Here is a 53,092-nt window from a genome sequence, read left to right as displayed (position 1 = left end):
AGGCCGGCCAGGACGGCCGTCTCGCCGAACAGGACACCGAGGTACAGCGACTCCTCGAAGTTCCGTGCGACCTGTGCCGCTGCGGCCACGGGGACGACGAGTAGCGCCGCCACGAGGATGATACCGAGCACCTGCATCGCGCCAACGACGACGAACGAGGTCAACACGATGAGAAGCGTGTTGTGGAGGCTCACATTCAGTTGTGCGACGCGGGCAGCCTGTTCGTCGAAAGTGATGAAGAGCAACTGCTTGTGGCGGGCCGCGATGACGGCGATGACGACTGCCGAGAGCGCTCCCATGAGCCACGCACCGTCGACGGTGACGAAGCCCACGTTCCCGAAGAGGAAACTCTCGATGTTGAGTCCCGAGAAGCCGCCACCGATGCTGATGACGATAGTACCCACGGCGAACGAGCCGGTGAGCATGATAGCGATGGGAACGTCACCGTAGGTGTCGGTGTGCTCGGTGAGCCACTGGACGATGAACGCGCCAAGAACGCCGGCGATGAGCGCGGAGAGGAGAATCGGTGCCGACCATCCCGTCGCGGCGGCGAAGAACAGCCCGAACGCGACTCCAGCGAAGGCGGTGTGAGCGAGCGTTTCGCCGATGAGCGCCATCTCGCGGTGGACGAGATACGTGCCGACGAGCGGCGCGACGATGCCGATGAGCACGCCGGTCGCAAGCGAGTTCCAGACGAATCTGAACCCGAAGAGATCCGTGCCGACGAAGCGGCCTGCGCTCGCCCCGGTGTCGACGAGCGTTCCGGCCAACACGCTGCCGAAGCCGCCGAGCAGGCCGGGGCCGTGTGCCTCGAAGAACGTCCCGAGAAGGTACAGTCCCGAAATCACGGCGAGCAACGCCGTGAGAGCGAGCCCGCTGCGGACGAGTGCCCGCCGAGGCGAGCCATCTGCGCCCGCCATCAGTGGTGGTGGCCGACGACCTGTCCGGTCGAGCCGTACGCGCGTTCGAGCGCGTCGCTTTCGTGGAACGATTCGGGATCGCCGTGGTGGTAAAGTTCGGTGTTCAGACAGGCGATGCGGCTCGCACGGTCGGTGACGACGCCGATGTCGTGTTCGATGAGGACGATGGTGATGCCCTCGTCGTTGAGTTCATCGAGCAGCCCGTAGAAGCGGTCGCGGGAGTCGGCATCGACACCGACAGTGGGTTCGTCGAGTGCCAGCAGGTCGGCATCGCTGGCCAGCGCCCGCGCGATGAAGGCCCGCTGTTGTTGGCCGCCGGAGAGTGAACTTACTTGCCGGTCGGCGAGGTCGGTGATGTTGACTCGCTCCATCGCGGCCTGGACGGCGTCTCGGTCTTCCGCCCGGAGCCGTCCCGACCCGACGTGGGCATACCGGCCCATCTCGACGACCTCCTCGACGGTGACCGGCATCGCGGTGCCTTTCTCCGTCGATTTCTGTGAAACGTAGCCGATTCGATGGCCGTCGTCGAAGGAATCGATGGGGTCGCCGAACAGCTCGACGCTGCCCGAATCGGGCTCGATGAGCCCGAGCATGACGCTCAGAAGCGTCGTCTTCCCCGAACCGTTCGGGCCAATGAGACCAAGGAACTCCCCGGATTCGATGGTCAGGGAGACGTCCCGGAGCGCGGGTGTCTCCCCGTAGGCGAACGATACGTCCTCGAGGCGTACGGCGTCCGTCATTCGGCGTTCAGCGCCCTCTTGAAGGCCGGCAGGTTTAGCTCTTTCATCTGTTCGACGTATCCCCAGCCGTCGTCGACCCAGGCCTGCTTGGTGCCCTCTGCGGGTGAGATAGCCATCGTCTCGCTGGCCGTGGATTCCTCGACGATAGTCTCTGCGAGTTTGGGCGAGGCGAAGGCGTCGTAGAGCACCACGTCGATACCTCGGTTGTCGATGAGGTCGATGGTGTCTGCGATTTCCGCGGAACCGGGTTCGGCGTTCGGCGAGACGCCGACCGGCGAGTGAACCTCAAAATCGTAGCGTGTGGCGAGATACTGATAGGAGTCATGCCCCGCGACGACGATGGTGTCGAAGCTTCGGGACGACAGTTCCTCGCGGAACTGCTCGTCGAGTGCCTCGAGTCGCTCGACGTACGCTGTCGCGTTCGCGTCGTAGGTGTCGGCGTTGTCCGGGTCGGCCGCCGAAAGTCCCTCGGCAATCGTCCGGACGCTCTCGGCGGAGCGGAGCGGGTCGAGCCAGTAGTGAGGGTCGACAGACGCGTCACGGTTCGCTTCTTCGGTAGCGTCGCGTTCCCCGCCGAGTCCCCGGAGGTCGACGTTCTCTAGGGCGTCGATAACGGTAATATCGGGGTGATTTTCTCGGAGATTTGTCGCCGTATCCCGGGCCCAGCTCTGAAAGCCCGCGATATCGAGGAAGACGAAGGCACGGGAGCGTACGGCGTCGATCTGGGCCTGCGAGCCGACCTCGTAGCGGTGTCCCATCCGGCCGACCGGAACGGGGTTCTCGACGGCCATCGCATCGCCGACGACCTGCCGGGTGAAATCCTCAAGCGTGAAAAACGCCGTGAACGCACCGGCGTTCTCGCTGCCGTCACCGCCCCCGGTGCAGCCGGCGAGCCCACCCACCGTGGATAGGGCCACCCCACCGAGTACGTCACGCCGAGTGAGTCGCATACGACACCGTATCCGACACGCGGTCAAAAGAGTTGTTATCGAGGGTCGTCATTTTAATAACTGTGCTAGCTATGGGCGACGCTCTTGTTAAAATCTCATTCGGCCACGTCCGCGACCCGGGCGCCTGCGAGTTCTTGGAGGGCGTCCGGTGCGATAGGGAAGACCGCTTCGGGCGTCCCAGCAGCGGCCCACACCTCTTCGAACTCGGTCAGCGTCTCATCCAGAAACACCGGCACGTCCGTCTCGTGGCAGAACGGCGGGACGCCGCCGATTGACCAGCCGAGCGTCTCCTTGATATCGTCTGCATCAGCCATCGAAACGGACGATTCGGGAACGTCCAGCAGGGCTGCCAGTTTCCCGAAAGTGACGCGGTTCGCACCGCTCGTGACGACGACCACCAAGTCATCGTCCGCCGACAGCACGATACCGCTGGCGATCTGCGCGATGTCACAGCCGATGGCCTCGGCGGCGTCAGCCGCCGTCTTCGTCCCTTCGGGGAACTCGTGGACATCGACATCGATGCCGAACGCCTCGTGCGCTCGCTGCTCGAACTCGCGTGCCCGTGGATGCATGGCGAGTCGGTGCGGGCGACGGCAAAAGAACCTCTCGGTGAGAGTCAAACGGTGATTTGACCATCCGGCACACATATATCCATCACCCGTCAAGCGCGTGACGTGAAACGACGTGCCCTCCTCGTGGCCGCCGCGGCCGCGACGACAACGAGCGTTGCCGGTTGTCTCGCGGATGCGCCCGGCGCCGAGCCGGAACCGGATGCCGACGGAACGCCGACATCGACGCCGTATAGACGCCTCGTCGACCAGACGTTCGAGGTCGAACGGGTCGAATGCGGAAACGAGTACGGGAGCCACGATGTCACCTCGGGTGACGATGTCGTCACCATCGAGGGCGTCCTCGACGGGCGGAACACCTGCTATACGGCCGAACTCGTCACCGCAGAATACGACAGCGATGCCGACGAACTGTACGTCGACATCGCAAGCGTAGAAAAAGACGATTCCGAGGGTTGTGCGACCTGCATCGTCGAAATCGAGTACGTCGCGACGTTCACGTTCGAAAACGGGACGCCGTCATCGATTCGAGTCGAGCAGCGCGGCGCCACCAGTGGTTCCGCCAGCAGTAGCCAGTCCGTAAGCGGTAGTGGCTCTGGCGGCGAGCCGACCGCCACGCCGTCGCCGTCCGATAGCGCCTAATCAGACTGCGGAAGCGCCTTCAGCCCGTACCGTGGGACGCCTTCCTCGACGTAGACGCGTCGGGGAACTGCTTTCACCTCGTCGTCGACCGACGCCTCGCCGAGTACCTGCATCGGTAGCGAAACCTCGTCTTCACCGGCCGGGAAGCGGACGACGGCCACGCCGAACGCCCCCTGACGGGCCTGCTGTTCGGCGAACTCCGGCGGCGCGCCGCCCTGGCCGATGGTCGTCGCGGCGTCGACGGTGCCGAAAAGCGACGGTTCGACGGGGTCGAACTCGACCAGTCCACGACAGTCCGGACAGGCACCCTCCGGCGGGAACGCGACTGCGCCACAGTCGGGGCACCGACCGGCTTCGTGGCGGTGTCGCTGGGGAAGACTGCGGCGCCACGTCGGCACCGGGACGTGCGCTGCGCCGCCATCCGGTTTCTCGCCGACGATGTCACCGCGCCGTCGCAGATAGGCCGGATAATCGAGGTCGGTCGACCCCGAGAGCGCAGTCTCGACCGGCGCCGTACCCTCGATGTGGAACGCCGTCGCGCCGGCGCCGGAGCCCCACGCGACTGCGAGCGTCCGATCGTAGTCGTCCTCGAAGGCCACCGCAAGCGAGAGCGGGACGCTCGCGGCTGCGGTGTCACCCAGTTCGGAGACGGTTTCGACGGCTGCGATGGCCTCGTTGTCGAGGCTGCTCCGATACGGGAGTTTGCCGTTCGGTGCCTGCAACGCGATGGTATCGGCACCCGACGCATCGAGCCCGTCAACGGCCGTTTCGACGGGGTCGGTGAAGGCGGCACGGTCGTAGGTACCGATATCGAGCCCGTCAAGGGTCTCGCTGCCGTGTTCGCGGAAGCGCGTGCCCGGTCGGGTATCAGCGTGCGTCGCCCGCTCTGCGATTACTGCAGGGGCATCATCTCCGACGAGCAGGGCAACGGCTCCCGCGCCAGCCGCGTGTTCGCGGCTGTCGTCCGGCTCGCCTTCGGGGCAGTCTGCCACGACGACAAGTGCGGTTCCACCAGTCTCGATGGCGTCGAACAGCGCGTCGACGCCGGCGCGCGTGCTGCCGGTGTACGTGCGACGTGTCGCGTCCGCAGGCGCGCCGAGATACGACCCCAATCGCGGCGTCAGGTCTTCCTCCGCAAGCGGCGGGGTGGTCGTGGCGAACGCGAGACGGTCGAGCGTATCGCCGTCCACCTCGCCCGCTAACAGCGCCCGTCGGGCAGCTTCGACGCCCATCGTCAGTGCATCCTCGTCTGCATCCGGGACGGCCTTCGTCTCGACGCCGGGCGCGTCGAACCGGCCCCATGCCTCCTCGAAGGCCTCGGCCGGAGCGCGGTTCTCCGGGGCGTACGCGCCGACGGCGAGGATACCGCGGCTCATGCGTCCACCTCCTCGTCTCCGTCGGTCTCGGCCGGCGTCGAGGCCCCGCGGTCTTCGCGCTCGAAGATGTGGACGACTGCGGCGCCGCCGGAGCCCCCGACGTTGTGGGTCAGCCCGACATGTGGGTCGTCGAGCTGTCGGTCGCCGGCCTGTCCGGTGAGCTGGTCGAATGCCTCGACGACCTGGCCGGCGCCCGTCGCGCCGATAGGGTGGCCCTTCGATTTCAGGCCGCCGGAGGTGTTGACCGGGAGTTCGCCATCGATGCGAGTCGCGCCCGATTCGATGTAGGGCCCGGCCTCGCCGCGCTCACAGAAGCCGAGGTCTTCGTAGGCCATCAGCTCCGCGATGGCGAAACAGTCGTGCACCTCGGCGAAATCGAGGTCGTCAGCGTCCATGCCGGCTTCCTCGTAGGCCGAGTCGCCGGCCTTCTTCGAGGCCGGCACGGAGTTGTAGGTATCACGCTGGAAGAGGCCGACGCGGTCGGAGGCGGCGCCGACGCCGGCCACACGGACGGGTTCGTCGGTGAATTCCTCGACGACGTCCTCGCTGACGATGAGCGCCGCGGCCGCGCCGTCCGTGGTCGGACAGCAGTGATACAGCGTCAGTGGGTCGGCAACGGCGGGGGCGTTGACCGCGTCCTCGAGCGTACAGGTGAACCCGAGCTGGGCTTTCGGGTTCTTCGCGCCGTTGTCGTGGTTCTTGACGGCGACGTGGGAGAGCTGTTCGTTCGTCGTGCCGTGTTCGCGCATATGTGCGGAGGCCATCTGGGCGTAGACGCCGGCGAACGTGGTTCCGGATAGTCGCTCCCACTCGGTTTCGCCGGAGACGCCGAGCCAGTAGCGGACGGCGTCCCCGGAGAGGTCGGTCATCACCTCGACCCCGCCCGCGAGGACGATGTCGGCCATCCCGGAGCGGACGGCCATCACGGCCTGTCGAACCGCGTATCCGGAGGCCGCACAGGCGTTTTCGACCCGGGTGACCGGGACGCCGTGGAGGCCGACGTGTTCGGTGACAGCCGGGCCCGGAAGGCCGAGTTGGCGGCCGCCGACGCCGAGCGTGCCAACGTAGGCTTCGTCGATATCATCGATGTCGGCGCCGTCGTCGACGCTCTCGACCGTGTTCTCGACGGCCGTTCTGAACAGCGAACGGTAACTCTCGTCGGGGAAGGAGCCGTATTTCGATTGGCCTGCCCCAACGACGTAGGCATCGCGCATATCCGAGGGTTGCTTGGCCCGGGCATAAACCCGACGACAACGGTGAAGCGGTTTGGCGTAGCCGGACGTTCGACTCGCTCCGCGAATCCCACGGAGGCGAAGCTTGAGGGCCCTGCCGGTCGATCGCCGACGTATGCAGACATGCCTCGGCGTCGACGTCGGTGGCACGTTCACCGACCTCGTCGTAGTCTCGGAGACGGGCGTCCGCATCGAGAAGGTCGATTCGACGCCGGACGCTCCGGAGCGTGCCGTCGCCGCCGGTCTCGCCACGGTCGCCGACGAGAAGCGCCTCGATAGCGTCGACTTCTTCGCACACGGAACGACCGTCGCCACGAACGCGGTTCTCGAACGCGACTGGGCCGAGACGGCGCTCGTCACCACCGAGGGGTTCCGCGACGCGCTCGAAATCGGCCGGCAGGCCCGCCCCGATATCTACGACCTCCACGATTCGAAGCCCGAGCCAGTCGTCCCCCGCGACCGCCGGTACGAGGTGTCCGAGCGAGTGGGCGAACGCGGCGACGTGCTTGAACCGCTCGATGAGGCCGCTGTCCGTGACCTCGCCGAAGGAATCGACGCCGAAAGCGTTGCTGTCTCGCTTCTGTTCTCCTTTGAGAACGGGCACCACGAGGAGCGTGTCGGCGACCTGCTCACCGATGCAGGCATCGAAAGCGTCTCGCTATCCTCGGAGGTATTGCCCGAAATCCGCGAGTACGAGCGCACGCTCGCCACCGCGCTCAACGCCGCGCTCCGGCCGACGATGGAGGGGTACATCGGTCGCCTCGGGGGCGAACTCACCGATGCCGGCATCGATGCACCGCTGCGATTGATGGGGTCGAACGGCGGCATCATGGACGCCGAAACAGCCCGGAACCGTCCTATCGATACGCTCCTGTCGGGCCCCGCTGCGGGCGTTCGCGGGGCCACGCACGTCGCCAGCCGCCTCGGGTCGGAAACTCTCCTGACGATGGACATGGGCGGCACCTCCTGTGACGTCTCGCTCGTCGAAGACGGCGACCCCGTGGTCACGACCGATGTCGAAGTCGGCGATTATCCCATCGCAGTCCCGATGGTCGACATCCATACCGTCGGGGCCGGCGGCGGCTCCATCGCGTGGGTCGACGACGGCGGCGCACTCCGCGTCGGCCCGCGATCGGCAGGTGCAGCCCCCGGCCCGATATGCTACGGCCGTGGTGGCGCCGAACCAACGGTTACGGACGCCCACTGTGTCCTCGGGCGCATCGACCCTGAAGCGTTCCTCGGTGACGTCGGCGGAGCAATCGCCGAGACGGAGGCAGCGATCGAGACGCTGGGCGACCGCCTCGGCCTCGATAAACGCGACGCTGCCGCTGGCATCGTCGAAGTCGCAAACGCGAACATGGCGCGTGCGCTCCGGGTCGTCAGCGTCGAACGCGGCTACGACCCCCGTGAATTCGCGCTGGTGGCCTTCGGCGGCGCTGGCCCGCTGCACGCCGCGGACATCGCGGCCGATGTGGGCGTTCCAGAGGTACTCGTCCCACGCGCGGCCGGCGTTCTCTCGGCGCTCGGCCTGCTCGTCTCCGACGTGACCTACGACGCTTCGATGTCGAAAGTGCGGCCCTGGGATGCGGTCGACCCGGCCGACCTGGAGGAGACCTTCCGGGAGTTCGAGCGACAGGGCGAGCGTCGAGTTCCCGACGACCTGCTCGTCGACCACGAGCGGTACGTCGACCTCCGGTACGAAGGCCAATCGTTCGACCTCAGAGTGCCGATGCCGACGGAGGTGGACGAGGAAGCACTCGGGGCGGTCGCAGCCCGGTTCCACGAGCGCCACCAGACGCGGTACGGTCATGCCGCACCGGAGGAACCGCTGGAACTGGTGACCGTCCGCGTGCGGACACGGGGCGTCGTCGACCCACCGCAACTCGAGCCGACGACGGTGTCTGGCGACCCCGATGACGCGATTCGGGAGACTAGAACCGTCCGGTTCGAGGCCGACCGCGAGACGCCAGTCTACGCTCGCGACGACCTGCCGACGGGAGCGACGGTCGAGGGGCCAGCAATCGTCGAAGGCCCCGAAAGCACGGTCGTCGTTCGGCCAGTTGACGCGCTCGAGGTAGCTGATGACGGTACGCTCCGGCTGGAGGTGGGCGAATGACCGACGACGCCGAGCGGGGCGTCGACCCCGTCACGCTGGAGGTTGTCCGAAACGCCTGTGCGGCGGTGTGCGAGGAGATGAATGCCACGCTCGTCCGAACGAGTTACTCGCCGAACATCAAAGAGCGGAAGGACTGCTCGTGTGCGCTGTTCGACGCCTCGGGGAACCTCGTCGCCCAGGCCGAGAACATGCCCGTCCATCTCGGCGCGATGCCGTTCTCCGTGGCCGCTGCCCTCGAAGCGTTCCCGCCGGGCACGCTCGGCCCCGGCGACGCGATTCTCTTGAACGATCCCTACGAGGGCGGTGCGCACCTGCCGGATTTGACACTCGTGACGCCCGTCTACGACGACGGAAAGCTCGTGGCGTTCACCGCCAACCGCGCCCACCATGCCGATATCGGCGGGTCGACAGCCGGCAGCGTCAGCGCGGACTCGACTGAAATCTACCAGGAGGGACTTCGCATTCCGCCGGTCAAACTTCGGGTCGCCGGTGAGGCCAACGAGACGGCGTACGACCTCATCGAGCGGAACGTCCGGACGCCTGAGGAGCGCCGCGGCGACCTCCGGGCGCAGGTCGCGGCCAACGAGACCGGCGCGGAGCGCTTCGAGGAACTCGTCGACCGTTACGGCTCCGACGACATCACCGACGCGCTGGCCGAGATTGCCGACTACTCGGAACGGCGGATGCGCTCGGAGTTGGCCGAGATTCCGGACGGCGAGTACCGCTTCGAGGATGTCCTCGATGGCGACGGCCGCGGCAGCGAGGATTTGCCGGTCGCCGCGACCGTCACGGTCGAGGGCGAATCTGTCCACATCGACTTCGACGGGACGGCCGCCCAGACAGACGGCCCGATAAACGCGGTTTTCGCGGTCACCGCATCGGCGACCTACTACGCCGTTCGCGCGATAACGAACCCGGATATCCCGCCGAACGAGGGCTGCTACCGGCCAGTCGAGATCGACGCGCCCTCCGGAACCATCGTCAATCCGAACCCGCCGGCCGCCGTCGTCGGCGGCAACCTCGAAACCTCACAGCGGGTCACGGACGTTGTGCTCGGCGCCTTCGCCGACGCCGTCCCCGAACGCGCCGTCGCGGCCGGACAGGGGACGATGAACAACGTCACCTTCGGCGGCACCGACGAGGCCGGCGAGCCCTTCGCGTTCTACGAAACGCAGGGCGGCGGGTTCGGCGCCCACGCCGAAGGCGACGGAATGGACGCCGTCCACGTCCACATGAGTAACACGCTCAACACGCCCGCGGAGGTGCTCGAAACGGCGTACCCGCTCCGGGTTCGACGCTACGCGTTGCGTCCCGATACCGGCGGAGCTGGTGAGTATCGGGGCGGCCTCGGACTCCGGCGGGATATCGAGGTGCGAACCGATTCGGATTGCAGCCTCCTGGCCGACCGGCAGAAACATGCGCCGTATGGCCTGGCTGGCGGCGACGACGGCACCCCCGGAGCGACGTATCTCATCGGCGACGATGGGGAAGTACGGATTCCGGGTAAGTCGACCCACGATCTCTCGGCGGGCGATATCATCAGCCTCAGAACGCCCGGCGGTGGCGGCTACGGCGATCCATCGGAGCGCGCCCTGGAAGCTATCGAGCGTGAGTTACGACTCGGCAAACTCTCCGCTGAAGTGGCGCGGGAAGCGTACGAATACGAGGAGTAGTTAGTCGTAGATGACGCCGTCGGTGTCGCCGGTCAGGACGACGGCGTCATCTTCGTTCCGACAGACGAACTCAGTTTCCATCCGGATGCCGTCATCACGGTCTCGGATGTCCGTGATTGTCATCTCACACCGGATTTCCTCGCCGGTGTACACCGGCTGGTGGAACGTGTTGTTCAGTTCGCGGGCGATGTAACTCAGGTCGCCGCCGATTTTCGTCGGCAGCGTCGCCGTCAACAATCCGTGAACTATGAGACGCCCCTCCTCGTCCGCCTCTCTGTGGACGTCGTTTTCGTCCTGCGAGACCTCGGTGAAGGCGTCCACGTCAGATTTCGTGAACGTGCGCGAGTGGGTGATGGTCGTTCCTTCGGTGAGGTCATGCCCATCCGACATGGCTATATTTCGGGTAGGCGGTGGCTTGAAGCTTTGGCGGAACCCGCAGAGACGGTTTCAGGCAAATATTATCAACGATGGCTGTGAGTACCACGCCATGCCGTACAGTTACATCGGCGATACGGTCAGCGCGGAGTACGAATGCGCCGAAAAGCGCATCCTCGAAAGCCGCGATGACGCCGGCTACGTCGAAATCGGTTCGAAGATGACGAACCAGGACGGCGACTCCGTCTTCGAGGGCGATATGAAATTCCTCTTCAAGCGTCGAGGGTAATTCACGCGAGCACCTGATCGAACAGCGCGGCCTGGGCCCGTCGGAGCCGTTCGAGAAACGCGGATTTCGAGACACCGAGTTCGGCCGCGATCGCCGCCGCGTCGGCTCCCTTCGGCACCTCGAAATACCCCATCTCGTGGGCGGCTTCGAGCGCCTCGGCCTGCCCCGGCGTGAGGTTCCACCGTGTTTCGACCGTCGTTTCACCTTCCTCTCCGAGCGGAGAGATGCGCTCTAACCGAACGCCGACAGCCTCGCCTGCCGCTTCGAGCACGCCATGCAGCACGTCCTGCCCGACGACGGCACCGACATGTCGTTCGTCGCCGTCACGGTAGCGAACCGACTCGACCAGAAAGCCCTCGTCGATGAGTTGATGCACGATGCACCGCTCCTTCGACAGACACCGGAAGGTGTGGCACCCATCAGCCGTCGTTCGGTGGAGGTATCGAATCCGGTCGTCCGACCCCAGGACGTCGCCGACGGCTGCCTCGTGCGTCGAGAAGCGAAGTAGCGTGTAGCCGTCCTCACGGAGCAACGGCGGCGCGGCGTCTATCGGTGCGGACACCGCATCGGAGGCCTCTGCGAGCGGGCAGTCGTCACCCGTCACACGGAACTCGACGACCAGACACTCCGAAATCATGTGCCGTGTTGGCAGCCGTTCGTATTTAAAATGCGTGTATGTTGTGGTCAACGGGTATGTGAAACCATGACATTAATTGTACGTAGCAATGGATCTCGACACCGTCACAGAGCGCGCAGGGGCGCGGGAGTTCGGCCCCAGCGACGACATGCCCCGGGAGTATCGGGAGGCGGCGACCCGGATGATTCAGTTCCACGCGAACTCCGAAATCATGGGCGCGTACATCGAGCGGCCCTTCATCCGGCAGGCCCCGTCGCTGGATAGGAAGCTGGCAGTCAGCGCACAGGTGCAAGACGAGATCGGCCACGGGCAACTGTTGTACCGGGCCGCCGAGGAACTGGGCGTCAAGACCCGCGAGGAGATGCTTGACGAACTCGCGAACGGCCAGGGGAAGTTCCTCAACTGCTTCCATTACCCTCTCAACGACTGGTACGAGCTGCCGATGATCATGTTCTTCGTCGACGGCGCGGCGATGCGCCGGCAGGCGACGCTCAAGCGCACCTCCTGGGAGCCGTATGCCCACGCTATCGACAAGATCTGTTTCGAGGAGGGGTTCCACATCAAACACGGCGAGGACATCCTCCGCACCATCGCGACGGGGAGTCGCCGCGACCGAGAGCGGTTGCAGGCGGCCTTCGAGAAGTGGTGGCCACGCATCCTCCAGTTCTTCGGGCCGACGGACGACCAATCGACCCACGGCGACTTCTCGATGGAGGTCGGCCTGAAGACGATGAGCAACGACGACCTCCGGAACGCGTTCCTCAACGCCTACGTCCCGAAGGCGAAGAAGTACGGCCTCGAACTGCCGGAGTACCCCCGCGTCGAATACCACGAGACGGACGACTACTACGAGGTGTACGAGGAAAACCTTGACTGGGACGAGTTCTTCACCGTCGCGAAAAACGAGTATCCGACCGGCGCCGGCCAGATCGACAAACGCAGGCGGAGCCAAGAGGCCGTCGAGTGGGTTCGTGACGCCATCGAATCACCCCAGCAGGGCGGGGTCAACCCTGCGATGGCGGACGATTAATCATGATTTGGGAAGTGTTCAGACAGGAGAAGGCGAAGGAGTACCACACTCACGTCGGCAACGTTCACGCGCCGAACGCAGAGCTGGCGAAACAGTACGCCCAGATCATGCACGCCCGCCGGAAGCCGGCCAAGAGCCTCTGGGTCGTCCCGAAAGACGAGATTCGGACGGTCGACGCCGACGAGCCGGGCATCGAGATGGGCGGCACGACACAGAAGCAGTACCGCTGGGCGACGAACTACAACACCGACGAGACGTTCGCCGAGGAGATCGAGGCCAGCCAGCGCGAACAGGAGGAAGCCGAACGCGACCTCGCGGAGGCCGACAAATGACGCTCGGTGGCCCAGAGGAACTCGACGAGCGGGAGCGGGCGGCCGTCGAGGCCGAACTCCGCTGTCTCGCGGACGATGAGTTCGTCGTCGCGGAACGCTACACCGAATGGCAAGTGCGTGGGCCGACGCTCGAGGCCGACATCGCCGTCGCCAACATCGCCCAGGACGAACTCGGCCACGCCCGATTGTGGTACGACCTGCTCGAGGATTTCGGCTACGACCAGACCGACCTCATCTGGGAGCGCGACCCTGCCGACTTCCGACAGTCGACGCTCGTCGAGCAGCCGTTCGAGACCGGCGACTGGGCGGATTGTGTGGTTCGGGGCTATCTCTACGACACGTACGAGCACCTCCGCTTGCAGTCGCTTCAGGAGACGACGTATCCACGAATCGCCGACCGCGTCGGGAAGGTGCTCGGTGAAGAAGAGTACCACCGCGAACACGCCCAGAACTGGCTCGAACGGCTCTGTGAAGATGCCGGGACGACGAAGGAGTCCCGAGGAGGCGGCGAAGCCGCCGAGGCGCGCGCCCGCGTCCAGGCGGCTGTCGACCGCCTGTTCCCGCCCGCCATGACGCTCTTTGCCCGTACGGAACACGAGGAGGTCATCGTCGACCTCGGCGTTCGGCCCGACCCGCTTGGTGACCTGCGCGAGGACTGGCGCGCCATCGTCACGCCGTTCCTGGGCGGTCTCGGTATCGACGTGCCAGTCGAGGCACACACCGAACTTCTGCCCGACGCACGCGGCCGGGATGGGAGCCACACCGACGCCTGGCAGTCGCTGTACAACGAGTTCACGTTCACCTACGAGATGCTCGACCGGGACGAAGCACCGGCGCTGATGCCCGACCCGGATGAGGCCGATGTCTAAGGACACCCCCCAGGAGGAGGTCGAGGTCGATGGAGCGCCGAGTTACTGCGTCTATACGGACTACGAACACGGCGTCGACGTGGATGACCTTCCGGCGACTGGCGCGGAGTCCGAGGGCGTCGAGGCGGACGTCTTCGAGGAACTCCGGGCGGTCGAAGACCCCGAGATGCCCATCTCCGTGGTCGATTTAGGCCTCATCTACGGCGTCGACGTCGCGGACGGCCACGCGACGGTCACAATGACGCTGACGTACACCGGCTGTCCGGCGCGCGATTACCTTCAGGAAGACGTTCGGCAGGCCGCCGAACGTGCCGAGGGTGTCGACACCGCCGAGGTCGAACTCGTCTGGAGCCCCGAATGGAACCTCGAGATGGTCACCGACGCCGGGAAAGACGACCTCCGTGAGTTCGGGGTGAGCGTATGAGACGGCGCCCAGACCCGTCCACGGAATCGAGCGAGGAGGACGGCCCCGCAGAGTGTCCGTACTGCGGGTCGACGAACACCGAACAGGAGCATCCGAAGGGGCCGTCGCTGTGTCGGTCGATGCATTTCTGCAACGACTGCGGTGAGCCGTTCGAAGCGTTCGGTTAGTCCTGTTCGGCGTGCAGGAACCCCTCGTGAGGCCCAGTCGGAAGTGTCGGAACGGAAATCGCATCGCAGTTATCCTGCTGGAACCGGATACTTCCGTCTGCTATCATCGCGCTGGTGTTTCTGGAACCGGATCTCGGACAGGGCTCGATATTCTGGATAGTCGTCTCGCGCGGGCCGCCGTCGACGTCGAGCGCGATTTCGTAGGTACGCCCCTCGACAAGGAGGTCGGGAATCTCGAGCCCGCGTTCGTCGGGGATTTCGTACGTTCCGCGCCACACCAGCGCGTCGTCGCTCGTTCGGGTAACCGTAAGCGTCCCAACGTGAGACTCCGCGTCAGCGTTCTCCACGAACAGGTGATGGGTCGTCGCTCTGGCGGGGATGGTTCGTCGATCCGGATACAGCGGCTGTTGTTCGCCGTCGGTCGGTGCCCCCAGCGCGGCAGAACAGCCGGCAAGCCCGGCTGTAAGGGCCGCCGCACCGGCCGAAAGCATGGTTCGTCGCTTCATAGAGGTAGGGTGGATGGGATACTCCATAACCCCGCTGAAAGGTCAAACGAGCCTTTGAGCCTCCTGAAAGCAGTTATTCGTGGCCGATGACCGGCTGCTCCGCGCCGCCGCGGAACAGACCGACGCCGCCCCCGACCTCTCGGATGCCGATACCATGGAGTGTTGGTGAGACTTAGAGACCGGTTTCCAGTTCGCCGCCCTCTCGTTCCCACTCGGTGAGGCTGCCCTCGTAGAACGCCAGCTCCGGGTAGCCGAGGTGTCGGAGAACGGTGTAGGTGTGGCTGATGCGACGGGCGGTGTTGCAGTACAGCAGGATGCGGTTTTCGGGGGCGATGCCGCGTGTTTCGAGTGTCGAGCCCATCTCCGAGTCGGGTCTGAGCCCACGCGTCTCGTCGTCGACCAGTTCCCGCCAGTCGATGCGGACGGCGCCGGGGATGTGGCCTTCCTCGTACTCCCAGTCCTCGCGCGTGTCGACGATGACGGTGTCCGGGTCGTCGATGGCGCTTTTGACGACATCAAGTTCGACGAGCGGCCCCTCGGCTTGGAACGTCGCTTCGTACTCGGATGGAGAGGGGTTTGGCGTCTCCGTGTCGGTGGGGTGTTCGAGATTCCACGACGAGTAGTCGCCATCGAGGAGGTGGAGCTTCCCCGGGTCGTGGCCGTATAGCTCCGCCGTGACGAGAAAGCGGGCGGCGAAAACACCGTGTGTATCGTCGTAGGCGACGATTTCGTTGTCGTTGCCGATGCCGGCCGTCGCCATCAGGTCGGCGAAGCGGTCGGCACCGGGAAGCATTCCGGCCTCACCCTCGTCTTCGGCGCGGAACGCGTCGAACGGGATGTTCACCGCGCCGGGGATGTGCCCGATACCGTCGTACTCCCACTCGTCGCGGACGTCCACCACTCGTAGGTCGTCGAGGTGGTCGTTCACCCACGACGCTGGAACTACTACATCGCTCATGTGTGGGTCTCCGCTTCGGAAGGCTTCAACCCTTCAATCCAGGGCGCTCGGAGATACCAGAAAATGTTTCCGGTTAGTTGGCTTAAACGCCGCGGCTCCGACGGTGGTTTTTTACGCGTTCCGTCGGAGGATGCCCCGGAATGTCGCCGACAGACGGCGTGAAGAAGCCAGCAAAATGTGCCGCGAGTGTGGAGGGGTGGCTGAACGTGCCGAGAGTCATAGTCTTATGTGTGTAGTTGGGTTATACTTCGTCTGTATCATGAGCGACTACGCAAAAAGCGATGTACTCGTCTCAGCGGACTGGGTCGAGAACCATCTCGACGATTTCCAGAGTGACGACTCTGACTATCGACTGCTCGAAGTCGACGTCGACACGGAAGTGTACGACGAAGAGGGCCACGCCCCCGGCGCCATCGGGCTCGACTGGGAGCAAGACCTCCGCGACCAGGTGCAGCGAGACCTCCTCTCGAAGGAGGGCTTCGAAGCCCTGATGGAGGAACTCGGCATCACCGATGACACCACGGTCGTCCTCTACGGTGACAACGCCAACTGGTTCGCCGCCTACACCTACTGGGAGTTCAAATACTACGGCCACGACGACGTGCGCCTGATGGACGGCGGCCGCGACTACTGGGTCGAGAACGACTACCCGCTCACCGACGAGGTGCCGGAGTTCTCCTCGACCAGCTACACTGCGGGCGGCCCCCACGAATCTATCCGGGCCTACCGCGGGGACGTCGAGAAGGCCGTCGACAAGGGCCTGCCGCTCGTTGACGTTCGCTCCCCCGAGGAGTACAGCGGCGAGATTCTCGCGCCGCCGGGCCTGCAGGAGACCGCCCAGCGTGGCGGCCACGTCCCCGGCGCAAAGAACATCTCGTGGGCTGACGTGACCAACGACGACGGCACGTTCAAGACCCGCGACGAGCTCGAAGAGCTCTACTCGGGATACGACATCGACGGCGAGGAGACGACCATCGCCTACTGCCGTATCGCTGAGCGCTCCTCGGTCGCGTGGTTCGCGCTGCACGAACTCCTCGGCTACGACGACACCGCGAACTACGACGGTTCCTGGACGGAGTGGGGGAACCTCGTTGGCGCGCCGATCGAAACGGGCGAGTAGGCAGCAACTCCACCACACCTTCTTTATTTTTCACGCCGCGTAGCGACGCAGACCGCTGGTTACAAGCGCTCCGCACCAGTAGCGTCTCCCATGACTGCAGAGGCCTTCATCGACGACGTTCGGGAGGAAAACGCCACCGCGCTCTCGCGGCTCGGCTCCTCGAAAGCGCTGTACGCGGACACGATGGGCGAGATGGAACGCGAGGAAGTGCTCGAAGCCGCCGCGACCGCCGAACACCACGCCGCGGAGACGTACGCCGACTGGGCCGAGGACGCCTCCGACGAGGTGGCCGAGGCCTTCGCCGCGACGGCCGAGGAGGAGCGCGACCACTACGAGACGGTCGTCGGCGAACTCGACGACCACGACCCCGGCGAGGTGCCCGCAATCCAGACGTACCTCCGCGGACTGGACGGCGACGTCGAACGCCTCGGCGGCTTCCTCGGCCGAACGCTCGCTGCGGAGAAGTCCAAAGAGCAGTTGACCGGCTTCTTCGTCGGCGACGCCGACCCCCAGACGGCACGGCTCTTCCGCGAGATGGGTGGCGACCTCGATGCCCAGCTGGAGCGGGCGACTGACCGCCTCGAATCCGTCTGTGGCGACAACGAGGATTGCTGGGAGCGTGCCGAGGAGGCTGCTTCCGGCGCTATCCAGGCCGCCTACGAGGAATACACCGAGCGCCTCGAAGGGATGGGCGTCAACCCGAAGCCGGTCTGCTGAGCAGGCCGAATCGAAACGCCGGAAGCACGGTTCTGCACGACACTCAAGTGCTGTGGCTGTGAAGCCTTCGGTATGTTTGGATGTCTGCCAGCCGCGAGACGACCGGGGGCGACGTGATGAGCGCCGACGGGCCACACCAAGACCAGCCGCTCGCGACGGTCGGCACGCCGCTGGACGCCGCCGACGCGGCCGCGGTGCTCGTCCACGGGCGCGGCGCGACCGCCCAGAGCATCATCGGCATGGCCGATGCGTTCTACCACCACGGCATCGCATACGTCGCCCCGCAAGCGGCGGGCAACAGCTGGTATCCGAACTCGTTTCTCGCACCCATCGAATCCAACGAGCCAGGGTTATCCTCGGGATTGCAGGCCATCGACGCCGCTATCGAGAAAGTCAATGATGTGGACATCTCGACCGACCAGACCATGCTGGCCGGCTTCTCGCAGGGCGCGTGCCTGGCGAGTGAGTACGTCGCGCGCAACGCCACCCGGTACGGGGGGCTGGCAGTTTTGAGTGGCGGGCTCGTCGGCCCCGGAGACACGCCACGCGATTACGAGGAGTCGCTGGACGGGACGCCCGTGTTGATCGGCTGCAGTGACGTCGACCCGCATATTCCAATCGAACGCGTGCACGAGACAGCCGATGTTTTCGAAGGGATGGACGCAGACGTGACGAAGCGCATCTACGAGGGGATGGGCCACGGTGTCAACGAGGACGAAATCGAGCACGTCTCAGAGATGGTTCGCGACCTCGTCGAGGACTGAACGTCCGATGAGCGACCGCGCGCAGATGTGTAGGGGCAAGGGATTATCTAACACGTCTTCGTACGTGTTGGTATGCCGACAGAGGTTCCGGGTATCCATCACGTCACCGCTATTGGGAGCGACCCGAAACGGAATCTCGAATTCTACACGGAGACGCTCGGGCTGCGTCTGGTGAAACGGAGCGTCAATCAGGACGACATCTCCGTGTATCACCTGTTCTACGGCGATTACGGCGGCTCGCCGGGCACGAGCATGACGTTCTTCCCGTACGTCGACGCGCGACCGGGCCGCGTCGGGCGCGGCCAGGTCACCACGACCCAGTTCCTGATTCCCGGCGGAGCAGTCGACTACTGGCTCGACCGACTGGACGATGCGGGCGTCGAGACCGAGACCGACGAGCGATTCGGCGATACCGTCATCGGGTTCGCCGACCCCGGCGGGCTTCCGCTTGAGTTGGTCGCCCGCGCGGATGCGCCCGCTTGTGACCCACCGTCCGGGCCGGTTCCGAAAGCGCACGCGATTCGGGGCTTCTTCGGCGTCTCGCTCACGCTGGCGACGACGGGAGCGACCAAGACTCTCCTGAAGATGATGGGCTTTCAGCCGAGCGATAGCGACCACGACCGCCAGCGGTTCGAAGCTGACGGCGACCTCGGCTACGTCGTCGACCTGCTCGAAGACCCACAAGCGCCGCGCGGCCAGCCGGGTGCCGGCACCGTCCACCACGTCGCCTTCCAGGTGACCGAAGCCGAACAGGAAGCGTGGCGCGACATCCTCATCGAACAGGGGCTTCGCCCGACGGAGATCATCGACCGAAAGTGGTTCAAATCGGTGTACGCGCGCACCTCTGGCGGCGTGCTCTTCGAGTTCGCAACCGAGGAACCGGGCTACACTGTCGACGAGGAACTCGATGCCCTGGGCGAGAAACTGGTGTTGCCAGAGTGGCTCGAAACCGAACGCGAGGAGATCGAGGCCGGACTGCCGGAACTCTGAGCGCCCATCGAGAACGCATATACGACGGCGGCATCAAGAGGATGGCATGACCGAGGGAACCCCCGGGAGCGCATGCTGGTTCGATGGCCTCGACCCTGGCGACACAGAGGGGGCCGCCACCGCCATCCGTAAGGGTGAGGCCGCCGAATCCAGAGCATGGCCCGAACGCGCCGTTGACGCCGACTTCGCCGCCGACGAAGCGGAGTATTACGACCTCTTGCACGACGCGACGATGGCGGCGACGCGGGCCGCCGTTCGCGAAGCAGAGACGGCCGACGACAAACAACTCATCCACGCGATTCGCGCGATGGACGACTGCGAGCGCGTCGCGAACGAACTCGCCGAACGGGTCGCTGAATGGGCCGGCAGCAGATACGAAGACGCCGGAACTGGCGTCTCCTACGCCCGCGAATTGGCGGCTGAAGAAACCGATGGCCCGCTCGTTTCCTTAGCCGGTCGCGTCCGCGACCTGGACGACGAGGCCGCCGACCTCCGGGCACACGTCGAGCGGACGGCGCCCGAGGTGGCACCGAATCTTTCGGCACTCGCTGGCCCGGTGCTCGCCTCGCGACTCATCGCCCTCGCTGGCGGGCTGAAACAGTTGGCTCGCAAGCCTTCGGGAACGGTGCAGGTGCTCGGCGCCGAGGAGGCGCTTTTCGCCCACCTCCGTGGCCACGCGCCATCCCCGAAACACGGCGTCATCTACACTCATGAGGCGGTCAAAGGCACCCATCCCGAGAATCGCGGGTCGGCAGCGCGGGCACTGGCCGGCAAACTCACCATTGCGGCACGGGTCGACCACTACTCGGGCGAGCTGAAACCCGAACTGGAGGCCGAGCTGGCCGAACGCATTGAGCGCATCCAGGCGCGTGATACGGCATGAGCCTGCCCGATGGCGTCGAACAGCGAGCCTTCGATGGCGAAGAGGCGCTCGCGACTCGCGGGGAGCCGGTGTACGGCGAACCCACTGCTGACGGCTGGCGTCGGTGGGCGCCACGACGCTCGAAACTCGGCGCGATGCTCGAAACCGACATGGATACGGGACTTGTCGGCGACGAGACTGTGCTGTATCTCGGGGCCGCAGCGGGGACGACCGTCAGCCACGTCGCGGACTTCGTCGGGCCCACGTATGCTGTCGAGTTTGCGGCCCGCCCCGCCCGCGACCTGCTGGATGCGGCCGAACCACGACCGAAACTCTTCCCGCTGCTAAAGGACGCTCGCAAGCCCGAGACGTACGCCCACGTCGTCGAACCGGTCGACGTCGTGATTCAGGATGTGGCGACTCGCGGACAGGCCAAGGTGGCGCTGGCCAATCGGGAGTTCCTCGCAGATGACGGTCGACTGCTGTTTGCGGTGAAGGCCCGGAGCGAGGACGTCGCGCGGCCGCCGGAGGAGGTCTTCGATGAGGTGCTCGAAACGCTCCGTGAGGGGTACGACATCATCGAGAGGCAGTCACTGGAGCCGTTCCACGACGACCACCTGGGCGTCGTTGCCACGCCGCGGTAGGCGTTCGTGCAGTGCGGCCACAGCAGGTCACATCATATTTAGTGGGCCACGGCGAAGTGGAGAGCGATGGAACTGGGCTCGCGTGCGGCCTTCGACCGGATGGGGACGCTCGGCATCGAAGAGGAGTTTTTCGTCGTCGATGAACGCGGCCACCCCACCGCCGGCACCGACGAACTCGTCTACCAGAGCGAGCCACCAGCAATCCTCGAAGACAGGCTCGACCACGAGCTGTTCAAATGCGTCATCGAGACGCAGACGCCGACAATCGACTCGCTGTCGGCCGCCGAGGACGCCCTCGCGGAGGTTCGGGAAGCACTCGTCGACCACGCGGAGGCGCACGGCTACGGCATCGCAGCCGCTGGCCTCCATCCGTCCGCGAAGTGGCGCGAACTCGAACACGCCGAGAAGCCGCGCTACCGGGCGCAGCTCGATCGGATTCAGTATCCGCAACACCGGAATACGACGGCTGGCCTGCACGTCCACGTCGGGGTCGACGATGCCGACAAAGCGGTGTGGATTGCAAACGAGATTCGGTGGTATCTCCCGATACTGCTTGCCCTCTCGGCGAACTCACCGTACTGGAACGGCTTTGATACGGGGCTTGCGTCGGCCCGAGCCAAAATCTTCGAGGCGCTGCCGAACACCGGCATGCCGACGACGTTCGAGGGGTTCGAGGAATTCCAGGAATTCGAGCGGATGATGGTCGAGAACGGCTCGATAAACGACCGCGGGGAGCTGTGGTACGACGTTCGGCCCCACTCCGCCCACGGTACCGTCGAGATACGGACGCCCGACGGGCAGGCCGACCCTGACCGCGTGATGGCGTTCGTCGAATACACGAAGGCGCTTGTCGACGACCTCGCGGCACGGTACGAGGACGGCAAGACGGGCTACGACCATCGACGGGAGCCTCTCGATGAGAACAAGTGGCGCGCGATGCGGCACGGCCACGACGTCGAACTGCTCTCAAAGGAGTGGGACGAAGCCATCCCGCTCGGCGAACTCGTCGACCGCGAAAGCAGCCGCCTCGGAGTCGACGGCATCCGCGATATTTATGACTCCGGAAGCGGCACCCAGCGCCAGCGTCGGCTCCGTGAAACCGGCGGCCTTGCTGCGGTTTGTGAGTCACTGCTGCTCGACTGAGCGCCGCCACTGGATTTATATACGGGTGTTCCTTGTGTCCGTCTGAATACAACGTATGTCTACGGACGAACCATCTGAGGACGGGCAGGGGGAGCCAGTTGAGGCGGACGACGACAGCGTACGCGACAAACTCGAACAGGAGGCCGAACGCGCCGCCGAACAGTTCGACGAGGGCATCGTCGATCTGCTCTCGTGGGTGTTGGACACCGAGACTCGCGCGCGAATCTACGTCTATCTGCGACAGACCCCCGGCAGCACGAGCGAGGAAATCGCCGAGGGAACGGGACTATACCCGAGCACCGTCCGCGAGGCGCTGGCGGAACTACACGACGAAGAGCGTGTCACGCGACACAAACGGGAGTCCAGCGGTGCCGGCAACAACCCCTACGAGTACACGACGATGGCGCCGAGCGACCTCGTGGGAAGCATCGTCGAGGACGTCCAATCGGAACTCAACACCGTGTTCAACCTCGATTCTCATCTCGGTGTTGCGAGCGAAGAGAGCGACGAGCCGGTAAGCATCACCGTCGAGAGCGAAACCGAGGGCCCGGACGACGAGCCCGCGGATGCAGCCTGACACTCGGCCCCATCGAAGCCACTAAACGGGGGCCGTCCCTTCCGGACTCCATGAACGTCGTACTGGGTGGCACGTTCGACCCGGTTCACGACGGCCACCGTGCGCTCTTCGACCGCGCGTTCGAGTTGGGCGACGTGACCGTCGGACTGACCAGCGACGGCCTCGCCCCGAAGACGCGCAACGTCGACCGCTACGTCCGATCCTTCGAGGAGCGCAAAGCCGACCTCGAAGCCGAGCTCGCGGAGTTCGCGACCGAGTACGACCGCGCATTCGAGGTGCGAACGCTGCGTGAGCCGACGGGCATCGCGACCGAACCCGGATTCGACGTGCTCATCGTCTCTCCCGAGACGCAAGACGGCGGCGAGAAAGTGAACGAGATTCGTGAGGAGCGCGGGCTCGACCCCCTCGACATCGAGGTCGTCGACCACGTCTACGCCGACGACGGCAAAGTCATCTCCTCGACGCGAGTCGTCTCCGGCGAAATCGACGAACACGGCAATCTCACGCCCGACCGCGAGGGGCGGCCACCGGCACGCGAGTAAGTTACCACTTTGGCGGGTCGAGGCCCGCTTCTTCGAGCAAGTCCTTCCAGCGCTGTTGTACGGTCAGCCGTGCGACCCCGACGGCGTCCGCGACGTCGGACTGTGACCGCCGGTCGCCAGCGATGAGCGCGCCGGCGTAGATGCTGGCCGCGACCGTCGCCTTCTTCGACCGATCCTCGTCCGGGACGGTCGAGAGAAACAGGTCGGTCGCCCGCGATTTCGCGTCGCTTCCGAGGTCGAGTCGCTCCGCCGCATCGTCGATGGCGGCGAGCCACTCCTCGTTTTCGACGTGGTCGCGGGCGCGATACATGCCCGACCGTCCGTCGCGCAGCTATATAAACCGTCGGCAGCGGACGTATGTGGTCGGCACACCAAGCGGGAGTATGCGTCTGGAATCTATCTTCATCGCCGAGGCTGCCGGAGAGCCGATGCAGTCGCGGTCGGAAATCGAAGCCGTCCACGGCGGCCTGGAGGGCGACCGCTACTGCACCGGCCGTGGCTACTATTCGCCGTTCGATGTCTGTGAGGCGACGTTCGTGCAGGCCGAAGCGCTCGACGAGATTCGAACGCAGCCGACCATCGAACTCGAGAACGGCGAGCATCGGCGCAATTTCGTCGTTCGCGGCGGCGACGTACACGACCTTCTGAACTGTCGATTCAGCCTCGGCGGGGCCGTGTTCGAGGGAACTCGACTCCGACCGCCCTGCCGGCACGTCGAGCAGGTCGCTGGCGAGGATGGACTGATGCGGGCATTGAGCGACGGCTGCGGTGGTATCTGTGCCCGCGTCGCAGAGCCCGGTACGGTTCGACTCGGTGACGAGATCGAGGGCATCGAGGAGATGGGCAACTTCGAGGGACTGGTCGCGAGCATCAAGGATCGCGTCGGTCGGTAGCGACAGGTATTTTTTCGGGACGGCGGTACGGCAGGATGCGCGCGGGTTGCCGAGCCAGGCCAAAGGCGTAGCGCTTAGGACGCTATCCCGTAGGGGTCCGCCGGTTCAAATCCGGTCCCGCGCACTAAGGAGCGAAGCGACGAAGGAGCAGGCCGGATTTGTGGCCTTACCACGAGCGACCACAGGGAGCGAAGTGGTTCCGGTTCAAATCCGGTTCCGCGCATACTACCTCGAACACCCCGATACGCATCCGGTTGGTACCGGAGGGGTTTTACGACAGTAGGAGAGATTTGAATGTAGACGGCACGGTCAGACAGCTACCTTTCAACCCACGTGGTTTCCACGTGCGGTTGCCGCTGCCCGACCTAAACCGTCTCTATAACACCGAAGAGCGACCGCTATTCCATACCGAAAAGCACCGACCCGAGAGCGTCAGGTTTGCCCACCAACCGAACGGCGGGGTCGTCACCGAGCGGGTGGAGTGTTCTATGCGAAAAGCATCAGATGCTCCTTCTGAATCCAGCCTCTGGTGACATCCTCTCACGCCTAAAGGCGTGGGCCTCCCACCCGGTGTTGGCCGGGGAGGTCACTCCTGGAGGTTGGGGGTCTAAGGTTTGCTGGACAGTCAGCCAGTGGCTCTGCCACGAAGCCGTTACACGTACCCTGTGAGGGGCTTCGAGTTATCTGATTGTTTAACGACGTCGGCGTGGTCGGCTTACGTTTTGATTTCGGCTATGAACCGTGGCAAACACCGAATCAACTGCCAGTTCTCCACGCACGCCTCTCTATACCATAGTTTGTATCTTAAATTGTCGGATCCATCTGGTGACTAAAACCACCAGTATTCTCCTTGAATCTCTATAATCCTCGACGCAGTTAAGTCCCTCCGCTGGCGGCAGTTAGTACACGTCCCCGAGGAACGACCGAATCGCGTCGTTGACCGGTTCGGGGTTCTCCAGATTCGAGGAGTGGCCGGCATCGGGAATCATCTCCCGGTGGGCGTCCAGTCGCTCGACGAGCGAGTCGGAGCGCTCCGGTTCGAGCGCGACGTCCTCCTCGCCGTGGACGACGAGCGCCGGCACGTCGATGTCGTCGAGTTCCTCGGTGAAGTCGGGACGCTCGAGCCACGAGTTCAGCTCGTGGTAGACGGAGTCGCCGGGATACGTCCGCCAGCGGTCGATCCACGCTTCGGAGAGAGCGGCGTTCTCCTCGTTCGTCGTCGATCCGAAGAGGATGTGTTGGACGACGCCGGCCAGTTGCTCGGGCACCTCGCCGGACGCCTTCGTCGTTTCGATCATATCGGTGTATCGTTCGATTTCGTCTTCGTCATGCTGCCCGGCAGTGGTATCGATCAACACGAGGCCGTCGACGCGCTCTGGATAGCGCTCGGCGAACCGCAGCGCCATGAATCCACCCATTGACATGCCCCCGAGGACGCATGAGTCGATGCCTTTGGCGTCCATCAGGGCGGCGCAGTCGTCCGCGAGGTCGTAGAGGTCGTACGGGCCGACGTATCGGTCGATGCGAGCGCGGGTGTCGTAGGCGACGACGCGGTAGTCGTCTTCGAGCGCTTCTATCTGGGGGTCGAACATCGTTCTGTCCATCAACGTTCCGTGACAGAACACGACCGGCGGCCCCTCTCCGCGGTCGGTGGCGACTGTTTCCGGGCGCGCTCGATACCGTTGTACCGACAGGTCTGGTGCCATAGCACACACCGCGTTGCCATCGACTTATAGATAGGGTGCCACTTCTGTGTGTTCGGTGATACTCGCAAGCCGCGCGTATGACTGCCCGCAAACCTTTTTCCTGTCTGATTCGATAGACGAACGATGAGTGAATTAAGCGACCTGCTGGACGAGATCGTTGCGGCTGTCGATAGCGTGTTCCTCTTTTCCCCGAGCGGGTCGCTGTACGATCGGTTCGCGGAAACCGACGTCCCCACCGTCGTCGTCGCACAGGAGAACGCGGTCGATGCCGACGACTACGTCAAACTCCCGCTGGAGTTCGAGGACGTGAGCGAGCGAATCCGCTTCGGCATCGAGGGCGGCCTTGACAGCGAGTTCATCGAGGAAGGCGACCAGGTGGCGTGTGCGGCGAAGCTGTTCTCCGACGACATCGACACCATCACTCGTGTTCGGGCCGGGGATTTCACCCGCTCCGGGGTGTACGACCTGTTCGTCAACAGCCGCGCCGCGCCGGACGTCATCCGGAACGTTCTCGAAGTGGCGATCGAGCTCGGCAAAAAGGGCCAGAAGGGGAAACGCGTCGGCGCGCTGTTCGTCGTCGGCGACGCGGGCAAGGTGATGAACAAATCCCGCCCGCTGTCGTACAACCCCTTCGAGAAGAGTCACGTCCACGTTGGTGACCCCATCGTCGACGTGATGCTCAAGGAGTTCTCGCGGCTCGACGGCGCGTTCGTCATCAGCGACTCGGGGAAGATCGTCTCCGCGTACCGCTATCTCGAACCGTCGGCAGAAGGCGTCGACATCCCCAAGGGACTCGGCGCGCGACACATGGCCGCCGGCGCCATCACCCGCGATACAAACGCCGTTGCGGTCGTCCTCTCGGAATCCGATGGACTGGTTCGCGCCTTCTCGGGCGGCGAGATCATCCTTGAACTCGACCCGGAGGAGTACTGATGGTCAATTTCGTCAGCGTTCGCCAGTGGTTCGTCGGTCTCACGCCGCCCGAACAGAACCTCGTTGTCGCGGTGGCGCTGCTGCTCGGCGGCCTCCTCCTCGGCGCAATTACGGCCTGGCTGATTCGCCGGCTCCTGTTGGCGTTCGGCGTCGACGAGGCCGTCGAAGGCACGCCGTTCGAGCGAACAGCCCACCAGCTCGGCACGTCGAGCGTTCTGCTTCTCGCACGACTGTGTGGACTGTTCATCTTCACGGTCGCAGCGCTGTACGCCGCCCAGATACTGCAGTTGATACCATCGAAGGCGTTCCTCAGGGAGGTCAGCGCGTTCCTGCCCAAGCTGTTCATCGCCGTCATCGTCGTCATCGTCGGCCTCATCCTCGGTGACAAGGCCGAACTCGTCGTCAACGACCAGCTTCGGAGCATCAAAGTCCCCGAGATGACGCTGATTCCGACGCTCGTGAAGGTGTCCATCCTCTACGTCGCCGGCCTCATCGCGCTATCACAGCTCGGCGTCGCCACCGGCGCGCTCCTCGTATTACTTGCGGCCTACACCTTCGGCGTCTTCTTCCTCGGCGGCCTCGCGTTCAAAGACCTCATGTCCTCGGCGGCAGCAGGAATGTACCTCCTTCTCACGGAGCCGTACGCCATCGGCGACGAGGTCGAAATCGATGGCAACCGTGGCATCGTCCAGGAGATCGACGTGTTCGTCACCTACGTCGAAGACGACGGTGAGGAGTATATGATCCCGAATCGGAAAGTGGTTCGCGAGGGCGCGATGCGCGTCCGGCAGTGAGAACAGGTTCGAATTCCGAACCGTGCATAGAGTTTTCACCTTCAGGGACAATCCGTCAGCATGCTCTCTGAAGGCACGACTGCACCAGATTTCACGCTCTCGGGTCTCGCACGCCCTGACGAAGACGGGGGCAGACAGATGGAGGAGTTCCACCTGACGGAGTTCGCCTCCGGGTCACCCACGCTACTAGCGTTCTATCCGGGCGATTTCAGTCCGGTCTGTACTGAGGAACTCTGTTCGCTGCGCGATATCGAACTCTCCGAACTCGATGAATCACGAGACGTCTACGGCATCTCGCGTGACAGCCTCTTCACGCATGAAGCGTTCGCCTACGACCACGACATCAGTTTCCCACTCTTGAGCGACGTCCAGGGCAAGGTGTGTAAATCGTACGACGCCGTCCACCAAGAGGACGCGGGCGATGGCGTCGAAGCGGGCCTCGCGAAACGTACCGTCTACGTCCTCGATTCGGCGTTAACAATCGTCCACGCCTGGCAGACGGACGACCCGTCCGTTGCTCCAGATATCGACGAAGTCGTCGACGAGATGCTCGCTGCCGACTGACCCCGACCGCGCACGCTTTTCCGTCGGGCCCGCGGATATCGTCGTATGCTCAACCTGAACATCGACGATTTCATGGTCGAACTCAAGGACGGCAGCATCTCGAACGTCGGCGCACCGAACAAATCCGCGACAGCAAAGCTGTTCGATATCTCGACGGCCGAGGCGCGCGCCTTCGGCGATAGTCAGGTCAAAATCGTCGCCGAGGACGACGGCAACGAGGTGCAGATCGCGCTATCAGCGCTGCAAGCGACGTCCATCGCCGACGATATCGAACGGCTGCAAGAAGAGAGTCCGGTGTTCGAGTAGCCGCTACTCCTCGGGGTTCGTTCCGGATGCCTCGCCGTCGACTGGCGTCGCGGGGACGCCTGCCCACGTCTCACCGGGTGGGACGTCTTCGGCGACGAGTGAGTTTGCGGCGACCTGTGCATCGGCGCCGATTTCGACGCCCGGAAGGACGATGGCGCCGGCACCGATCATCGCCCGTTCGCCAACGTGAATCTCACCAGTTCGGTACTCCTCCTGGAGGAACTCGTGGCACAGAAGCGTCACGTCGTAGCCGATGATGGCGTCGTCCTCGACGGTGACGAGCTCCGGCCAGAAGACGTCCGGCGTCGATTCGAGCCCCCAGGAGACGCCGTTGCCGACATCGACGCCGATGCGTTTCAGAAGCCAGTTTTTCGCCCGGAGGCTCGGCGAGTGTCGCGCCGCGACGATGAACGCGTAGTTGAACGCGACCCGAAGCGGGTGTTTGGCGTCAGTCCACGACCGCAGAGAGTTTCCGGGGCCGGGTGTCGGATGGCGAGCGAGTCGCTCGTGTCGCGATTCCCCGTCGCCGGTGTCGTCGCCGTCGGTCACACTCGACCATGACGGGGCAGCGATTTGAACTTACTCCTCGTCCGGGTCGATAGCCGCCTCGGTGTCCTCGCGCTCGGTGCCGGCGACCCGGCCGTCGCCGAAAGCGACCGGTTCGGCTTCGCGGACACGAACCCCGCGAGCCGCGAGATGCTGGGTACGCTTCCGCGCGAAATCCTCCTCGCGCGTGCCGCGCGTGGCAAGCACGTACATTCGGGCTTTTCCGACGGGTCGCATTGTCCGCCCGGCGCGCTGGGCGCCCTGTCGCCGTGACCCGCCGAGTCCCGACGCCGCAATCGCGACCTCGGTGTCGGGAAGGTCGATTCCCTCGTCACCGACACGGGAGACGACGATGGTGTCGAGTGGGCCGCCCCGGAACTCACCGAACAGCCGACTCCGGCGCGCGTGCGGCGTTTCACCGCTGATGAACGGCACGCCAAGTGCTTCCGCGATGGCATCGCCCTGGTCGATGAACTCGACGAAGATGATGGCTTTCGAGCCGCGATTATCCCGGAGGACGGCCTCGATTTCCTGTATCTTCGCCGGGTTCGTCGCCGCGAGCTGGCGCTTCTCGTGGCCCTGGCTGGAGCCGTACTCGTTGCGGTGCATCTCCGAGGCCCACGGGAGATACCGAATTTCGACCTCCGGCTCGGCCACGTAGCCGGCGTCGAACAGCGCGTTCCAGTCGGTACCGATTGGCGGCCCGATGAGCGTGTAGATCTCTCGCTCCTTATCGTCCTCCCTGATGGGCGTCGCCGACAGCCCGAGCCGGTGTTTGGTCTGGAGATTCGCGCTGCGGCGGCTGACCGGCGATGGGATGTGTTGGCACTCGTCGTAGACGATGAGGCCCCACTTCCGGGAATCAAACAGCATCCGGTGTCTGTCCATCCCCGCAGTCTGGTAGGTGGCGATGGTCACCGGGCGAATCTCTTTCGACCCGCCGTGGTACTCACCGACCTGTTCGGGCCCCAGCGTCGTGTGCTCGAGGACGTTGTCGTGCCACTGAGAGGCGAGGTCGCGTGACGGCACGAGAATGAGCGTCTCGCCCTCGATGTCGGCCATGATGCCGAGCGCAGCGATGGTCTTGCCCGACCCCGGCGGGCCGACGAGGACGCCGGATTTGGCGTCCGCAAAGCGTGCGACCCAGTCGGATTGGTAGGGCCGCAAATCCAGTCGCAAATCAAGGGGCATGGAATCGCCGGTATCCAGGTCGCGGTAGTCCTGCACTGGATAGCCGGCCTCGTACAGCGTCCGCTTGACCTCGGCTGTTCGGTCGTCAGCGACCCAGGCTGTCGTATCACCCATCCGAGCACGGAGGACGCCATCGTCGAGATGCTGCTCGGCCACGTTTCCGAGGAGGTCGGCGCTCTGGGCTTCGAGAACGACGTAGCCGTCCTCGTGGGTTTCGAGTCGGAACTTGTGGGCGCGTTCCCACTGCCCTTCGACCCATTCCTCTAAAGCGTCATGGCGGCCGCCAAGGGCCGACCGCATCGCCGTCCGGAGGTCGTCGAGCGTCTCGTGCGGCGCACTCCAGATGTCCTGTTCGCGCACCTCGTAAATGTACGCCTCATCGCGGTTCGTATCGCGAAGGTGGGCGAACTGTGAAAGCTGTGCGCGGGTGAACTGCGTCGGCTTGTCCGCGATTATCTCCCGCCGCTTCGGGAAGACCGTAATGCGCTCGCGGGCCGCAGTCTCCCGGTAATCGTCCGGGAACCACACGACCGGGTCGCGCTCGGCGTTGAGCTGCTGGATGCGTCCCTCCTCGGCGAGCGCTTCGAGCGCGTCCATCGCCTCGGCCTGCGAGCAGTCAGCGACGCGGGCCACCTCGCTTGCGGTCACGACCGGCCGGGTGCGATCTTCGAGCGTGTCGTAGAACGCCCCGATATCCACGTCCACGGTAGCATCTGCATCGGTGTCTCCGTCCGCATCTGTCTCTTCGGGCGAGCGCTCGGCATCGACGGACTCGTCTGTCACTACACGCCCTTGGCGGTGCGTGGACAAAAGCGCCTCGCGTCACGCTTCCTCCGCTCGCGGTTGCCACGAGGCCGGCAACCTTTTTCTAATGCGGCCGGAGACACGACTATGAGCGATTTCGACCTCGACTTACAGACCGCGGAGGGAGAACTCGACGAACCGGAAGCGAGTGGTCGTGTCGTACTCGGTGTTCTCGACGGGACGACCGATCCCGACGAATGGCTCTCACACGTCGAGAACGATGACGTGCTCGTGTTGAACATCGAGGGCGACCTGAACGAACTCGCGGCCGGCTTCGCACGAGACATCCGCGACATGGGCAGCGAGCTGATGCATTTCCGTGACTTCCTCGTCATCTCGCCACCCGGACGAGAGATCGACACAGACCGACTCAACTGATACTATCGGGCGTCACCCGGGAGCCGAGTCAGCGCTCGAGCAGCGTCAGATAATGCCCATCAGGGTCGCGGATGCGAACGCCTTCGTCGAGCGTCTCACGGCTCGTCACCCGCGCAGCGACGGAGTCGGCGGCCCGTTCCGGGTTCTTAGCCTCGAATCCCACGTCGACGTGGACGCCACCGCGGGCGTCCGCGAGTCCAAGGTGGGGTTCCCACAGTTCGATATCGAACGGCCCGTTCGTCAGTCGCGTGCGCTTGCGGTTGTCCCCTCGGTCGACCACGTCGAATCCGAGGTCTGTGTAGAACGTCTCCGCCGTGGGAAGGTCTTCGACCTCGAAGACGACCTCGAAGATGCCCGAAAGGGTCGGCTCCTCGCGCCCGGCATCGTCCTTTCGGCTTCCGATTTCGATGCAGTTGCCCTCCGGGTCGTAGAAGTACAGCGACCGCATGCCGCCGAAGTCGACCTCCTGTAGGTCGAAATCGGCTTCGAGGCTGTCCAACCAGGCGTCGTAGGAATCGGCCGGACAGGCGAAGGCGTAGTGGGTGTGGAGGCCGCCGCGAGGTACCCCATCGGGGCGTCGAATCCTGAGCTCTGTGTCAGCGCCGACATCGAGGGCGACCTCGCGGTCGGATGCACTCGTTACCGGAACGCCGAGATGGTCGCGATAGAACTCGACGACGGGGTCGACGTACTTGGCCTCGAGGGCGAGCCATCGGCACGCTCCGAGCATACGCAAACGGGGACATGCACGGCGATAAAACCCCCGGCGTCGCGGGGGCTGCCGCCACGTCGGCTTTTAACCGCCCCCGGCCCGACGTTGAGAGTATGCCAATGAAAGCATCCGGTGCGGCCGACCTGACGGTCGTCGACCGGTTCGATGACGGTGTCGGATGGATCGCGTATCCGGACGAGACGATGCAGCGTGCCTCCCACGCCGTCGAAAGCGACGGCCAACTGTGGGTTATCGACCCCGTCGACGCCGAGGGAGTTGACGACCTCTTCGAGGAGTTCGCCGAGGTCGGCGGCGTCGTCGTCCTGTTAGACCGCCACAAGCGAGACGCCGCGGCCGTCGCGAACCGCCACGACGTCCCCGTCTACGTGCCCGAGTGGATGAGTGGCGTCGAGGACGATCTCGATGCCCCAGTCAAGCAGATGACCGACGGCGTCGGCGATTTCGCCGTCGACCGACTTATCGACAATCCGTTCTGGCAAGAAGCCGTTCTCTTCGACGGCGAGACGCTCATCGTCCCCGAGGCGCTGGGGACGGTGTCGTACTTCTGTGCCTCCGGCGAACGGGTGGGCATCCACCCGATGTTGCGGGCCCTCCCGCCGAAGAAACTCCGTCAATACGACACCGAACGGCTGTTGGTCGGCCACGGTGAGGGGCTCTCCGAGGACGTCCGGCAGGAGGTTCGCGGGGCGCTGTCTGGCGCCCGTCGCAAAATGATTCCGCTGTATCTCAAGAACCTCCGCGGCGCGCTGGGCATTTAAACTCAGAGCGGCTTCTCACGCTTCGGACGAACTGCTGACCGCTGTATCCGGCGCGACACACGGAGTATTTACTTCGAGCGTCCTAACCCCAATCGTGGTTCATATTACGCGTGGGCTGTTGAAGGCGCTACTCGAACTCGCCGACGACCGTGACCCATCGTCCGTCACCGTGGCACTCGCCGTGACGCCGGCAGAGGAGTTCGCATCCGAACTGCCGCCCGACACACCGGTTTTCACCGATATGTACCTCCCGAACACCGGGAACTCTGTCACCGCCGTCTTCGGCATGGATATCTCCACGCCGAACGCTGCTGGCCGATTCATCTCCCACCCGGATGGAACGCTCGAGTTGACAAAAGCCGACGACCTTCACGAGGTCGTCTTCGTCGCCGTCCCACCGTACGAAGAGGCATCGGTCGCGGCGTTCGGCCGCTCGGGCGAAGGGCGACCGATCGAAATCGTCGATGCCGAACCGCCGGACGGCCAACTCGACGATTACTCCAGATAGCCCAGATCCTGCAGCTGGTCGGTTATCTCTTCGAACTCGGCTTCGGTCAGCTCGCCGCCCTGTTGATGTTGGATGACGATACTCCTGAGTAGGAAGCGGACGAGGTCGCTCGTCGAGGAGAAGCTCGTCCCCTCGATTGTCTCTTCGACCCGGTCGGCCAACTCCTTCGGAATCGACACCGTCGTGTAGTCTGCCATACCCATCCGAAAGTCGTCGGCCTGTTTAGGCGTTGTCCAAGTCGGGAGCCTTTAGGGCATCGTGGCTCTACGGGTGGTACAATGGGAGTACGGCCACCGCAGCAGGGTGACGACGAGGAACCCGCAACCGTCGCGTTCGGCATCGCGGCGCTCGACGAACATCTCGGCCGAGCAGACATCACGTTTCCGATGACTGACCAGGAGCTAATCTCGGCGCTTGGCGACCCAGACATCCCCTACGACGGCAAGAACAACACGATATCGCTGTCGCGCGCACTCGAGAACACACACGTCAGCCGCTTCGAGACGCGGCAAGACCTCATGAACGCGCTGCACCCGGTGTTCGAGGCCAAGCGCGAGCGCGCGAACAACAGCATCGTCGGCCAGCTCCGCTCGCTGCTACCGTTCTAATCCTCGACGTCACGGAGCCGATCCGAGAGCTCCTCCAGTCGCCGTGTCTGTTCTCTGTTCACCGAGACGATGATGTCAGACAGCACGCCGAACATCAGAAGCTGTGCCGATAGAAGCACGAAAAACGCCGCTAACAACGCGATGACGTCGTGTGAGATGCTGTTGACGAAGTACTCATAGCCGACGTATCCGGCCAGCCCGACGCCGATGAAGGTGCCAATCGCGGAGATACTGCCGAAGTAGAATAGCGGGTTGTTCGTCTTCGTGAGGGTGTACATCGTCAGCATGATTCGGCCACCGTCGGTCAGTGGGTTGAGGTTCGTCTCGGAGCCACCGGGCCGTGCTTCGTAGCGAATCGGGACGACCTCCGTCGGGACGCCTTGCCGGACGCACTCGGCGGCCAGCTCCGTCTCGATGCCGAACCCTTCGGCGTCGAGCCGGAACCGCTCGAAGGACTCCCGGCTGAACGCCCGGTACCCCGAGAGAATGTCCTTGAGGTTCCGGCCGTGAATCGCGGCGAACAGTCGGTTAATAAGCCAGTTCCCGACGGCGTTCAGCCGCGTCATCGCGCCCGGCTCCATGTCAGCGAACCGATCCCCGATGACGTGGTCGGCCCGACCATCGAACAGTGGCTCAAGCATCTGCTCGGCGTCCTCCGGGCGATACGTTCCGTCACCGTCCGCCATCAACACGTACGGCTGGTCGATGTGGGCGACCCCCTCTCGAACCGCCTGTCCCTTTCCGGTTCCCGACTGTGTGACGACCTCTGCTCCGTGGTCGCGAGCGATCGAACGCGTCGCGTCCGTCGAGTTGCCGTCGACCACGAGCACGTGTTCGAACCCCTCGTCGTGGAACCCGTCGATGACCTCGCCGACCGTCTCGGCTTCGTTCAGCGTCGGGAGAAGTACGCACACGTCCGCTAAGTCGGGCATTGCTCGACCCTGTGGCGCCAATGAATAAAAAGGCTGAGTTTTCCACGGCCGGCTAGGTTCCAGTCGCAAGACAGCCAATGGAAAAGGCTTATGCGCGTTTTGACAGTGGGTCTGGACAATGAGTCAACGGTGGGAACAACTCGAAGAGCGACTCGACGAGTACGAGTCGCAACTCGACACCGTATATCAGCTGTACCACATCCCAGTTCTCGTGGCCCTCATGGCGTTCATGCTGTGGGTTCGGGTTCGAAACTGGAAGCGGTTCGCCCGAGACGACGGCACCATGCTCTACAGCGGGAACGACGCATGGTACCACTACCGGTCGGTGAACTATGTCATTGAGAACTATCCCTACACGATGCCGTACGATGTGTGGACCGGCTTCGACACCGGAACCACGACTGGTCAGTTCGGCACGATTTTCGACCAGATCATCGCGACCGTCATCCTCATTGTCGGTCTCGGAGACCCCTCGCAGTCGACTATCGACATGGTGTTCTTCTTCGCACCGGCCGTCTTCGGCGTGCTCTGTGCGATCCCCATTTTCTTCATCGGCAAGCGCTTCGGCGGCCGGTTCGGTGGTCTCATCGCTGTCACCCTCCTCGCGCTGACGCCAGGGACGTTCCTCACGCGCAGTACGGCCGGATTCTCCGATCACCAGGTCGCCGAGACGCTGTTCCAGGCGACCGCGCTTTTGATGTTCATGGTGATGTTCACCGTCGCCCAGCGCGAGAAACCCATCTACGAGTTCTTCACGACGCGTGAGTTCGACCTGCTGAAGGAACCCCTGCTCTGGGCGGTCGCAGCCGGCGTCGCCACTACTGTCTATCTTCTGACATGGCCGCCGGGCGTCTTCTTCGTCGGCATCCTTGGCTTCGTCGTTCTCATCCACCTCGTCCTCGAGTATCTCCGAGGGCATAGCCCAGACCACGTGGCGATTCCGACCGCCGTCGCAATGGGCGTCGTCGCAATACTGCTACTGCCGTTGGTTGAAACGTTCGCGCTGACTGCGACGGATCAGAGTATCCTCCAGCCGCTTCTCGCGCTCGCCGTCGGCGCTGGTGCGCTGTTCATGGCCGGACTAGCGCGACTGCTTGAGGAGCGTGACCTGCCGCGGACAGCGTATCCAGCTGCGGTGGCCGGTATCGGTATCGTTGGCGCCGGGTTCGTCGCTATCGTTCTTCCGAACGTGTTCGATTTCTTCATCGACCAGTTCCTCCGTGTCGTCGGTCTCTCGAGTTCCGACACGGCTCAGACGGTCGGTGAGGCACAGTCCATCGCCAATCCGACCAGGTTCTTCTATCGTTCCTACGGTCTCGCTATCTATACGGCAGTGCTCGGCTTCGGTCTCATCACGTACCGACTGGCCCGCGCCGCCCGACCGAAAGGTGAGCACACGCTTATCCTTGTCTTCAGCGTGTTCATGCTGTTTGCGACGCTCACCCAGCGGCGGTTTGATTACTACTTCGTCATCGCAGTCGCCACGCTCAACGCCTACGTCGTCCACTGGGTGTTCCAGTTCGTCGACTTCGACGACGTCCGCCGCGACATCAGGAACATTCAGCCGTACCAGGTGCTGGTCATGGTGGCTATCATCTTCGTCGTCGCAGGGCCACTCGCCGTGGTCGGGGCCCCGGTCGCGGCAACGGCGAACGACAGCCCCGGTTCGGTGCAGAACTGGGAGGGGAGCCTCGAGTGGCTCTCCGAGGAGACGCCCGAAGTGGGTTCCTACAACACAGGTGATGCCCCGCGACTCGAGAAGTACGGCTCCTACGAGCGGACGGAGGACTTCGAATACCAGAGCGGCGAGTACGGCGTGTTGGCGTGGTGGGACTACGGCCACTGGATCACGGCCCTCGGTGACCGAATCCCGGTCGCAAACCCGTTCCAGCAGCACGCAACGGAATCGGCCGACTTCCTGCTCGCGGACGAGGAGGGTGAAGCGCTCAAAATCCTCGAGGAAGACAGCGGCGAGGCCGAGGGCGTCCAATATATCATGGTCGACTATCAGCTCGGCTACGCCGGAACCACGAAGTACAACGCGCCGACGGCGTTCGACTCGCGCCACAACGTCTCTCGAGGCGATATTGGTGTGAGCGTCTACCGTCAGGGGAGCCGCCGACCGGTGTACGGCGTCCACACCCAGCGCGGCTACGAGAGCATGCGCGTTCGCCTCTATCAGTTCCACGGGTCGGCGCGTGAACCATCGCAGTTCGTTACCCGGTTCGGTCAGTACAACCCCGAGGCCGGCGCTGCCTCGGTGCCCGAGGACGGCCGGCCGGTCAAGCGGTACAACAGCACTGAAGAAGCACGCCGGGCTGCCGAACAGGATCCCAACGCGATACAAGGTGGCGTTCTCGGCCAGCCGAGCGAACGCGTCGAAGCGCTCGAACACTTCCGACTCGTCCACGGAAGTGAGGCCGCTGTGGCTTCGCCGTTCCGACGTGCAATCGGACAGAACCAGCCCCGTGAGTCGTGGGTCAAGACGTTCGAGCGCGTCGACGGCGCGACGATCAAGGGCACTGGCCCCGCGAACGCCACGGTGCAGACGAGCGTCCAGATGCGGATTCCGACGACGAATCAGACGTTCTTCTACAACCAGTTCGCAGAGACCGACGAGAACGGCAACTTCGAGATGGTCGTCCCGTACTCGACGACCGGCTACGACAACTACGGCCCCGAAAACGGCCACACGAACGTCAGCGTCCGGGCGACCGGCCCGTACATTTTCCAGGCGTTCCCACAGGACAGCATCGTCGCATGGACGGGTCAGACAGAAGTGACCGAAGGACAGGTCATCGGCGAGAATCAGACCGCCGTGACGGTCGAACTTGAAGGCCAAGAGCCCGGGGGCGCAAACGAGACCCAGAGCCAGCAACGCACCGTCCAGACACCCTAAATCGGATGGCACGTCCGACCGGACTTCGCGCGTGGGTGACGGTGTACCTGAAGGGCGTCTGCATGGGCGCCGCCGACACCGTCCCGGGCGTCTCCGGAGGCACGCTCGCGGTCATTCTCGGCGTGTACGAACGGCTCATCACCGCGCTCACGGCAATCGACCCGCGAGCGATTCGACATCTGAAACACCTCCACACGAGCGAAGGTCGCGCCGAGCTTTCGGTCGACCTCGTTCGCATGGACGTCCCCTTCCTGCTCGTGTTGGGCACGGGTGTCCTATCCGCGGCAGCGACCATCGCGACCGCGATGCACGTCGCCGTAACAGAGTATCCCGCACCTACCTACGCGTTCTTTTTCGGACTCATCGCCGCCTCGGCGGTCGTGCTCTATCGGTACGTCGACGCCGGAACCCCGCGGCGGGGCGTGGTTGGAGCCGTCGGCTTCACGCTGGCTTTTCTCATCACCAACCCATCGTTGAACGGTGCCGCGCCGTCGACGCTTCCGATGCTGTTTCTGGCCGGGATGATAGCCATCTCCGCGATGGTGCTGCCGGGCGTCTCCGGGGCGTTCCTCCTGTTGGTGCTCGGTCAGTACGAGTTCATCAGCGGTATCCCCCGGGCGATCGTCTCGGGGCTCACCGACGCGGTTGGCGGTGATTTCGGTTCACTCATGGATGCCATCGTTCCCTTCGCAGCGTTCGCGGGCGGTGCCATTGTCGGTGTCTTCTCGGTCGCCTATGCGGTCAGAGCAGCACTGAGCCGGTACCGAGAAGCCACGCTCGTCTTCCTGGTCAGTCTCATGGTGGGTGCGTTGCGATTACCAGTCAACGAGGTCGTGGTGAACGTCGCTGGCCTCACGCTGCGAACCGGTGTGGTCGTCGCGGTTCCAGCGGTAGTCGGTGCCCTCGTCGTTTTCGGACTCGACTATTTCACTGATGACCTCGAATACTGACTGTAGCGACCTTCTGGGGCACATTCAGGGTGAATTTGGGTAAAGGTTGATGTGGAAGATTCGCCCACAAACGTGTATGGGAAATCTGGGTCTGAAACGAGCGATGAACGCCCTCGATGGGACGTTGCATCTCCGGGGCTCGATCGAGGCGACCGCGTTCTGGGCAGCTATTGTACTTCCCCTCGCGTACGTGCCGCTTCTGGCAGATGGACTCGGAACGACACAGGAGGGAGGGCTGTTTGCCGCGGTGTTGGTGTTCCATCTCGTCGCGCTTCGCCTCGGCCACACCTACGGACGATAGTTTCGCGCTGGTTCGACAGAAGCCGGGAGGGGCCGTTCTATATGTTAAAGTCCCCGGAGTGTCCCGGCAGCAGCCCCATATGCGTGAAACAGCCGTTATCAGGTGTATGGGGAGTTCCGAAGGTACAGCGGATTTCAAAAGCAACGCGGCAGGGCTCAAAGAGCCGATAGAGGCAGCTTCCTTCTGGCTGGCGGTTCTACTGCCGGCAGCATATCTACCGCTGTTCTATCTCGGCCTGGGCGGCACCACGGAGGCGGCCGGCTTCGTTACCCTCGTCGCCGTCCACCTGTTCGTGTTGACCATCGGCCATACACACCGGCGCTGATTACCCGATTTCGTCAGCATCCGCCGGATTCACCGCATCGAACTCACCGACCCATCGGTCGAGCGTCTCGGCGTCGTCGGCGGGCAACGGTGTTCTCTCCGTCCGACACGGTTCTTCGATGCCGAGATGATCACAGACAGCATCCGTTACAGCTTCGGCCATCAGCCGGTGCGTCGTCAGCTTTCCACCGGTGACCGTCGTCAGACCGGGCCGACCGTCCGACGTGTGGTCGAGCACCTGAAACCCTCGAGAGGCGTCGCGGCCGCGGCCGCCACCCCCGCCGTAGAGGGGTCTGACTCCCCAGTAGACGTCTTCGATGGCTGCGTCGGTGACCGCAGGCAGCAGCGCCACGCCCTCCCGAACCATTGTCTCGACCGCAGCCTCGTCTTTCGGGAACGTCTCGGGGTCGTCGACGTCGGTGCTCGTGGTGCCCAGCACGATACGGCTCTCGTGTGGCACTGCGATATCGCCGTCCGTCGGCGGTCGACAGCGGTTGATGACCGAGTCGACGGTCGGGACGGCAACCGAAACCATGACGCCGCTCGTGGGCGCCATCGGCACGTCGATATCCGCCAGGTTCGCGATTCGACTGGCCCACGCGCCGCCGGCGTTGATGACGTGGTCGGCTTTGCGTTCGCCGTCCACGGTTTCGACTCCGACGACGCAACCGTCGTCGACGAGGATATCCGAGACGGGCGTGTTGACGTGGATGCTCGCACCGTGCTCGCGAGCCGACACCGCCGTGGCGGCGACCAGCCGCGACGGATAGATGACCCCATCTGGAACACGGAACGCTCTCTCGACGCGTGGGGAAAGTTCGGGCTCGATGTCGCGTGCTTCCGCGGGTGAGAGCTCCTCGGCCGGGATACCGAGGTCTCGACAGGCACTCAATCGTTCCGTACAGTGTTGTGGGTCGTCGCCGGGAAGCTGGACGAACAGCCCGCCCGTTTCGCGGACGGCCTCGCCAGCGATATCCCGCAGTACGTCGTTTTCGCGAATGCATTCGGAGGCTCCCTCCGGGTCGGTCGTCGCATAGCGGGCGCCGCTGTGGAGGACGCCGTGTGAGTGGCCGGTGGTTCCGGTACCGAGACCACCCCGTTCGTACAGCTGTACGTCGGCGCCACGCATCGCCAGGTCGCGTGCGATACCGACGCCCGTCGCGCCGCCCCCGACAATGATGACGTCCGTCTCAGCCATAGCGACTGTTCGGCCGCCGGTCGTTTGAGTGTGTTCGTCCCTACCGCTTTTGTCAATACAGGGTGACGAATGGGATATGGAGTTCTCGGTCGGCGCGACACCGCTTGTCGAACTCGACCTCGGCATCGAGCCGGCCGTATACGGCAAAGTCGAGTGGTTCAACGCGGCATCGGCCGATTACGGCGGTGGGTCGGTGAAAACCCGCATCGGGAAGGCTATGCTCGATGCGGCCGAGGCGAAGGGTGACCTCGATGACGATCCGACGCTACTGGAAGCGTCCAGCGGCAACACTGGCGCGGCAGTCGCCCGGGTCGGCGCCGAACGGGGCTACGATGTCGAAATCGTCATGCCGGACAGTGCTGGCCGAGGGAAGGTCGAGGCCGTCGCGGACGCGGGCGCCGAAAGCAGCTTCGTGCCCCGAGAGCGGGGATACGACGCGTTCGTCACGGAATGCCGACAGCGACTGCGCGCCCACCCCGACCGGTATTACCATCTCGACCAGTATTCGAACCCCGCAAACCCGGCAGTTCATGCGTCGACGACCGGCCCCGAAATCTGGCAGAGCACCGATGGCGAGGTGACACATTTCGTTGCCGGGGCTGGCACCGGCGGTACCGTCACGGGCGTCAGCCGCGCGCTCTCCGACCGTGGCGTCGCTATCCACGGCTACGAGCCCGCAGACATCGACCACGAGATCGCCGGACTCAAGCATATGAGCGCTCCCGAGAAGTTCGTTCCCGAGACGTTCGAACCGGACGCACTCGACGGCCGACACATCGTCCGTACCGAAGTTGCGAACGAATACGTTCGGCTCCTCCGGCGGCGCCACGCGGATTCTCCCGTCCCGATTCGGGATACCGGACAATGGTCTGTCGACGCAATCCGTGAGCATCTCCGGGTCGACGGCGAGTTCATCGTCGGCCCGTCGAGCGGCGGATGTGCGGCACTCGTCGAGCGACTGACACGGGAGGGACGCATCGGGCCGACCGACACCGTCGTTATCCCACTCGCTGACCGCGGGGACAGGTATCCCGAGCGCGACCTGTGGGCCGACGTGCTCTGACGCCGAGACGCAACACCAAAGAGCGCGCCGGGCACAGTCCGTTCCATGTACGAGGGCGTCCACGCACATCCCGACGGCGAAGCCACCGTCGCTCGGCTGGCGAGCACCGCCGCCGACTACGGGTACGATGGCATCGTGGTACGCAACCACGGCGACGCCCAGACCGACTACGACGCCGAGGCCATCAGCGACGCGTATGGCATCGACATCGCCACCGGCATCGAAATCAGAAGTGACGATGCCGGACAGGCCAGCGGCCTCATCGGCAACTACCGCTCGAAGCGCGACGTCATCTGCGTACACGGCGGCTCGCTGAACCGCTTTGCCGTCGAACAGCCGAAAGTTGACGTCCTCGCCCATCCGATGCGCGACGGCGACGTCAACCACGTCCTCGCGAAGGCGGCAGCCGAGAACGGCGTCCACCTGGAGTTCAACTTCGGGCGTGTCCTCAGGGATGATGGCGGCCCCCGCGTGCAGGCGATTCAGGGGCTCAGAAAGCTCCGTGAGCTTGTCGAACAGTACGACGTCCCCTACGTCGTCTCTGCGGACGCGCGCTCGCACCTCCAGTTGCGTGCTCCCAGAGAGTTGTTTGCCATCGGCGAAACCATTGGCTTCGACAGTGATGATATCGAACAGGGCCTCAAAGCGTGGGGCGACATCGTCGATCGGAACCGCGAGCGACGCTCCGAGACGTTCATAGAGCCTGGCGTCCGTATCGAAGAGCATGAAGAAGACGCTTGAGGAACACGCCGCACGGTTCGACGAGGTCGCACCGGAGTACGACGAACAGAAACGCGAGGAGTATCGCGCCTGCGTCTCGCTCGTCGTCGAGCACGCCGACCCCCGCCCGGACGATGTAGTGCTCGATCTGGGCTGTGGCACCGGCGCTATCGGCCTGGGGCTGGCCGAATCAGCCGGCGAAGTCATTGGTCGGGACATCAGCGAGGGGATGATGGATGAGGCCCGCCGCAAAGCCGCTGAGCGCGGGCTCGATAACATCTCTTTTGCCGAGGGAACGTTCCGAGAGCCGAACTGCGAGTCAGCCGACGTGGTTGTCTCGAACTTCGCGATGCATCACCTCTCGGACGAGGAGAAACGCGAGGCCATCGAGGTCATCGCGGGGATGGAGCCGCGTCGATTTGTGCTCGGTGACGTGATGTTCTTCGGCGAACCCGACCCTGAGGAACCGTTCTACAGCCCGGCAGTCGACGACCCAGCGACAGTCGGGGTACTGGCCGATGCGCTCACCGACGCTGGCTTCTCGCTGACGGCCGTCGAGATGGTACACGAACAGGTCGGCGTGCTCGTGGCAGAGCGGTCGGCGTAGAACCCGCGTCGAACCTCAGCTGAAAACGCTCTCGAGACCACCGAGATTATGCGCGCCGGGAGCGAATCGGCGCCTAATGAAGCACCTCCCAAAGCATCTCCGGCCGCGGTGGCGATATCTCGCGGTCGGGCTGGAGTCGTGGCCCGACGCCGACCTCGACCGGCGGTCGTTTCAGCGCGAACTGTGGTTCGCAGCGCAGAACCTCATCGGCGACGCGGGGAGTGCCGACCTCGATGGCAGCGTGCTCCATTTCCGCTTCGAGGATGGCGAGGGTGATGCAGTGGTTCGAGCGCGCCGCGATGAGGTCGACCGACTGCGTGCTGTGTTGGCAACCATCGACGAGATCGACGGGCAGCCGCTCGGCGTCTTCGTTCGCGGCATCAGCGGCACGGTACGCGCCTGTGAGGAAAAGTATATACGACGTCCGGGGGAAGAAAGTGAAGAGAGAACCGTCGTGTTCGCGAACGCCGACCGGCCCGCCGTCCGTCGGAACGACCGATTCGACGTGCGACTCTCCGGCGGCTACGTGGGCGCGACAGCACTCGATATCCGCGACAACTAACAATGCAGGGACAATCGCAGCAGCAGGCGTACGACCGGGGGATTACCATCTTCTCCCCGGACGGCCGTCTGTACCAGGTCGAGTACGCGCGCGAGGCGGTCAAACGAGGCACGGCGTCCATCGGTATCCGCACCGAAGATGGCGTCGTGCTGGCGGTCGACAAGCGCATCCGTTCGCCCCTGATGGAGCGAACGAGCGTCGAGAAGATCCACAAAGCCGACGACCACATCGGCATCGCAAGCGCCGGCCACGTGGCCGACGCCCGCCAGCTCATCGACTTCGCGCGACGGCAGGCACAGGTCAACACGCTCCGCTACGACGAGCCAATCGGTGTCGAGACGCTGACGAAGGCCGTCACCGACCACATCCAGCAGTACACGCAGGTCGGTGGCGCCCGTCCGTTCGGCGTCGCCCTGATTATCGGCGGCATCAAGGATGGCGAACCGCGTCTCTACGAGACCGACCCCTCGGGCACGCCGTACGAGTGGCAGGCACTCGCCGTCGGCGCCGACCGCGGCGATATCGAGGATTACCTCGAAGAGAACTACCGTGACGATCTCGAAGTCGATGAGGGCGTCGGCCTCGCGCTGAAGGCGCTGGCCTCCGTCAGCGAGGACGGGCTCACCCCCGAAGGAATCGGCCTCGCGACCGTCTCCGTCGGCGATGAGGGCTTCAAGCAGCTCTCCGACGAGGAAATCGAGACCCACCTCGAAGCCCACGACCTGCTCGGCGACGAAGAAGACGAAGAGTAATCGCACGGACGTGCCGTTTTCACGCTATTCATCTCGGGTAGTTACAACTGCATGGTCACAGCCCTGTACAGACGATTGGACGCTTTTGTCAGAAATTTCTATTAGTGGCGACTTTTGCGCTGATACAGACCCCCATGTCAGAAAACCCCACAGAGAACAGCGACAACGCGTTTTCGCGCAGGACGTTCATGAAAGCGACCGGTGCGGCCACAGGAGCGAGCGCACTCGGCCTCGGCGCGACTGGCTCGGTAGCCGCCGAAATCGATGAACTCGATGCGCGCCTCCTCAACTGGCGGAACGTAGAGGCGAAGAAGGTCTGGGACAGGGGCTATCGCGGCCGCCCGGATCGGACGCTCGCGCTGACGGATTCAGGCATCAGCGCCCGTCATCCCGACCTTGGACCGTGGAACGGCATTACAGCCGTCATCGAGAACGACGAACTGCTGCTCGTCGACACCGAAAAAAGCAACCGAAAAATCGAACAGATTGGCTCCCAAATCACGGATTTCCGAACGGGAACCGCCGGCCCCGGAACGTTCGTCGAAGGGAGCGAAGTAACGACCGAACAGTTCGTGCCGAGCGAGGTCGTCGAGAACGAACTGGAGGCGAGCGGCGAGCCCGTCCAGCTCGGTGCCGAGCTTTACTGGGAACCCTACCAGGACAACACGAACGACCTCGAACTTCGGCTTGATATTCAGGGCGACGACGGCACCTGGTCGGAAGTCGCCACGGCGGCGACCGCCGACATGCCCGAGACGCTCTCCGGCGTCGACATTGACGCCGATGCGACGTATCGGTTCGTCGCGGAGCAGTACACGAACACGAACTGTGATTTCCGAATCAATCTCTCGTTGTCAGAAGTGACGGGAAAACTCAAAACCGTAGACGAGAGCCCGTTCGCGGCTCTCGATGATGGTTCGGACGGGCCGATTCCAAAGACCGTCGGCTGGTACGACGCTGGCAGCCGGTACGGCAGCTACGACAAACCACGTGACTCGAACGGTCACGGGTCACACGTCTCCGGTATCATGGCCGGGTCGGGACGTGCGTCGACGCTCGATTATCAGAACACCGAACTGAAGGAACCGCGGGCGCTACTGTTACCGGGTGATTTCATCGAATACGAAGTCGACATCGGTGCGGCGTCGACGGTGTTCGTCTCGGGGCTCGGCGAGAACGTCAAAATCGAGATCATCTACGATGATGAAGTCGTCCACGAGTCGCCGCTCCGACTCGACAGCATCATCGCCGACGAACCCGCAGTTCACGACTCCGGAACGGAAACGTATACGATTCGCGTCCGTCCGATGGAGAGCCGAGCAGCCGTCCCCGTGGCCCAGCAGGCCCAGAACGGGAACCCGACGACCGGACGGCTCAAGAAAATCGCCATCGGCTCGTATATCCCCCCAGCCGACGTGGCCGAGGGTGGAGCACGGACGGCGGACGGCCCACAGGCGGTACACCCCGGTATCGCGCCGAACGCGTCGCTCGTCGGCCTCCAGGGACTTAGCGGGCCGACCGTCGACCTCGGAGAGTACGCCGCGCAGTTCGCCAAGACGTTCAACATGCGCGCGGTGAACATGTCGTGGGGGTACGTCTTCGGCCTGCCGCTCGGCGCGTTCGGCGGTACGCTCGATAACACGCCGGCAGCGCTGAAAAAGATCGCAGAGGCCGGCATCCTGACGGTCGCAGCCGCCGGGAACTTCATGACGCCTGCGAACGGGAACAGCGTGCCAGCGGGCATGGACGAACCCATCTCCGTCGCGGCGACTGGGCCCTTCGACGGCCTGACGCCGTATTCGGCGGGGGGTCTCGGCACCATAGACGAGGACGAGACCGACGTCGATCGGAAGCCGGACGTGACCGCACCGGGCGGCGACATCGACGATTACCTCGTCCGGTTCGCAACCGGCGTCGCAGGCCTGCCGTACCCGATTCCGTCGTACGACGAACTCGTCCGCTCCGTTCGGGCCGCGGATCCGGAAGAGAACTTCGAGGACGGCGACCCGCCGCGTGATTTCACCTCCTTCGGCGGTACCTCGATGGCGTCGCCGTACGTCTGCGGCATCTCCGGCCTCGTCGCACAGGCGATGGAGGAGGATGCACCCGAGCCGATAACTCTGCCGACCCCAGAGGAGCTCGCAGACATGCCGGATGCGGATGCCCTCCAGTGGACGTACCGGCTGAAGCAGGTCATCCTCGCGACGGCATCCGAGACGGCGTTCACCGCTGCACCGTATCACGCCGCGAAAACGCCCGCGCACGTACCCGTCTACACCCACGGCGGCCGCGACCCCTACGAAGGGTTCGGTCGTGCGAACCCCGACACCGCCGTCGACGCCGTTTCGCGAAACCTCCTCAACGAGACGCCTGACCTCGGCGATAAGGATCTCTCCGAAAGCTACCGGGAGTCGGTCGGCCTCTACATTCCCGAGGATTCCCGCGCGGTTGCGGGCTACGTGCAGGTACCCGGTGGTGACCTCGAGGCTTCCATCGAGTTCTCCGAGTACAGCGGTGGTAATGCGGGCATGGCGAAGGGCGACCCCCATCTCGACCTCTTCGTCTACGACGCCGAAGAACCCGCTGCGAACGGTGCACCCAACATCGTCGCGAGCGCCCGTGGCGAACAGGGTTCGGCCTCCGTCTCGGTCAGCGTCGACCGCGGCTCTCGCGAGAGCCCCACCGAGCGAACGTTCTTCGTCGTTGCGAAAATCGTCAACGTCCCCGGCGTGGTTAACGGCTACGACGTCCAGGCGAACTTCGATTTCGATGTCGGCTTCTCGCCCGCGGCGGCGTTCGGCCCGAAGATAGTCGACTTCACCGCGAGCGGCAGTCGGAGCGACGACGGGTCGGTGTTCACCGGTGGGCAGACGAACCAGATTACGGTGACACTCTCGGAGTTCAACACAGACCTCACGGATGAAGCGAAGGTCTTCGGCGAGGTTCCCACGGAGTGGAACGTCATCACCGAGTACGGCGACGCAAAGGCCACGAAAGAGGTAGACGGCCGTACCCGTGTCACGCTCGCCAGGGACGGCGATACGACCGTGTCCGCGAGCGAGGTCAAGGGCGACAAGACGGTCTCGTTCTCCTACTTCGCCGAAGCCCCGGACACGGTGGATGCGACGGGGCCGTACACGCTCGGGCCCGCCCGAGCCGTCGCCGTCGACCCCAGCGTAGATGGTGACGGCGAGGTCGGAAGCGAGGAGGCCGAAGTCGGTGCTGCTGACACGAACGTCGTCATCGGTCAGGGCACCTGATCCGACCGCTGTAATTTTAACCCCGCCCGCCCGTAGCGGGTTGTATGATATCCCTTGACGAGGCGGTGACCGCTCGCCTCGAATCCCACGGCCAGCGGTTCGAGGTGCTCGTTGACCCCGACGCAGCGCTCACTATCAGACGCGGCGAGTTCGACGGTGACCTCGAGGACGTCATCGCCGCGGAAGACGTCTTCGAGGACGCCTCTTCCGGTGACCGACCGCCCGAGTCCGCCCTCGAGGAGGTGTTCGGCACCACCGACCCACTGGAAATCATCCCCGAGGTCATCACGGAGGGGGAAATCCAGATCACCGCTGAACAGCGCCGCGAGATGCAAGAGCAGAAACACAAACGGCTGATCAACCAGATCGCGCGCAACGCCGTCAACCCCCAGATGGACGATGCGCCCCACCCGCCGGAGCGCATCGAGCGAGCGCTCGAAGAGGCCGGGTTCCAGGTCGACCCGATGGAGCCGGTCGAAAACCAGGTGGACGAAGCCCTCGATGAACTTCGGCCCATCATCCCCATTCGCTTCGACGAGGTCGTGATGGCGGCGCAGGTGCCCGCCGATTACGCCGGGAGCGCACAGTCACAGATTCGGCAGTTCGGCGAACTCCAAGAGGAGGAGTGGCAGTCGGACGGCTCGTGGGTCGGCGTCCTCAAGTTCCCGGCCGGGCTCCAGAACGACTTTTACGACCTCGTCAACGAACACACGAGCGGCGAAGCCGAGACCAGAGTCGTCAAAGACGAGGACGAAATCGGGACACGGTAGCACGACGGCTGACCTAATGTTATTCTCTGTCACGACGACCCGTTGTTTAAATATCGTGGCCTCCTATTCGCAGGTAAGTGAAAGGTACTAACGGGACGGCCATCATCGCGAAGCGCGTCGATGAGGGCCATGCGGATACGGACGAGATTCGTGACCTCGCTCGTGCGGCCGGATACACGGTCGTGGGAGCGGTGACGCAGACGCGAACGGAAGACGCTGCGCTGTGTCTCGGGGAGGGAAAAGTCGAGGAACTGGCAGCGCTCGTCGCCGAAACCGAGGCAACGACGGTCATCTTCGATAACCGACTCGGCCCTTATCAGACGTATAACCTCGGAAATCAGCTTCCCGAGGGCATCGAGGTGGTCGACCGATTCAAGCTCATCCTCGACATCTTCGGCCAGCGCGCCCAGACGAAGAAAGCGCAACTGCAGGTCGAACTCGCGGAGCTACGCTACGAACTCCCGCGTGCGGAGGCGAAGGCGTCGCTTGCAAAGCGTGATGAACGCCCCGGCTTCATGGGGCTCGGTGAGTACGACGAGTCACGAGAACGCGACATCAAAGCCCAGATCAGTCGCATCAGCGACGAGCTGGAGCGTATCGAACAGACCGAGGAACATCGACGCGAGCAGCGACGTGAATCCGGCTTCGACCTCGTGGCGCTGGCTGGCTACACGAACGCCGGCAAATCGACGCTGCTTCGGCGGCTCGCTGCTGATGTCGACATCGATGAGAACGAGGGACTTCACCCCGATCTCGATTCGACCGCCGAATCCGAAGACCGGCTGTTCACGACGCTCGGGACGACGACCCGCCGCGCTGAATTCGACCGCCGTGACGTGCTCGTCACCGACACCGTCGGGTTCATCTCCGATCTGCCCCACTGGCTCGTCGAATCGTTCAAATCGACGCTCTCGGAGGTGTATCGGGCTGACCTCGTCCTTCTCGTGGTCGACGTCTCCGACCCTGTCGAGGGGATTCGCGAAAAGCTCGTCACGTCGCACGACACGTTGTACGAGCGAAACGAGGCGCCCATCGTCACGGTGCTGAACAAGATCGATGAGGTCAACGATGAAGAGCTTGCCCGCAAGAAGGAGGCACTGTCGGCGCTCGCGCCAAATCCCGTCGCGGTCAGCGCGATGGATGGCGAGAACATCGGCGATCTTCGGGAACGCATCGATGCGGAGCTCCCCGACTGGCGCCGGGAGCGACTGGTCATCCCGATGACCGACGAGACGATGAGCCTCGTCTCGTGGGTGCACGACCACGGCCACGTCGAAACGGTCGATTACGGCGACCAGGTGACCATCGACTTCGAGGCCCGCCCGTCGATAATCGAGCAGGCCCGCGCGAAAGCACAGAACCTCCCGACAGCGCCCGTCGAATAACGGTCAATCGGCCCGCTAGAGTTCGCGTTTTTCCTTCGAGACGACTTCGATGTCGGAGATGCGTGTCCCTGGGTACTGCCCGGCAGCGTCCTTTTCGGCGGCTTTCACCATATCCCAGATGACGTTCAGCCCGGTCGTGACGCCCTCCAGTGCCTCCATCTCACAGCCGGTCTTTCCGGTCGTCTCGACGGCGACCTCCAGTTCCACGCGATTGTCCTCAACCACGAACTCGGTGTCGATGTTCGTGATGGGAATCTGGTGGCACATGGGAATCGTCTCCCAGGTGTGCTTGACGGCTTGTATCGCGCCGACGCGGGCGACCGCCAGCACGTCGCCTTTCTCGACATCGTTTTCTCGAATCGCCTCGATAGTCGATGGCTGAAGCTGTATCGCCCCGCGGGCGACCGCCCGCCGGGCCGTGTCGGGTTTGTCGCCGACATCGACCATCTGCGCCTCGCCGTCGTCGGTGACGTGCGTAAGGTCTGACTCCTCGGTCATACCCCATCCTCACGAGGGAGAGGCGAAGAAACCTCCGGCAGCCAGTTACATCTCGGGCCAAAGCGCCGACGGCAGACCGTCGAGCAGGTCGGTCGCAGTGAGACCGAAAGCCCGCTCCTCGGCGACGATATCACCAGCGCGGCCGTTGGCGTAGGCGCCGAGTGCGGCAGCCGAAAGCGGGTCGAGCACGCACGCGAGCGCGGCCGTCGCGCCAGCGAGGACATCACCGGTGCCACCGACAGTCATACCGGGATTGCCCGTTCGGTTGACGCGCACCCCATTGCCGTCAGAAACCACGTCGTAGGCGCCTTTCACGAGTAGCGTGTGTCCGAGCTCGTCGGCGAACGACTGGACGAGGTCGGCTCGTTCACGCCAGCCGTCGGCTGTCTGGCCGCCCATCTGCTTGAGCTCTCCCTGATGTGGCGTACAGATGAGGGTCGCGCCCGTATCGAGGTCGGGGACGACTTGGAGTGCGTCGGCGTCGACGACTGCGCGACCGTCGAACTCCTCGAAGAACGCTGTTACGGCATCGAGTGAATCCTCGTGGTCGCCGAGTCCAGGTCCGAAAACGACACAGTCCATCCCTTCGGCACGGTCGAGCAGTTCCGGGACATGCTTCGGCGCAAGGTGACTGCCCGACAGCGAATCGACGATGAGGTTCTCGCTGTATCCCTGCACCTCACGGGCGACCGTTTCCGGGCACGCGACGTACGCGAGGTCGGCGCCAGCCCGGAGTGCGGCCTGTGCCGAAAGGGCCGGAGCGCCGGTGTACGGCCCCCCACCGACGACGAGCACACGGCCGAAATCCCCCTTGTGTGCAGCCGGGTTGCGGTCAAGTCGCAGAAGGTCACCCCGTTCGACGAACAGTTCGGCCGTCTCGGGGATACCGATATCCGCGACCGTCACGGACGCGTCGACTGATTCGAGGCCCGGCTTCATATCATGGAACGTGACGACCTGGTCTGCGTCGACAGCGACACCTTCCGATTCGCCCGTGTCAGCGTCGATGCCCGAGGGGACATCGACGGCGATGACCGTCGCATCGCTCGCATTGATGGCCTCCGTGGCAGTGGCTTCGGGCTCACGGAGCGCGCCCGTGACGCCGGTACCAAGCATCGCATCAACGACGACATCGGGCTCACCGAGGTCGAAATCGGTCGAATCGGTCACCTGGTGGGTGGCCAGTTCTGCCCGTTCGAGGGCATCCCAGTTCTCTCGGGCGATGTCGGTCGAAATCGTCTCGGGGCGCCCGAGCAGGTGGACGTGGACATTGTACTCCGAGAGGAATCGGGCGGCGACGAAGGCGTCGCCACCGTTGTTGCCGCGCCCACAGACGAGTGCCACTGTCGCACCCGGGTTGGCTTGGTCTCGAACGACGCGCGCGACGGCGTTCCCGGACGACTCCATTAACTGCTTGCGGGGCACACCGAGCGCCGCGGCGTTCTCGTCGACGACGGCCATCTCCTCGCTCGATATCATACGTGTGGATTCGGCTGCTCATGATTAAAGCCTCATACGGATTGTTGGAGTCGGTTCCGGGCGAACGCCGAGCAGTGCCGGCCGCTTGCCGATAATTTGGTGCAACAATCCGTATCAGTCCGAACACCCAGCCAACGGCACCCGGTCGGGTCACCTAAACCGTTTTATTTGAGGCCCAACACCCATCGAGGGTGCACCCGTTCCCGCCGACGCCGTCGCTTGCAGACGCTCCGGCCGACCGCTTCGAGCAGGGCCACCTCTGGCTCCAGGAGTGGGTCGTGGGCGCGCCGCTCCGATTCCGACTGGATGAAGCGGGTCTCATCTTCGGTGATGCCGACCGAATCTTCGACGCATGGGATGAACCGACGGGCTATGGGCATGCCGTTCGCTGGGTTCGGAGCCGATTCGACGAGGAGGCGTTTCGCGCGGAGGTCGACGCGACCGGCGAGTACACCTTCCTCGGTATCGCGACGCGGAACGAAGGCATCAACTACGATTGGGACAGCCTCCCCGGCTTCCTCGGTGTCGACATCTACGATACGGATGGGGAGGTACCACCCGACATCGCCGAGCGAGCCTTCGAGCGCCTCGGCCTCGACAGCCTGAACACCTTCAAAAAGGAGGTGCCGGCACGGGACTTCCGGCCCGACCGCCACGAGGTGCCCGAATCGGCGTGGTGCGACGGGCCGGCAGCGGGAACGCTCGTCCGGAACAAACGCGGCGAACGGGCGGTCATCCACAACCCCGCCGTCGAACGCGAGACGCCGGAATCAATCGACGCCGCGACGCTGGTCGACCGAGAACTCTCGCCGGAGCGAATCGACCGAGTCGCGTCCGAACTCGGTGAACAAGCATCGGTTGATGCTGTCCTCGACCGGTTAGTCGAGACGCTGGCGCGACGCCACTACGCGGCGCTGGACGACAGCGTCGATGGCGCCGCGATTCGGTCTGCGGCGGCCGAACCCGTCGCGCGACGGCTGGGCTGAGCTACCGACGAATCTCGAACCCGGAGTGGCCGTCCGGAGTGCCGTACTCGACCTCGACATCCTCGACTCGGGCCTGTGGACTGCCAGTGTGGCACCACTCGACCATTCCATCGACGGCAGCCTCTTTACCCTCGAAGACGGCTTCGACGCGGCCATCGTCGAGGTTCCGAACCCAGCCACCGACGCCGCGCTCTCTGGCCGCCTCGCGCGTGTTCGCACGGTAGTACACGCCCTGCACCCGACCGGAGACGAACACGTGTACGCGAATCCTGTCGCTCATGGGTCTCAGTTTTCACGGCAGCGTCAAAAGCCCCTGGCGTCACGACAGACGAGGTAGTTCGGGCCGTTACCCATGGCCTTGGTGGCACACAGCGGCGCGAGCGTGACGTCTCCGGAGTTCGGTGGCGTCGGAAGCGATTCATCGAGACAGACGACGACGGCATCGTCCGCGGCGGGCGCCCGATGGCGCCCATGTTCATCGCCTTCGAGTGACAGCGTGACCGGCCAGCTTTCCTCTGTG

General features: G+C 64.1%; 62 protein-coding genes and 1 tRNA gene. 41 read left to right on the top strand and 22 right to left on the bottom strand.

The features are described 5' to 3' along the window. From ACI8UR_RS03745 to ACI8UR_RS03730, 4 genes are all read right to left on the bottom strand, one after another. On the bottom strand, positions 1–920 hold a 920-nt coding region (locus ACI8UR_RS03745), incomplete at its 3' end, for a metal ABC transporter permease (RefSeq protein ID WP_415087574.1). Further along, entirely contained in the window at positions 920–1,660 is a 741-nt protein-coding gene (locus tag ACI8UR_RS03740) for a metal ABC transporter ATP-binding protein (RefSeq protein ID WP_411716456.1), read from the bottom strand. The genes ACI8UR_RS03745 and ACI8UR_RS03740, both read right to left, overlap by 1 nt. Beyond that, on the bottom strand, positions 1,657–2,610 hold the full coding sequence (locus tag ACI8UR_RS03735; RefSeq protein WP_411716457.1) for a metal ABC transporter solute-binding protein, Zn/Mn family: 954 nt from the start codon (positions 2,608–2,610) through the stop codon (positions 1,657–1,659). The genes ACI8UR_RS03740 and ACI8UR_RS03735 overlap by 4 nt, the downstream gene beginning before the upstream one ends. A gap of 95 nt (positions 2,611–2,705) precedes the next feature. Further along, entirely contained in the window at positions 2,706–3,182 is a 477-nt protein-coding gene (locus ACI8UR_RS03730) for a YbaK/EbsC family protein (protein WP_411716458.1), read from the bottom strand. A 102-nt stretch (positions 3,183–3,284) separates the two neighbouring features. Between ACI8UR_RS03730 and ACI8UR_RS03725 the strand changes: the two genes are divergently transcribed. Further along, positions 3,285–3,821, top strand: a complete 537-nt coding sequence (locus ACI8UR_RS03725; protein ID WP_411716459.1) for a hypothetical protein — start codon at positions 3,285–3,287, stop codon at positions 3,819–3,821. On the opposite strand, the gene ACI8UR_RS03720 is transcribed toward ACI8UR_RS03725, so the two are convergent. After that, positions 3,818–5,197: a zinc ribbon domain-containing protein gene (locus ACI8UR_RS03720; protein WP_415087573.1), complete on the bottom strand. Its 1,380-nt coding sequence runs from the start codon at positions 5,195–5,197 to the stop codon at positions 3,818–3,820. The two genes, ACI8UR_RS03725 and ACI8UR_RS03720, sit on opposite strands and share 4 nt — an antisense overlap. Further along, on the bottom strand, positions 5,194–6,411 hold the full coding sequence (locus ACI8UR_RS03715; protein WP_415087572.1) for a thiolase domain-containing protein: 1,218 nt from the start codon (positions 6,409–6,411) through the stop codon (positions 5,194–5,196). The genes ACI8UR_RS03720 and ACI8UR_RS03715 overlap by 4 nt, the downstream gene beginning before the upstream one ends. A 133-nt stretch (positions 6,412–6,544) precedes the next feature. On the opposite strand from ACI8UR_RS03715, the gene ACI8UR_RS03710 reads away from it, so the two are divergent. After that, on the top strand, positions 6,545–8,545 hold the full coding sequence (locus tag ACI8UR_RS03710) for a hydantoinase/oxoprolinase family protein (protein WP_415087571.1): 2,001 nt from the start codon (positions 6,545–6,547) through the stop codon (positions 8,543–8,545). Continuing rightward, a complete protein-coding gene (locus ACI8UR_RS03705; protein ID WP_411716130.1) occupies positions 8,542–10,218 on the top strand; it encodes a hydantoinase B/oxoprolinase family protein in 1,677 nt (558 codons plus the stop codon). Before ACI8UR_RS03710 ends, ACI8UR_RS03705 begins: the two co-directional genes overlap by 4 nt. On the opposite strand, the gene ACI8UR_RS03700 is transcribed toward ACI8UR_RS03705, so the two are convergent. After that, the gene (locus ACI8UR_RS03700) at positions 10,219–10,608 is read right to left on the bottom strand and encodes a MaoC/PaaZ C-terminal domain-containing protein (RefSeq protein WP_411716131.1); all 390 of its coding nucleotides are present in this window, start codon (positions 10,606–10,608) and stop codon (positions 10,219–10,221) included. It lies immediately after the preceding gene. Positions 10,609–10,705: 97 nt separating this feature from the next. On the opposite strand from ACI8UR_RS03700, the gene ACI8UR_RS03695 reads away from it, so the two are divergent. Next, positions 10,706–10,882, top strand: a complete 177-nt coding sequence (locus ACI8UR_RS03695) for a hypothetical protein (protein WP_411716132.1) — start codon at positions 10,706–10,708, stop codon at positions 10,880–10,882. A 1-nt stretch (position 10,883) separates the two neighbouring features. Here ACI8UR_RS03695 and ACI8UR_RS03690 read toward each other — a convergent pair whose 3' ends face one another. Then, entirely contained in the window at positions 10,884–11,519 is a 636-nt protein-coding gene (locus tag ACI8UR_RS03690) for a helix-turn-helix domain-containing protein (protein WP_411716133.1), read from the bottom strand. Between the two features lie 88 nt (positions 11,520–11,607). On the opposite strand from ACI8UR_RS03690, the gene paaA reads away from it, so the two are divergent. The 5 genes from paaA to paaE are packed head-to-tail and all read left to right on the top strand — an operon-like array spanning position 11,608 to position 14,341. After that, positions 11,608–12,549, top strand: a complete 942-nt coding sequence (gene paaA, locus ACI8UR_RS03685; RefSeq protein ID WP_411716134.1) for a 1,2-phenylacetyl-CoA epoxidase subunit PaaA — start codon at positions 11,608–11,610, stop codon at positions 12,547–12,549. A gap of 2 nt (positions 12,550–12,551) precedes the next feature. Next, positions 12,552–12,881, top strand: coding sequence for a phenylacetic acid degradation protein PaaB (locus ACI8UR_RS03680; RefSeq protein ID WP_415087570.1), 330 nt, complete (start codon positions 12,552–12,554; stop codon positions 12,879–12,881). Next, positions 12,878–13,750 carry a 1,2-phenylacetyl-CoA epoxidase subunit PaaC gene (gene paaC, locus ACI8UR_RS03675; RefSeq protein WP_411714560.1) on the top strand — a complete coding sequence of 291 codons (873 nt, stop codon included), beginning with the start codon at positions 12,878–12,880 and terminating at the stop codon, positions 13,748–13,750. The genes ACI8UR_RS03680 and paaC overlap by 4 nt, the downstream gene beginning before the upstream one ends. Next, entirely contained in the window at positions 13,743–14,174 is a 432-nt protein-coding gene (gene paaD / locus ACI8UR_RS03670) for a 1,2-phenylacetyl-CoA epoxidase subunit PaaD (protein WP_411714561.1), read from the top strand. The genes paaC and paaD overlap by 8 nt, the downstream gene beginning before the upstream one ends. Continuing rightward, positions 14,171–14,341 (top strand): 1,2-phenylacetyl-CoA epoxidase subunit PaaE, encoded by a 171-nt coding sequence (gene paaE / locus ACI8UR_RS03665; RefSeq protein ID WP_411714562.1) that lies wholly within the window; start codon positions 14,171–14,173, stop codon positions 14,339–14,341. The genes paaD and paaE overlap by 4 nt, the downstream gene beginning before the upstream one ends. Here the strand turns inward: paaE and ACI8UR_RS03660 are convergent. After that, on the bottom strand, positions 14,338–14,847 hold the full coding sequence (locus ACI8UR_RS03660) for a hypothetical protein (RefSeq protein ID WP_411714563.1): 510 nt from the start codon (positions 14,845–14,847) through the stop codon (positions 14,338–14,340). The two genes, paaE and ACI8UR_RS03660, sit on opposite strands and share 4 nt — an antisense overlap. Before the next feature lie 172 nt (positions 14,848–15,019). Then, the gene (locus ACI8UR_RS03655) at positions 15,020–15,805 is read right to left on the bottom strand and encodes a sulfurtransferase (protein ID WP_411714564.1); all 786 of its coding nucleotides are present in this window, start codon (positions 15,803–15,805) and stop codon (positions 15,020–15,022) included. Positions 15,806–16,064: 259 nt separating this feature from the next. On the opposite strand from ACI8UR_RS03655, the gene ACI8UR_RS03650 reads away from it, so the two are divergent. From ACI8UR_RS03650 to ACI8UR_RS03610, 9 genes are all read left to right on the top strand, one after another. Continuing rightward, positions 16,065–16,925 (top strand): sulfurtransferase, encoded by an 861-nt coding sequence (locus ACI8UR_RS03650; protein ID WP_411714565.1) that lies wholly within the window; start codon positions 16,065–16,067, stop codon positions 16,923–16,925. A gap of 90 nt (positions 16,926–17,015) precedes the next feature. Then, a complete protein-coding gene (locus ACI8UR_RS03645) occupies positions 17,016–17,642 on the top strand; it encodes a ferritin family protein (RefSeq protein WP_411714566.1) in 627 nt (208 codons plus the stop codon). 80 nt (positions 17,643–17,722) lie between these two features. Continuing rightward, entirely contained in the window at positions 17,723–18,406 is a 684-nt protein-coding gene (locus ACI8UR_RS03640) for an alpha/beta hydrolase (RefSeq protein WP_415087569.1), read from the top strand. 72 nt (positions 18,407–18,478) lie between these two features. After that, on the top strand, positions 18,479–19,396 hold the full coding sequence (locus ACI8UR_RS03635; RefSeq protein WP_411714568.1) for a VOC family protein: 918 nt from the start codon (positions 18,479–18,481) through the stop codon (positions 19,394–19,396). Between the two features lie 46 nt (positions 19,397–19,442). Next, positions 19,443–20,279 (top strand): NOP5/NOP56 family protein, encoded by an 837-nt coding sequence (locus tag ACI8UR_RS03630; protein WP_411714569.1) that lies wholly within the window; start codon positions 19,443–19,445, stop codon positions 20,277–20,279. Beyond that, positions 20,276–20,902, top strand: a complete 627-nt coding sequence (locus ACI8UR_RS03625) for a fibrillarin-like rRNA/tRNA 2'-O-methyltransferase (RefSeq protein WP_411714570.1) — start codon at positions 20,276–20,278, stop codon at positions 20,900–20,902. The genes ACI8UR_RS03630 and ACI8UR_RS03625 overlap by 4 nt, the downstream gene beginning before the upstream one ends. A 66-nt stretch (positions 20,903–20,968) precedes the next feature. After that, positions 20,969–22,045, top strand: coding sequence for a glutamate--cysteine ligase (locus ACI8UR_RS03620; protein WP_411714571.1), 1,077 nt, complete (start codon positions 20,969–20,971; stop codon positions 22,043–22,045). Positions 22,046–22,100: 55 nt separating this feature from the next. Next, positions 22,101–22,622 carry a winged helix-turn-helix transcriptional regulator gene (locus ACI8UR_RS03615; RefSeq protein ID WP_411714572.1) on the top strand — a complete coding sequence of 174 codons (522 nt, stop codon included), beginning with the start codon at positions 22,101–22,103 and terminating at the stop codon, positions 22,620–22,622. 50 nt (positions 22,623–22,672) lie between these two features. Then, the gene (locus tag ACI8UR_RS03610; protein WP_411714573.1) at positions 22,673–23,164 is read left to right on the top strand and encodes a phosphopantetheine adenylyltransferase; all 492 of its coding nucleotides are present in this window, start codon (positions 22,673–22,675) and stop codon (positions 23,162–23,164) included. 1 nt (position 23,165) lies between these two features. Here the strand turns inward: ACI8UR_RS03610 and ACI8UR_RS03605 are convergent, their stop codons facing one another. Further along, positions 23,166–23,474, bottom strand: a complete 309-nt coding sequence (locus ACI8UR_RS03605; protein ID WP_411714574.1) for a transcription initiation factor IIB family protein — start codon at positions 23,472–23,474, stop codon at positions 23,166–23,168. Positions 23,475–23,547: 73 nt separating this feature from the next. Here ACI8UR_RS03605 and ACI8UR_RS03600 point away from each other — a divergent pair, with 73 nt between their 5' ends. Beyond that, on the top strand, positions 23,548–24,057 hold the full coding sequence (locus ACI8UR_RS03600; RefSeq protein ID WP_411714575.1) for an MOSC domain-containing protein: 510 nt from the start codon (positions 23,548–23,550) through the stop codon (positions 24,055–24,057). Positions 24,058–24,096: 39 nt separating this feature from the next. Beyond that, a tRNA-Leu gene (locus ACI8UR_RS03595) sits at positions 24,097–24,181 on the top strand. A gap of 775 nt (positions 24,182–24,956) precedes the next feature. Here ACI8UR_RS03595 and ACI8UR_RS03590 read toward each other — a convergent pair. Next, positions 24,957–25,763 (bottom strand): alpha/beta fold hydrolase, encoded by an 807-nt coding sequence (locus ACI8UR_RS03590; RefSeq protein ID WP_411714576.1) that lies wholly within the window; start codon positions 25,761–25,763, stop codon positions 24,957–24,959. A gap of 123 nt (positions 25,764–25,886) precedes the next feature. On the opposite strand from ACI8UR_RS03590, the gene dacZ reads away from it, so the two are divergent. The 4 genes from dacZ to ACI8UR_RS03570 are packed head-to-tail and all read left to right on the top strand — an operon-like array spanning position 25,887 to position 28,360. Beyond that, positions 25,887–26,696 (top strand): diadenylate cyclase DacZ, encoded by an 810-nt coding sequence (gene dacZ, locus ACI8UR_RS03585; protein WP_411714577.1) that lies wholly within the window; start codon positions 25,887–25,889, stop codon positions 26,694–26,696. After that, the gene (locus ACI8UR_RS03580; protein ID WP_411714578.1) at positions 26,696–27,490 is read left to right on the top strand and encodes a mechanosensitive ion channel family protein; all 795 of its coding nucleotides are present in this window, start codon (positions 26,696–26,698) and stop codon (positions 27,488–27,490) included. Before dacZ ends, ACI8UR_RS03580 begins: the two co-directional genes overlap by 1 nt. Positions 27,491–27,550: 60 nt before the next feature. Continuing rightward, the gene (locus ACI8UR_RS03575) at positions 27,551–28,054 is read left to right on the top strand and encodes a redoxin domain-containing protein (protein WP_411714579.1); all 504 of its coding nucleotides are present in this window, start codon (positions 27,551–27,553) and stop codon (positions 28,052–28,054) included. A gap of 45 nt (positions 28,055–28,099) precedes the next feature. Beyond that, a complete protein-coding gene (locus ACI8UR_RS03570) occupies positions 28,100–28,360 on the top strand; it encodes a hypothetical protein (RefSeq protein WP_411714580.1) in 261 nt (86 codons plus the stop codon). Between the two features lie 3 nt (positions 28,361–28,363). On the opposite strand, the gene ACI8UR_RS03565 is transcribed toward ACI8UR_RS03570, so the two are convergent. Together ACI8UR_RS03565 and ACI8UR_RS03560 are read right to left on the bottom strand one after the other, a co-directional pair. Next, positions 28,364–28,909, bottom strand: a complete 546-nt coding sequence (locus ACI8UR_RS03565) for an acyltransferase (RefSeq protein ID WP_411714581.1) — start codon at positions 28,907–28,909, stop codon at positions 28,364–28,366. A gap of 30 nt (positions 28,910–28,939) precedes the next feature. Further along, positions 28,940–30,880 (bottom strand): DEAD/DEAH box helicase, encoded by a 1,941-nt coding sequence (locus ACI8UR_RS03560; protein WP_415087568.1) that lies wholly within the window; start codon positions 30,878–30,880, stop codon positions 28,940–28,942. A gap of 108 nt (positions 30,881–30,988) precedes the next feature. Here ACI8UR_RS03560 and ACI8UR_RS03555 point away from each other — a divergent pair, with 108 nt between their 5' ends. After that, positions 30,989–31,279 carry a DUF5779 family protein gene (locus ACI8UR_RS03555; protein WP_411714583.1) on the top strand — a complete coding sequence of 97 codons (291 nt, stop codon included), beginning with the start codon at positions 30,989–30,991 and terminating at the stop codon, positions 31,277–31,279. A gap of 28 nt (positions 31,280–31,307) precedes the next feature. On the opposite strand, the gene ACI8UR_RS03550 is transcribed toward ACI8UR_RS03555, so the two are convergent. Further along, positions 31,308–32,009 (bottom strand): VOC family protein, encoded by a 702-nt coding sequence (locus ACI8UR_RS03550; RefSeq protein ID WP_415087567.1) that lies wholly within the window; start codon positions 32,007–32,009, stop codon positions 31,308–31,310. A gap of 95 nt (positions 32,010–32,104) precedes the next feature. Here ACI8UR_RS03550 and ACI8UR_RS03545 point away from each other — a divergent pair, with 95 nt between their 5' ends. Together ACI8UR_RS03545 and ACI8UR_RS03540 are read left to right on the top strand one after the other, a co-directional pair. Further along, on the top strand, positions 32,105–32,770 hold the full coding sequence (locus ACI8UR_RS03545; protein WP_415087565.1) for a hypothetical protein: 666 nt from the start codon (positions 32,105–32,107) through the stop codon (positions 32,768–32,770). Between the two features lie 94 nt (positions 32,771–32,864). Next, a complete protein-coding gene (locus ACI8UR_RS03540) occupies positions 32,865–33,278 on the top strand; it encodes a hypothetical protein (RefSeq protein WP_415087564.1) in 414 nt (137 codons plus the stop codon). On the opposite strand, the gene ACI8UR_RS03535 is transcribed toward ACI8UR_RS03540, so the two are convergent. Further along, positions 33,266–33,475, bottom strand: coding sequence for a ribbon-helix-helix domain-containing protein (locus tag ACI8UR_RS03535; protein ID WP_415087563.1), 210 nt, complete (start codon positions 33,473–33,475; stop codon positions 33,266–33,268). The two genes, ACI8UR_RS03540 and ACI8UR_RS03535, sit on opposite strands and share 13 nt — an antisense overlap. Positions 33,476–33,556: 81 nt before the next feature. Here ACI8UR_RS03535 and ACI8UR_RS03530 point away from each other — a divergent pair, with 81 nt between their 5' ends. Next, entirely contained in the window at positions 33,557–33,886 is a 330-nt protein-coding gene (locus tag ACI8UR_RS03530) for a hypothetical protein (RefSeq protein ID WP_415087562.1), read from the top strand. On the opposite strand, the gene aglJ is transcribed toward ACI8UR_RS03530, so the two are convergent. Continuing rightward, positions 33,883–34,818 (bottom strand): S-layer glycoprotein N-glycosyltransferase AglJ, encoded by a 936-nt coding sequence (gene aglJ / locus ACI8UR_RS03525; protein ID WP_415087561.1) that lies wholly within the window; start codon positions 34,816–34,818, stop codon positions 33,883–33,885. The genes ACI8UR_RS03530 and aglJ overlap by 4 nt on opposite strands. A gap of 118 nt (positions 34,819–34,936) precedes the next feature. On the opposite strand from aglJ, the gene ACI8UR_RS03520 reads away from it, so the two are divergent. The 4 genes from ACI8UR_RS03520 (at position 34,937) to ACI8UR_RS03505 (ending at position 39,293) form a co-directional block, all read left to right on the top strand. Continuing rightward, positions 34,937–37,717: an oligosaccharyl transferase, archaeosortase A system-associated gene (locus tag ACI8UR_RS03520; RefSeq protein ID WP_415087560.1), complete on the top strand. Its 2,781-nt coding sequence runs from the start codon at positions 34,937–34,939 to the stop codon at positions 37,715–37,717. 5 nt (positions 37,718–37,722) lie between these two features. After that, positions 37,723–38,667: a DUF368 domain-containing protein gene (locus tag ACI8UR_RS03515; protein ID WP_411714349.1), complete on the top strand. Its 945-nt coding sequence runs from the start codon at positions 37,723–37,725 to the stop codon at positions 38,665–38,667. Positions 38,668–38,743: 76 nt separating this feature from the next. Beyond that, positions 38,744–38,968, top strand: coding sequence for a hypothetical protein (locus ACI8UR_RS03510; RefSeq protein ID WP_411714348.1), 225 nt, complete (start codon positions 38,744–38,746; stop codon positions 38,966–38,968). 106 nt (positions 38,969–39,074) lie between these two features. Further along, positions 39,075–39,293: a hypothetical protein gene (locus tag ACI8UR_RS03505; RefSeq protein WP_411714347.1), complete on the top strand. Its 219-nt coding sequence runs from the start codon at positions 39,075–39,077 to the stop codon at positions 39,291–39,293. Here the strand turns inward: ACI8UR_RS03505 and ACI8UR_RS03500 are convergent, their stop codons facing one another. Next, positions 39,294–40,490, bottom strand: a complete 1,197-nt coding sequence (locus ACI8UR_RS03500; RefSeq protein ID WP_411714346.1) for an FAD-dependent oxidoreductase — start codon at positions 40,488–40,490, stop codon at positions 39,294–39,296. A gap of 76 nt (positions 40,491–40,566) precedes the next feature. Here ACI8UR_RS03500 and ACI8UR_RS03495 point away from each other — a divergent pair, with 76 nt between their 5' ends. From ACI8UR_RS03495 to hflX, 8 genes are all read left to right on the top strand, one after another. Beyond that, a complete protein-coding gene (locus ACI8UR_RS03495; protein ID WP_411714345.1) occupies positions 40,567–41,553 on the top strand; it encodes a PLP-dependent cysteine synthase family protein in 987 nt (328 codons plus the stop codon). A 45-nt stretch (positions 41,554–41,598) separates the two neighbouring features. Then, on the top strand, positions 41,599–42,294 hold the full coding sequence (locus ACI8UR_RS03490) for an RNase P subunit p30 family protein (protein WP_411714344.1): 696 nt from the start codon (positions 41,599–41,601) through the stop codon (positions 42,292–42,294). Beyond that, complete coding sequence (locus ACI8UR_RS03485; RefSeq protein WP_411714343.1) at positions 42,278–42,880, top strand: class I SAM-dependent methyltransferase; 603 nt, start codon at positions 42,278–42,280, stop codon at positions 42,878–42,880. Before ACI8UR_RS03490 ends, ACI8UR_RS03485 begins: the two co-directional genes overlap by 17 nt. Positions 42,881–42,956: 76 nt before the next feature. Then, positions 42,957–43,442 carry an Rpp14/Pop5 family protein gene (locus tag ACI8UR_RS03480; RefSeq protein WP_411714342.1) on the top strand — a complete coding sequence of 162 codons (486 nt, stop codon included), beginning with the start codon at positions 42,957–42,959 and terminating at the stop codon, positions 43,440–43,442. 2 nt (positions 43,443–43,444) lie between these two features. Further along, entirely contained in the window at positions 43,445–44,194 is a 750-nt protein-coding gene (gene psmA / locus ACI8UR_RS03475; protein ID WP_411714341.1) for an archaeal proteasome endopeptidase complex subunit alpha, read from the top strand. Between the two features lie 188 nt (positions 44,195–44,382). Then, a complete protein-coding gene (locus tag ACI8UR_RS03470) occupies positions 44,383–47,454 on the top strand; it encodes a S8 family serine peptidase (protein ID WP_411714340.1) in 3,072 nt (1,023 codons plus the stop codon). A gap of 44 nt (positions 47,455–47,498) precedes the next feature. Continuing rightward, positions 47,499–48,224: a ribosome assembly factor SBDS gene (locus tag ACI8UR_RS03465; RefSeq protein WP_411714339.1), complete on the top strand. Its 726-nt coding sequence runs from the start codon at positions 47,499–47,501 to the stop codon at positions 48,222–48,224. Positions 48,225–48,301: 77 nt separating this feature from the next. Continuing rightward, positions 48,302–49,609, top strand: coding sequence for a GTPase HflX (gene hflX, locus ACI8UR_RS03460; protein WP_411714338.1), 1,308 nt, complete (start codon positions 48,302–48,304; stop codon positions 49,607–49,609). Positions 49,610–49,624: 15 nt separating this feature from the next. Here the strand turns inward: hflX and moaC are convergent, their stop codons facing one another. After that, positions 49,625–50,107 (bottom strand): cyclic pyranopterin monophosphate synthase MoaC, encoded by a 483-nt coding sequence (gene moaC / locus ACI8UR_RS03455; RefSeq protein WP_411714337.1) that lies wholly within the window; start codon positions 50,105–50,107, stop codon positions 49,625–49,627. Positions 50,108–50,152: 45 nt separating this feature from the next. Next, positions 50,153–51,586, bottom strand: a complete 1,434-nt coding sequence (locus ACI8UR_RS03450) for an NAD(P)H-hydrate dehydratase (protein WP_411714336.1) — start codon at positions 51,584–51,586, stop codon at positions 50,153–50,155. 191 nt (positions 51,587–51,777) lie between these two features. Between ACI8UR_RS03450 and ACI8UR_RS03445 the strand changes: the two genes are divergently transcribed. After that, entirely contained in the window at positions 51,778–52,572 is a 795-nt protein-coding gene (locus tag ACI8UR_RS03445) for a hypothetical protein (protein WP_411714335.1), read from the top strand. Between the two features lies 1 nt (position 52,573). On the opposite strand, the gene ACI8UR_RS03440 is transcribed toward ACI8UR_RS03445, so the two are convergent. Together ACI8UR_RS03440 and ACI8UR_RS03435 are read right to left on the bottom strand one after the other, a co-directional pair. Then, positions 52,574–52,852, bottom strand: coding sequence for an acylphosphatase (locus ACI8UR_RS03440; protein WP_411714334.1), 279 nt, complete (start codon positions 52,850–52,852; stop codon positions 52,574–52,576). A gap of 23 nt (positions 52,853–52,875) precedes the next feature. After that, positions 52,876–53,092, bottom strand: a 217-nt coding sequence (locus ACI8UR_RS03435) for a hypothetical protein (protein WP_415087559.1), incomplete at its 5' end; no start/stop codon positions are given.

Source organism: Natronomonas sp. (assembly GCF_047616845.1).
Taxonomy (GTDB): domain Archaea; phylum Halobacteriota; class Halobacteria; order Halobacteriales; family Haloarculaceae; genus Natronomonas.
Note: the sequence above shows the minus strand (reverse complement) of the source record. Positions and strands in the feature narration are given on the sequence as shown.

What these genes read in the sequence shown, in the direction of transcription:
- ACI8UR_RS03730 (WP_411716458.1), bottom strand. Translation starts at nt 3,182, where the DNA reads ATGCATCCACGGGCACGCGAGTTCGAGCAGCGAGCGCACGAGGCGTTC.
- ACI8UR_RS03680 (WP_415087570.1), top strand. Translation starts at nt 12,552, where the DNA reads ATGATTTGGGAAGTGTTCAGACAGGAGAAGGCGAAGGAGTACCACACT.
- ACI8UR_RS03570 (WP_411714580.1), top strand. Translation starts at nt 28,100, where the DNA reads ATGCTCAACCTGAACATCGACGATTTCATGGTCGAACTCAAGGACGGC.
- ACI8UR_RS03470 (WP_411714340.1), top strand. Translation starts at nt 44,383, where the DNA reads ATGAAAGCGACCGGTGCGGCCACAGGAGCGAGCGCACTCGGCCTCGGC.
- paaD (WP_411714561.1), top strand. Translation starts at nt 13,743, where the DNA reads ATGTCTAAGGACACCCCCCAGGAGGAGGTCGAGGTCGATGGAGCGCCG.
- ACI8UR_RS03700 (WP_411716131.1), bottom strand. Translation starts at nt 10,608, where the DNA reads ATGTCGGATGGGCATGACCTCACCGAAGGAACGACCATCACCCACTCG.
- ACI8UR_RS03520 (WP_415087560.1), top strand. Translation starts at nt 34,937, where the DNA reads ATGAGTCAACGGTGGGAACAACTCGAAGAGCGACTCGACGAGTACGAG.
- ACI8UR_RS03605 (WP_411714574.1), bottom strand. Translation starts at nt 23,474, where the DNA reads ATGTATCGCGCCCGCGACCACGTCGAAAACGAGGAGTGGCTCGCCGCC.
- paaE (WP_411714562.1), top strand. Translation starts at nt 14,171, where the DNA reads ATGAGACGGCGCCCAGACCCGTCCACGGAATCGAGCGAGGAGGACGGC.
- ACI8UR_RS03705 (WP_411716130.1), top strand. Translation starts at nt 8,542, where the DNA reads ATGACCGACGACGCCGAGCGGGGCGTCGACCCCGTCACGCTGGAGGTT.
- ACI8UR_RS03555 (WP_411714583.1), top strand. Translation starts at nt 30,989, where the DNA reads ATGAGCGATTTCGACCTCGACTTACAGACCGCGGAGGGAGAACTCGAC.
- ACI8UR_RS03710 (WP_415087571.1), top strand. Translation starts at nt 6,545, where the DNA reads ATGCAGACATGCCTCGGCGTCGACGTCGGTGGCACGTTCACCGACCTC.
- ACI8UR_RS03575 (WP_411714579.1), top strand. Translation starts at nt 27,551, where the DNA reads ATGCTCTCTGAAGGCACGACTGCACCAGATTTCACGCTCTCGGGTCTC.
- ACI8UR_RS03720 (WP_415087573.1), bottom strand. Translation starts at nt 5,197, where the DNA reads ATGAGCCGCGGTATCCTCGCCGTCGGCGCGTACGCCCCGGAGAACCGC.
- ACI8UR_RS03620 (WP_411714571.1), top strand. Translation starts at nt 20,969, where the DNA reads ATGGAACTGGGCTCGCGTGCGGCCTTCGACCGGATGGGGACGCTCGGC.
- dacZ (WP_411714577.1), top strand. Translation starts at nt 25,887, where the DNA reads ATGAGTGAATTAAGCGACCTGCTGGACGAGATCGTTGCGGCTGTCGAT.
- ACI8UR_RS03450 (WP_411714336.1), bottom strand. Translation starts at nt 51,586, where the DNA reads ATGATATCGAGCGAGGAGATGGCCGTCGTCGACGAGAACGCCGCGGCG.
- paaA (WP_411716134.1), top strand. Translation starts at nt 11,608, where the DNA reads ATGGATCTCGACACCGTCACAGAGCGCGCAGGGGCGCGGGAGTTCGGC.
- ACI8UR_RS03505 (WP_411714347.1), top strand. Translation starts at nt 39,075, where the DNA reads ATGGGGAGTTCCGAAGGTACAGCGGATTTCAAAAGCAACGCGGCAGGG.
- ACI8UR_RS03740 (WP_411716456.1), bottom strand. Translation starts at nt 1,660, where the DNA reads ATGACGGACGCCGTACGCCTCGAGGACGTATCGTTCGCCTACGGGGAG.
- ACI8UR_RS03690 (WP_411716133.1), bottom strand. Translation starts at nt 11,519, where the DNA reads ATGATTTCGGAGTGTCTGGTCGTCGAGTTCCGTGTGACGGGTGACGAC.
- ACI8UR_RS03625 (WP_411714570.1), top strand. Translation starts at nt 20,276, where the DNA reads ATGAGCCTGCCCGATGGCGTCGAACAGCGAGCCTTCGATGGCGAAGAG.
- ACI8UR_RS03480 (WP_411714342.1), top strand. Translation starts at nt 42,957, where the DNA reads ATGAAGCACCTCCCAAAGCATCTCCGGCCGCGGTGGCGATATCTCGCG.
- ACI8UR_RS03655 (WP_411714564.1), bottom strand. Translation starts at nt 15,805, where the DNA reads ATGAGCGATGTAGTAGTTCCAGCGTCGTGGGTGAACGACCACCTCGAC.
- ACI8UR_RS03650 (WP_411714565.1), top strand. Translation starts at nt 16,065, where the DNA reads ATGAGCGACTACGCAAAAAGCGATGTACTCGTCTCAGCGGACTGGGTC.
- psmA (WP_411714341.1), top strand. Translation starts at nt 43,445, where the DNA reads ATGCAGGGACAATCGCAGCAGCAGGCGTACGACCGGGGGATTACCATC.
- ACI8UR_RS03635 (WP_411714568.1), top strand. Translation starts at nt 18,479, where the DNA reads ATGCCGACAGAGGTTCCGGGTATCCATCACGTCACCGCTATTGGGAGC.
- ACI8UR_RS03660 (WP_411714563.1), bottom strand. Translation starts at nt 14,847, where the DNA reads ATGAAGCGACGAACCATGCTTTCGGCCGGTGCGGCGGCCCTTACAGCC.
- ACI8UR_RS03580 (WP_411714578.1), top strand. Translation starts at nt 26,696, where the DNA reads ATGGTCAATTTCGTCAGCGTTCGCCAGTGGTTCGTCGGTCTCACGCCG.
- ACI8UR_RS03545 (WP_415087565.1), top strand. Translation starts at nt 32,105, where the DNA reads ATGCCAATGAAAGCATCCGGTGCGGCCGACCTGACGGTCGTCGACCGG.
- ACI8UR_RS03500 (WP_411714346.1), bottom strand. Translation starts at nt 40,490, where the DNA reads ATGGCTGAGACGGACGTCATCATTGTCGGGGGCGGCGCGACGGGCGTC.
- ACI8UR_RS03515 (WP_411714349.1), top strand. Translation starts at nt 37,723, where the DNA reads ATGGCACGTCCGACCGGACTTCGCGCGTGGGTGACGGTGTACCTGAAG.
- ACI8UR_RS03640 (WP_415087569.1), top strand. Translation starts at nt 17,723, where the DNA reads ATGTCTGCCAGCCGCGAGACGACCGGGGGCGACGTGATGAGCGCCGAC.
- ACI8UR_RS03590 (WP_411714576.1), bottom strand. Translation starts at nt 25,763, where the DNA reads ATGGCACCAGACCTGTCGGTACAACGGTATCGAGCGCGCCCGGAAACA.
- paaC (WP_411714560.1), top strand. Translation starts at nt 12,878, where the DNA reads ATGACGCTCGGTGGCCCAGAGGAACTCGACGAGCGGGAGCGGGCGGCC.
- ACI8UR_RS03610 (WP_411714573.1), top strand. Translation starts at nt 22,673, where the DNA reads ATGAACGTCGTACTGGGTGGCACGTTCGACCCGGTTCACGACGGCCAC.
- ACI8UR_RS03485 (WP_411714343.1), top strand. Translation starts at nt 42,278, where the DNA reads ATGAAGAAGACGCTTGAGGAACACGCCGCACGGTTCGACGAGGTCGCA.
- ACI8UR_RS03535 (WP_415087563.1), bottom strand. Translation starts at nt 33,475, where the DNA reads ATGGCAGACTACACGACGGTGTCGATTCCGAAGGAGTTGGCCGACCGG.
- ACI8UR_RS03465 (WP_411714339.1), top strand. Translation starts at nt 47,499, where the DNA reads ATGATATCCCTTGACGAGGCGGTGACCGCTCGCCTCGAATCCCACGGC.
- ACI8UR_RS03615 (WP_411714572.1), top strand. Translation starts at nt 22,101, where the DNA reads ATGTCTACGGACGAACCATCTGAGGACGGGCAGGGGGAGCCAGTTGAG.
- ACI8UR_RS03495 (WP_411714345.1), top strand. Translation starts at nt 40,567, where the DNA reads ATGGAGTTCTCGGTCGGCGCGACACCGCTTGTCGAACTCGACCTCGGC.
- ACI8UR_RS03695 (WP_411716132.1), top strand. Translation starts at nt 10,706, where the DNA reads ATGCCGTACAGTTACATCGGCGATACGGTCAGCGCGGAGTACGAATGC.
- ACI8UR_RS03630 (WP_411714569.1), top strand. Translation starts at nt 19,443, where the DNA reads ATGACCGAGGGAACCCCCGGGAGCGCATGCTGGTTCGATGGCCTCGAC.
- ACI8UR_RS03510 (WP_411714348.1), top strand. Translation starts at nt 38,744, where the DNA reads ATGGGAAATCTGGGTCTGAAACGAGCGATGAACGCCCTCGATGGGACG.
- ACI8UR_RS03645 (WP_411714566.1), top strand. Translation starts at nt 17,016, where the DNA reads ATGACTGCAGAGGCCTTCATCGACGACGTTCGGGAGGAAAACGCCACC.
- ACI8UR_RS03530 (WP_415087562.1), top strand. Translation starts at nt 33,557, where the DNA reads ATGGGAGTACGGCCACCGCAGCAGGGTGACGACGAGGAACCCGCAACC.
- ACI8UR_RS03550 (WP_415087567.1), bottom strand. Translation starts at nt 32,009, where the DNA reads ATGCTCGGAGCGTGCCGATGGCTCGCCCTCGAGGCCAAGTACGTCGAC.
- ACI8UR_RS03715 (WP_415087572.1), bottom strand. Translation starts at nt 6,411, where the DNA reads ATGCGCGATGCCTACGTCGTTGGGGCAGGCCAATCGAAATACGGCTCC.
- moaC (WP_411714337.1), bottom strand. Translation starts at nt 50,107, where the DNA reads ATGACCGAGGAGTCAGACCTTACGCACGTCACCGACGACGGCGAGGCG.
- ACI8UR_RS03440 (WP_411714334.1), bottom strand. Translation starts at nt 52,852, where the DNA reads ATGAGCGACAGGATTCGCGTACACGTGTTCGTCTCCGGTCGGGTGCAG.
- aglJ (WP_415087561.1), bottom strand. Translation starts at nt 34,818, where the DNA reads ATGCCCGACTTAGCGGACGTGTGCGTACTTCTCCCGACGCTGAACGAA.
- ACI8UR_RS03600 (WP_411714575.1), top strand. Translation starts at nt 23,548, where the DNA reads ATGCGTCTGGAATCTATCTTCATCGCCGAGGCTGCCGGAGAGCCGATG.
- ACI8UR_RS03490 (WP_411714344.1), top strand. Translation starts at nt 41,599, where the DNA reads ATGTACGAGGGCGTCCACGCACATCCCGACGGCGAAGCCACCGTCGCT.
- ACI8UR_RS03735 (WP_411716457.1), bottom strand. Translation starts at nt 2,610, where the DNA reads ATGCGACTCACTCGGCGTGACGTACTCGGTGGGGTGGCCCTATCCACG.